Source organism: Olivibacter domesticus (assembly GCF_900109575.1).
Taxonomy (GTDB): domain Bacteria; phylum Bacteroidota; class Bacteroidia; order Sphingobacteriales; family Sphingobacteriaceae; genus Olivibacter; species Olivibacter domesticus.
Genome location: NZ_FOAF01000017.1, coordinates 1 through 40981, shown reverse-complemented (window position 1 = coordinate 40981; position 40981 = coordinate 1). Strand labels below are relative to the sequence as shown.

Genomic DNA, 40981 nt, shown 5'->3' with positions numbered 1-40981 from the left:
AGGAGGCTTAGCTCAGCTGGTTCAGAGCATCTGCCTTACAAGCAGAGGGTCACTGGTTCGAATCCAGTAGCCTCCACCATATCTAAAGCACTTAAAAGCATTTTTAAGTGCTTTTTTTATGCATATAAATACTATATATGTTCATCCTATAATAAGCCTTATCAGCTTTCTTACTTTTTTTTAGGTCTCCGTAATTAGGATCTGTATATTTGCGAAAAAGTAAAAACATTAAAACCTTTTACATACTATGCAAAAACAAAAAATTATATTAATCGCATCGATAATAGCCTTTCCTCTCTTCTCTTTAGCCCAATCCACTCCTAGCGATAACAAAAGTAACCAATCAAAAACAGTCAATACACCATTCGCCACTCCTCATAATTCGTTAAATGGGGGTACTATTGCAAGTCAATTTGACTACATAAACAAATCCTCTAATAACTACCAGGAATATAAGGTTGTAAAAAAGACTTCTTTAGAAAAATTAGAAAAAAATATAGTCGACTCCCTGAAAGGGATGCAATCTAAATTAAGCAATGTAAACACTACCTTAAACAATCACGATAATGAGGTTTCTTCTTTGAAAGATAGTTTAATTCAAATAAATCAGGAGCTTAAAACCACTAGAGACCAAAAGGAAAGCTTCAGTTTCCTAGGTATACTTTTATCCAAAAGCACATATAACACTTTTGTATGGTGTTTAATAGGTATATTAATGTTTGCACTTCTTTTTTATGTTTATCGTTATAGGCAAAGTCATACCGTAACAGCAGACGCTAAGAAAACGCTTGACGAATTGAAGGAAGAGTTTGACCAACACCGCAAAAAATCAATGGAACGCGAACAAAAGTTAAATAGACGTTTGCAAGATGAGTTAAACAAACGATTCTAAAAGAGAAGGCCGGTTAGTTACACTGGCCTTCTCTTTTAGATAATCACACTTACTTTAAGTGAAGAGAGGCCTGTTGTTGATTCATATCAATTTGACTAGCTGGCAACTTTAAATCCAAGTGAAAAGCCAGATTAAGTTTCTCAATAAAATACGCCGAAAGTAAAGGAGATTCCTTCTCTATATTTTGATGTACAAAAAAATAAAGTGACTTAAGCCCCTTATCTCTCCATTCTTTAATACGATCGATCCAATCATCTAAACGAGCGTAATCACTTTTATGGTTAGCCCCTACATATCGAACAAAAGCCTGAGGGGTTGTTAAGCGCATATGTAACAAATCTCTTCTACCGGCAGTATCAACCACAACATTAGCAACCTTTTCTTTCTCTAACAGTGAGAAATATTTTTCACTCGCATCTTTATCGGCAAACCACTCTTCATTTCTAACCTCAATTGCTAAAGGTATACCTTTTGGAAAAGAGGTAACATATTCCTTTAATCGATCGAACTGGCTAGGTTTAAAGTTATCATGCATCTGTAAAAACGTCATACCTAATTTATCCTCAAAAAAGCTGATCGCATCGCAGAAAGCTTCTGTTGGCTCTTTTGAATTCACAAGCCGCCTAAAATGACTAACAGTATTGGGTATCTTTGGGAAAAACTTGAAGCCCTCTGGCACCTTATTTTTCCATACATCTACTTGTTGTTTATCCGGAGAATTATAAAAAGTAGCATTTAACTCAATAGCATTGAATTGGGATGCATAATACGATAATTCATCCTTTGTTCCACGTGGATAAAACCCCTTTAAATCCTGTTTATTCCATTTCGCACATCCCACAAATACTTCAAAAATGTCCGTACCATTTCCGGCTTTTTCGAGCAGCGCATATGTATCCGGATGAGTTGAAGGTAGTGAAAAATCAATTTTGCTCGGGTCTTCTACCTGTCCAAATTTCATATAGTTCTAATTTTGATATTCAACAATCATCAGTTAACTTTCGTAAAGTTAAGCTTATTTTCTTTCATACCATTAAGTAACAAACGTATTTCAAAATCAATAATTTTGGCCTCGCTTTCCGAATCAATTTTTTCCGATGTGTCAGATGGCTTATGGTAATCGGGATGGTCTCCAGTATGAAAAAATAATACCGGAATACCCTTGGCATAAAAAGACCCATGATCAGAACCGCCGCTACCGGCATTATCTGTAAAAAATTTAACATCAGTCTCGACCCCTTCGAAAATACTCGGCCATTTATCACTTGTTCCGAATCCTCCCACCCCAACGCCCCTTTCGGCATTATAGCGCCCAATCATATCCATATTCAACATAAAACTTATCTTATCAAGTGGTATAACCGGATGATTGACATAATATTTAGAACCTAGCAACCCGAGTTCTTCACCTGAAAAAGCAATAAAAAGTATGTTAAGATTTTCTTTTACATCGTTTTGAGAAAAGTACCTTGCTAATTCGAGTAAGCCTGCAACACCCGAAGCATTATCATCTGCTCCATTATGAATTTTCCCCTCAGGCAATGAATCTTTGGAGCTTCCTTGTTTTCCTAAACCAAGGTGATCATAGTGTGCACCTACTATAATTGTATAGGGTGCATTATTATCCAAAAAGCCTATTAGATTATTCGCTTTTCGCAGGCTATCTTTAACCACAACCTTAGTTACCTTTGCAATAAAGGGTTGTTTATACCCTTTTGATCCAAGTGGTTTTAATTTATACTTTTCGAAGTACTTCTCAATATATTTTGCCGCTCGGTTTATCTCTCGGCTCCCTGTGCCCCTTCCCTTCATTTTATCCGCTGCTAAGTTATTTATGTGCTTCTTTATTAATTCAGCATGCGCATATGTGGAAATTTCCTGCGCGCTCAAAGAGCCAAGCGAATAAAATACAAAAAAATTGAATAGTGTTATTCTTAAAAAAGTTTGTTTAGTAAATAAAAAATCACACATGCTATATTAAAAAAATTCAACTTATATTAAAAAATCATTAACCAAGTACTTCCTCTAAGATTTCACAAGACTTTATGTCACCTACATTATCAATGTGGAGACGATAAAAATCAATTAGTTTATGTAGCAGCACTCTTCTATCAGTGTTGGAAATTTTTACATTTTCCAGCGTTGTAAGCCGACTGGTTAAGATGGAAGCCCATTGGCTTGTATGAGGTTCGTGCAGAACCAATGAATGATTAGGTGGATAACTAGTGAATACGCCATCCTTTAAATCAAAAAAATGTTGCCCTAATTCTTGAGGCGCCGGAAAAAAACCTAAATATCGGGTAAACTTAAGAAGAAAATAAAGGTGAAAATTGACAGGAGTTCTCTCAGAAGAATCTAACCAATTAACCGCATTAAATACAAATTCAAACATGGCATCGTCAGGACCTTGCTGCTTAACACTTTTATAAAGCATCTCATTCAAAAACAGCACCAAAGAACTTTTTATGATATCGTACGGTATGCGTTGAAAGGGAGGCAATTGCCTTGCCTCAGCCATTCGCTGAAGTCCACCAGAATTTTTCTGATATACGACAAGTTCGAGCAAATGTAATGGCTGCAAAACGTTTATACTTATTTTTGCCTTAGCTTTTTTGACGCCATTAACAAGATAAGATTGTACGCCAAATTTTTCTGTAAAAACCTGAACCACTACACTGCTTTCAGCGTAAGGAGTTGTTCGAAGAACAATACCTCTAGTTTTATGCAACACTTCAAAAAGAATTATCGAATTAAACTTACAAGTTTAGGTAAAAAAATGATACTTCCGCAGGTCAATGAGAAAATTGCAGCGATAAGTACAGCACCTGCTGCTGCATCCTTTGCTTTTTTCGCCAAATCATGATAATCAGGCATAACTAAATCCGTTAAAGCTTCCAGTGCTGTATTAACCAGTTCAGTTAGCAATACTACCGCAATTGATAAAACAATCCAACACCACTCTTCTGCGGTCAAATGAAATAGAAAACCAAATAAAACAGCACCAGCAGCAGCGATACTATGAATTCTAAAATTCCGCTCGCTTTTGAAAGATTGCGTTATACCTTCAACTGCCGCACGCAGTGCATCTATAAAATACCTGTTATTCATCATTAGATTGCTTATTCCTCGTATCCAAAATACTTTGTCGCTCGATCTTTCTAATCAAGCTATACACAATCGTTACAAAACCTACTCCAAATGTTACGACGCCAACTATTAACGTAATACCATAGAGGCCGCTCTCAACTCTTTTTAAATACATTCCCAATACAATTAGTGCTATCCCAACGAGGGTAATGCCAATTCCTCTCTTTAAATATTTATTCATATTTATGCCTGCTAATAGTGAACTTCTTGTTAAAGATAACAAATAATATTCCACATTCTCTAAGCTCAACACGCTCAAACCATTGTTTGCCTAGCTGGCTAAAAGATATATATTAAGTTTCAGCACTTCCACTTCTCAGCTTAAAACCTTAACTTTGCATCCTTAAATTTTTGGAATTAATACACTGATGTACAAGGAATATAAACAGCTCGATCTCCCGAATATAGGTGCCAGCATATTGGCTAATTGGCAAGCAAAACAAATTTTTGAAAAAAGCATTACCAATAGGCCGGCGGCAAAACCCTATACATTTTACGAAGGACCTCCATCGGCAAACGGTATGCCTGGTATACATCATGTTATGGCGCGTACGATTAAAGATATATTTTGCAGGTATAAAACCCTGAAGGGATTTCAAGTTAAGAGAAAAGGCGGCTGGGATACACACGGACTTCCTATTGAATTAGCTGTCGAAAAAACACTTGGCATAACAAAAGACGATATTGGTAAAAAAATTTCCGTTGAAGAATACAATGATGCATGTAGACGTGAAGTAATGCGCTATACAGACGTATGGAACGATTTAACAGAAAAGATGGGGTACTGGGTAGATTTAAAAGCTCCTTACATAACCTATCAAAATGAATATATCGAAACCCTATGGTGGATTCTAAAAGAACTTTATAACAAGAACTTACTTTACAAGGGTTATACGATCCAACCTTATTCACCAGCTGCCGGCACTGGATTGAGCTCTCACGAGCTAAATCAACCTGGTACTTACAAGCCTGTAAAGGATACAACAATCATTGCTGAATTCAGAATTGTTAAAGACCAGGTACACCCTTTAATTCCGCAATTATTTGAAGAGGATGGAGAAGATACTTCCTTTATAGCTTGGACAACAACACCTTGGACACTTCCTGCCAATTGTGCGCTCGTTGTGGGCAAAAATATTGACTATGTAAAAGTTCGTACTTTCAATCAATATACGTATGAACCTATCAGCGTTGTTTTAGCAAAAAACCTCGTAGATAAATATTTTAAGAAAGAAGCGCAAGATTTGCCGTTTCAACAATATAAAGAGGGAGATAAATTAATTCCCTGGGAAAAAGCAGCAACATTTAAAGGGCAAGATTTGTTAAATTTAAGGTACGAGCAGCTTTTACCTTATGTTACGAACGAAGATTTACAAAACAACGCCTTTCGTGTTATTGCTGGAGATTTTGTAACTACCGAAGATGGAACGGGCATTGTACATGCCGCTGCTACATTTGGCGCGGATGACTTTCGTGCCTGTCAGGAGAATGGAGTACCGGGAGTTTTTGTAAAGGACGAGAATGGCAAAGATGTACCCATTGTTGATAAAAGAGGTCGTTTTGTTAAGGAAATAACTGATTTTGCATATCGTTTCGTTAAGGAAGAATATTATAGTGATGAGGAACGATCAGCAGCTGATTTTAAACCAACAGATGTACTTATTGCTATCAAACTTAAAGAGGATAATAAGGCCTTTGATGTTAAAAAATATGAACACAGTTATCCGCATTGTTGGAGAACAGATAAGCCGGTGCTTTATTATCCTTTAGACAGCTGGTTTATAAAAACAACAGCAGTAAAAAACAGGCTAGTTGAATTAAATAAAACGATCAACTGGAAACCCGAAGCAACGGGAACAGGACGATTTGGGAACTGGCTAGAAAATCTAGTCGACTGGAACCTGTCACGGTCAAGGTATTGGGGTACACCACTTCCCATCTGGCGCTCTGAAGATGAAAACGAAGAAATTTGTATAGGCTCAATTCCGGAATTACGTGAACGGATTAGCTATAGTTTAACAACGAATGTTTTAGATAGAGAAGAAAGCGAAAAACTTCGGACCTATCTTAATAATTTAGATGCTGATAAATTTGATTTACACCGTCCATACGTTGATGATATTGTATTGGTTTCCGACAATAACCAAAAGTTATTTAGAGAACCCGATTTAATTGATGTTTGGTTTGATTCAGGCTCCATGCCCTATGCACAGTGGGGGCTAGATCACGACAAACTTGCCAAGGGAGACAAACTTCCTTTTAAAGACGGATTTACAGGTGCCTATCCAGCAGATTTTATAGCAGAAGGGGTAGATCAAACAAGGGGATGGTTTTTTACGCTACATGCTATTGCTACAATGCTTTGTGATTCAGTGGCATTTAAAAATGTTGTATCCAATGGCTTGGTATTAGATAAAAACGGCAATAAAATGTCCAAAAGGCTAGGAAATGCTGTAGATCCATTTGTTACGATAGAAAAATACAGCGCTGATGCTACTCGTTGGTACATGATCAGCAATGCTGCGCCGTGGGACAATCTAAAATTTAATGAAGAAGGTTTAGATGAAGTGCGAAGAAAATTTTTTGGCACACTATATAATACATATGCTTTCTTTGCACTCTATGCTAATATCGACAATTTCTCCTACGAAGAGGCAGATATAGCGATTAAAGACCGTCCTGAAATTGATCGCTGGATTGTTTCTTTACTCAATAGTTTAACAAAAGAGATTGATGTATATTATGCCGATTTTGAACCGACCAAAGCAGCACGTGCTATTCAGAACTTCGTTGATGAGCACTTAAGTAATTGGTATGTTAGATTATGCCGCCGTCGATTCTGGAAGGGCGAGTATACTGCAGACAAAATATCAGCGTATCAAACATTATATAACTGTTTGGATACAATAGCTAAACTTATGGCACCTATTGCACCATTTTTTAGTGATCAATTATTTCTCGATCTAAACTCAGTAACAGGGAAAGATCATTCAGAATCGGTGCATTTATCTAATTATCCCGTTTACCATGAGGAACTCGTTGATAAACCGCTAGAAGAGCGTATGACACTGGCCCAGGATATTTCCTCGCTTACCTTGTCGCTTCGTAAAAAAGTTGGTATAAATGTTCGTCAGCCACTAAACAAAATTTTACTTCCAGTGTTAGATGACACATTCAGCACAAAGGTTGAAAAAGTAAAAGACTTAATATTATCCGAAACGAATATTAAGGAAATTGAATTTATCGAAGACACCTCAGGTATTATACGTAAAAAGATTAAACCAAATTTTAAAACTCTTGGCCCGAAAGTTGGTAAGGATATGAAATTAGTTTCGGGAGTTATTAATACGTTTGGAGAAAGTGAAATAGATCAACTTGAAAAATCTGGCAGCTATGCTATCCCTAACACATCGCATATAATAACACTTGAAGATGTAGAAATCATAGCTGAAGACGTTGCAGGTTGGCAAGTAGCCAATATAGACAAGCTAACGGTAGCACTTGATGTAAATATAAGCACATCACTTAAAAACGAAGGAATAGCAAGGGAGTTGATAAATCGTATACAAACACTTCGAAAAGAATTAAAGTTCGAAGTGACCGATAAAATAAATGTTACTGTTAGTAATAGTTCAATTATTGCTGATGCGATTAAAAATAATTTATCCTATATTAGCACGGAGATCTTAGCCAACTCGTTTAAAGTAGATAATAACTTGACCGTTGGAGAGCGTGTTGAAATAGAAACGACTGAGTTAAATGTATTAATTGAAAAAGTGTAAGGTAAGAAAATCTATAATGGTTAGATGAATGAGCAATTTTGAACTCCTTCAATAGATTTAAATTCCTGTAAAAAAATCGAAAAATGGAAAACACAGAAAAGACACGTTACAGTGATGCAGAATTGCAAGAATTTAAAGAAATTATTTTGGAAAAGCTTCGTGTAGCTAAAGAAGAATTAGCGTCGCTAGCAAAGTCTTTGAGTAGCCCTAACAGCAATGGAACGGATGATACTGCAGGCACCTTCAAAACACTCGAGGACGGCTCAGCTACATTAGAGAAGGAACAAATTAATCAACTAGCAGCTCGTCAAAAAAAGTTTATTGACAATTTAGAAGCCGCTTTAGTAAGGATAGAGAATAAGACATACGGAATTTGCAGAGAAACGGGTAAGCTTATACAGAAAGAGCGGTTGAGGGCGGTTCCGCACACCACGCTAAGCATGGAGGCTAAATTAAAACAATACTAAATATTATAATTGGTCATCAATCAAAGGAGAATTGGACTTTTCTACTGTTTTCCGTAAAAAATTGATGACCATTTTACTTTCCGCATATCAATATACATGAAAGGATACACCAAACCTCTCGCCATTATTTTATTGGTAATATTTTTCGATCAAATTATTAAATTTTGGGTTAAGCTTAACATGACCTTAGGCCAAGAATTTAAAATTTTAGGAAATCGCGCCATGATTCATTTTACAGAAAACAATGGTATGGCCTTTGGCATGGAGTTCGGCGGCGAAGGCGGAAAACTTGCACTATCCGTTTTCAGAATTCTTGCTGTACTCGGCATAGGTTATGGGCTTGTTTACATGATTAAACGCAAATACCATCGCGGTTTAATTATGTGTGTAGCACTCATCTTCGCCGGTGCTTTAGGCAATATAATAGATTCCACATTTTATGGCATCATATTTAGCGAAAGTACATGGTATGATAAAGCGCAATTTTTACCTGAAGCAGGAGGCTACAGCAGTCTATTTCATGGAAAAGTAGTGGATATGTTTTATTTCCCCTTACTCAAGGGCACCTTCCCTAGTTGGGTCCCCATATGGTCAAATGAAGAATTTATATTTTTTAGACCCGTATTCAATCTTGCTGATTCAGCAATTTCCGTTGGAGTAATTATTATTTTAATTTTTCAAAAAAGCTATTTTAAAGAAGAAATTCAAGAACCTGCCAGTTATAACAGTGAAATAGTAGAAGAATAATATTTTATAAAATCCGAATACTGTAGCATTTTCTTTCACCAAATCGTTTCTACAAAAAACTATATAACAATTAAATTTAATAATTTAGCTATGAAGAAGTTAATTGCAGCAATGTTATTGGGAACCATTGTATTATCCGCATCTGCCCAAAATATAGACACAAGGCGAAAAATTGAGGTGTATGGTTCTGCAGAAGAAGAGATTACACCTGATATAATTTATGTTTCGATCTCATTAAAAGAGTACTTCAAAGACAACAGCAATAAAAACAAAATTACTATTAATGAATTGGAACGCCAGTTGGCCTCTGCTGTAAAAAAGGCAGGCATTAAGGATGAAGACTTTACCATTAATGATATTTCCAGCTATAACTATAATGATCCAAAAAAGAAAAAAGATCCTGGCTTTCTAGCAAGCAAACAATATCGTATTAAAATTGCTAATTTAAATGCTATCAACGAAATACTAGCAAGCGTAGATGAAAAGGGAATTCAATCTACAAATATTGCTGGTTACGATCATAGCAAAATGACAGAAATAAAAAACGAGTTAAGAATCAAGGCAGTCAACAATGCGCGTGATAAAGCTACAGTTCTAGCACAAGCATTGGGCGACACATTAGGCAAAGCACTTGAAGTAAACGACAATAACACAGACGCTGGCAATCCACAACCACAATATAAAATGATGGCCATGCGTGAACAAGCGGCCGATGCAGTTTCGGGTGATTCACTAGACATTGACTTCAAAAAAATCAAAATTAACTATCAATTTAGAGTTGTATTTGAATTAAAGTAATTTTTGCGGTACACAGTAAAAGAGGAATAGGGAAATCTGTTCCTCTTTTTTATTTAACAAAGATTCCGAAAGTCATCTTAAATTCAAAAACCGGCATTAACTTGTATTTATAAAACTTTTTTGACGCAGACAGGTTTTATCATAATACTGAAACTAAACAAAAATGGACAAGAAAATAGCCTCTTTAGCACAACTTCAAGCAGAAGGAAAATCAATTGATCTACTCCCTTTTTCTATCCGCATACTTTTAGAAAATGTAATCCGTAACCACAATGGCTTTTCTATAACTGATGAGCATCTCGAAACATTAACAAATTGGGTCCCTAGTGGTACCGAAAAAGAAATCCCGTTTAAACCGGCAAGAGTATTAATGCAAGATTTCACGGGAGTACCGGCAGTGGTAGATATTGCATCTATCAGAGCAGAAGTGATTAGAAAAGGAAAGAACGGGAATAGAATAAACCCCGCTATCCCCGTTGATTTAGTCATTGATCATTCCGTACAGGTAGATTATTTCGGAACCGATTATGCATATAATAAAAACGTTGAATTAGAGTACGAAAGAAATTCAGAAAGATATCAGTTATTGAAATGGGCGCAAAAAGGACTAGATAATTTTACTGTTGTTCCGCCAGGCATGGGTATTTGTCATCAAGTAAATCTTGAATACTTAGCGAAAGGCGTTATTGACCGAGATGAATGGTACTTCCCAGACACCTTAGTTGGCACTGATTCACACACACCAATGGTAAATGGTATAGGCGTATTGGGATGGGGCGTAGGTGGTATCGAAGCAGAAGCAGCAATGTTAGGACAGCCTATTTATTTTACCTGCCCACAAGTAGTTGGTTTAAAATTAACAGGCAAAATACCGGAAGGATGTACTGCTACAGACATGGTTTTAGCCATTACAAAACTCCTTAGAGATTATGGAGTAGTAGGTAAGTTTGTTGAAGTTTTTGGAAATGGTTTAGATCATCTAACCGTAACAGATAGAGCTACAATATCAAATATGTCTCCAGAATTTGGCTGTACTGTTACCTATTTTCCGATTGATCATCAAACCTTAGACTATATGCAACGCACGAATCGTACACCTGAACATATTGACTTAGTAGAAGCATATTGTAAAGAAAACATGCTTTGGCGTAGCGGAGAGGAAGCCATTATTTACACAGACGTTTTAACACTGGATCTAGGGTCACTTCAGGCAACGGTTGCAGGTCCAAAACGACCTCAAGACAAAATTCTGGTTAAAGATTTATTTAAAAAATTTGGAGAATTATTAAATGAGGAATACAGCCGTGCCTATATTCCCTACAAAAATAGAGAGGTAAATACTTGGATTTCCGAAGGGGGATCCGGTACTGAATATGCGGGAGCAAATGGTCATGGAAGTACGCAAATACAAGTTAAATCTGACGAATTAAAAACCGTTCGTATCATTAATAATAACCAGCAATATGTGTTAAGTGATGGGTCTCTTGTGATTGCAGCCATTACAAGCTGTACAAACACGTCAAATCCAGCAGTAATGTTGGGCGCTGGCTTAGTAGCTCGCAAAGCTGTAGAAAGAGGACTGAGAACGAAATCGTGGGTAAAGACAAGTTTGGCACCAGGATCAAAAGTAGTTACGGAATATTTAAAAAGGTCTGGTCTATTGGAAGACCTTGAAGCACTTCGATTTCATCATGTAGGATATGGTTGTACCTCTTGCATCGGTAACAGTGGTCCCCTCCCTCCTCACATTGCAGAGGCTATAGACAAAGCAGATTTAGTAGTTTCATCTATATTGAGCGGAAATCGAAACTTCGAAGCACGCGTGCACCCACAAGTTAAAATGAACTTCCTTGCTTCTCCTATGCTGGTAGTTGTTTATGCACTGATTGGACGAATTGATGTGGATATATTGAACGACCCTATAAATCTGGATCCCAATGGCGAACCAGTGTATCTAAAAGATATATGGCCATCTCAAGAGGAAATCAATAAGGCCGTCGAAACGTTTGTGAAGCAGCAGGATTTTAAAGACGTATACGATGTGATATTTGACGGAAACGAACAGTGGCAAAACTTGGTTGCCCCATCTGGTAATAACTACGAGTGGAACAGTAAATCTACCTATATTCAGGAAGCGCCATTTTTTAAAGACATAAGTTCCGAACCACAACAAATAAAAGATATTGAAGAAGCAAGAGTGCTATTGTATCTGGGTGACTCGGTCACTACCGACCATATTTCGCCAGCAGGATCTTTTAAATCTGATAGTGTTGCCGGTAAATACTTGCAGGAAAAAGGAGTAGAAGTGAAAGATTTTAATTCATATGGATCAAGAAGGGGAAATCACGAGGTAATGATGCGCGGGACATTTGCTAATGTCCGAATTAAGAACAAAATCAGTGATATTGAAGGTGGTTTTACTACTCATTTTCCTTCAGGTGAGATTAAATCAATTTACGATGCTGCGCAGGACTACATTCATGAGGATACACCGCTCATTATACTTGCAGGAAAAGAATATGGAAGCGGCTCTTCTCGTGATTGGGCAGCAAAAGGAACCAGTTTATTGGGCGTTAAGGCCGTTATTGCAGAAAGTTTCGAACGTATTCACCGAAGTAATTTAGTAGGTATGGGCATAGCCCCGCTTGAATTTCCCGAAGGCGCCAGTGCAGCTTCTTTATCTTTAGATGGAACCGAAATTTTTACCATTGAAGGACTTGCAGATGATCTTCAACCGCACAAGCAATTAAAAGTAACTGCAAAAAAACAGGGTGGTGAAAATATTGAATTTAATGCACACGCCAGATTTGATTCAATAATTGAAGTTGAATATTATAAAAACGGAGGCATACTGCAATATGTATTACGTGATTTCCTAAAAAATGAGCACTAAAAACATATTTAACTGTGTAACAAACAGTTAAAATTGTTAAAAAATTTGCTTTACATTTTGCTTTTTCTTATATTTATTTTTAAATCAAACCAAAAACCTAAAAATCACATTTAGTGTTTTTTGTTTTTAATTAAAATTAAGGAGGGATTAGGCAATGAAGAATTTATTATTAGTGGTGGCGGCAGTGATTTACTCAAACCTAGTATTGGCAAACCAATCGATCGGTGATGGGGAGGAATATAGTACCCCAAAAGCGATTATATACATAGTCGTTGGAGTACTTTTAATTACTGTTATAGCCACTGTACTTTACAAAAGGCCAAAACGCAAATTTAATGAATAAAAAGGGCCCTGCTTAAGGGCTCTTTTTGTATAATAGACCTCCTATCGCTTAATCCTTTGCTCAATTAATCTGATAACACACTTCCTCCTACTTCAGCTTTAAATACTAGTTCTAATAAACTAAGGGAAATTTCTTAACTTCGCATATGTCAAAAACTGATGTAGCCAACCGCATAGAAACGTTAATCAAGGAGTTAAATGAGCATAATTACAAATATTATGTCTTAGCTCAACCTAGTATATCTGATTTTGATTTTGACCAAAAACTATCAGAGTTAGCTGCGTTGGAGAAAGAATATCCGGCACTTTTAGATCCAGATTCACCCACTCAAAAAGTTGGTGGGGATATAACGAAGCAATTCAAGACAGTACGCCATAAATGGCCCATGTTATCATTAAGTAACACGTATAGTGAGGGTGAACTGAACGACTTTGATGCAAGAGTACGTAAAGTACTTGGAGACGATTTTGAGTATGTTTGCGAACTAAAGTTCGATGGTTTATCCATAAGCCTAACCTATGAGCATGGAGTTCTAACAAGAGGAGTTACCCGCGGAGACGGAACACAGGGCGATGAGGTTACCACTAATGTACGTACTATAAAAAGTGTTCCGAACAAATTGAGAAAAAATGGTTTTCCTGAAGTATTTGAAATTAGAGGGGAAGTGTTCATGCACAGAGCAGCTTTTGAAAGGCTCAATAACGAACGGATAGAAAACGGAGAAATTCCTTATGCAAACCCACGTAACTTTGCTTCCGGAACGATCAAGTTACAAGATTCTTCGGAAGTAGCTAAGCGTCCATTGGACTGTTTTCTGTATTTCCTATATATGGATGGTCGGGACAAACAGTTCAAGAACCATTGGGATAGCTTAAATGCCGTAAAATCTTGGGGATTTCACGTATGTGAGCACACGAAATTATGTAATTCACTCGACGACGTATTTAAATTTATACACCATTGGGAAAAAGAGAGACACCATTTAAGCTATGAAATAGATGGCATCGTCATCAAAGTTAACAGCTATGCACAGCAAGACGAACTGGGATTTACCGCAAAATCTCCTCGTTGGGCTATTTCCTATAAATATAAAGCGGAAGAAGTTGAAACAATCTTACAATCTGTGAGTTATCAGGTAGGTCGTACGGGTGCAGTTACCCCCGTTGCCAATCTAAAACCGGTGCAACTATCTGGCACAACAGTTAAACGTGCAACTTTACACAATGCAAACGAAATGGCAAGACTAGATTTGCATGAACTGGACACTGTAATCGTTGAGAAAGGTGGGGAAATTATACCAAAAATCACTTCAGTGAATACTTCTTTACGCGTTCCCGAAACGAAGCAAATACAATACCCAAGTACTTGCCCTGCTTGTAATACCCTTTTAATCAGAAAAGAGGGAGAGGCCGTATATTATTGTCCAAATGAAGAAGGATGTCCTCCTCAAATAGTAGGAAAAATCCAGCATTTTATTAGTCGGAAAGCAATGGATATTGAGGGCATGGGAAACGAAACAGTAGAAGTGTTACATAAAAGAGGCTTATTAAATCGAGTGAGCGATTTATATAATCTACATCGTCATCAAGATGTTTTATCACAAATTGAACGTTTCGGTGCTAAATCTATTCAAAACATGTTAGACGGCATCGAAAAATCAAAACAGAAACCCTTTGAGAAGGTTCTATTCGGACTGGGGATTCGATATGTAGGTGAAACGATTGCTAAGAAGCTCGCTCTCGGCTTTAAAAATATTGATAATGTGATTGCGGCCAACGAAGAAGATATTGCTGCCGTAGATGAAATAGGTGAAAGAATAGCCGAAAGCGTAAGAGAATATCTGTCTAAGCCTTTGCACTTAGAACAGATTAGATTTCTAAAAGAAAACGGTTTAAACTTTGAAGTGGAGGAAAAAATAATTCAGTTGAGCAGTAACAAACTAGTAGAGAAGTCTTTCATAATTTCTGGGGTTTTTGAGCAGTACAGCAGAGAAGAACTTACGCAGTTAATTTTAGATAATGGTGGCAAGATTTTAGGAAGTATAAGCGGCAAGCTCGATTACCTCGTTGCAGGAGATAAAATGGGTCCTTCAAAGCTAGCTAAAGCCCAAAAGTTAAATATTCCAATTATTTCGGAAGAAGAGCTTATTAAATTGATAGAATAAATTTACGAATTGTGCTATTTTTGTATTAGGTTTGAAAACTGAATACAAAATTCACAATATAACAATCATTTAAAAACAATGAACAACCTACATGGTGCCGGTGTGGCATTAGTTACTCCATTCAATAATGATGGAAGTATTGATTTCGAAGGATTGTCTAGACTGATTGAATATCAAATAGACGGAGGAATGGATTACCTAGTTAGTATGGGAACAACTGGAGAAGTTGCAACCTTAACGAAGGAAGAAAAGAAACAAATATTAGACTTTACTGCTGATAAAGTTGCCGGGCGTGTACCATTGGTTGCTGGTTTTGGAGGCAATAATACGGCGGAGCTAGTGGCTCAAATAAAGGAATTTAATAATCCTGCGTACCAAGCTATATTATCGGTTAGTCCGTATTATAATAAACCAACACAAGAAGGAATATATCAACATTATAAAGCTATTGCACAAGCAACGGAGTTACCTATCATACTTTATAACGTTCCGGGAAGAACAGGCAGCATGGTATCCGTAGATACAATCATTCGTTTAGCCAATGACTTTCCTAATATTATTGGTGTTAAAGAAGCATCGGCAAATTTTGAACATTTCACTAGAATAATGGCCAGAAAGCCAGAAGGCTTTTTATTAATTTCTGGTGATGATGCATTAACGCTTCCAATGATGTCATTAGGTGCGGTTGGTGTTATCACCGTTGTTGGCAATGCTTTTCCGAAACAGACACAACAACTTGTTAAATTTTGCAATGAGTGGCATTATGAAGAAGCGCGTAAACTGCATTATGATCTATTACAGATAGACGATTTATGTTTCATTGAAGGTAATCCTGCTGGCGTGAAAGAAATGCTTAAGGAACTTAACATATGTGGCAATTACGTCCGTTTACCCTTGGTAGAAGTAAGCGACGAAACTAAAAAGAAAATCGCCTTAGCCGTTCGGGAAATTGATGGTAAGGTTATTGCTTAATTAATTGAATTAACCCGTTTATAGATGAGATGGCCGCGACAACGAGACTATCTAAACGTTCAAACATAAAGGTCCGTATCGTTAACGCGATACGGACCTTTCAATTTCTTCCTAGTTTATTCGGTATTATTTAGAAGTGGAATTTTTTGCTTCTTGAACCTCTAAACGGATAGATTGTGCTAAATTTTTAACATCTTGAAGACCCTTCCTAACACGTGTTCCAGCTGCACTATTTCCTTTGTTAAAAAACTTGTCAGCATCACCATCTAAACCCTCAATTAAACTTTTAAGCTCGTTGAATTTTTCAATGCTTGCCATAAAATATTACTCCTTTTAATTGTTAATAGTTAATAATATATTGTACCAATAGCTAATGTATAATCTTTTTTCCGAAAAAAAAATTTTTTAACCGCTTTAAGTGTTATTTAAACAACAATAATAAAAAGTTGAAAAATAAAAAGCAAACCTCCATTCAACTAAATAACTGATATACAAAAAGATAAAAAAAAGAAGATCCGTTGGTAGGATCTTCTTTTCTATAATCATAATGAGTACTTTTTTAGGCCGGAACAACTTGTTGTTCTCTATAGTATCCATTATTTAACTTATCAGAAACTTCTGAAAAGGCGAATATCGTTTCTTTTACATCATCCAACGTATGCATTGCTGTTGGTATTAATCTCAATTCTATTTGTCCCTTTGGTATTACGGGATAAACAACTATAGAACAAAAAATACCATAATTTTCTCGCAGGTCCATTGTGAGCGCTGTTGCTTCCGACAAATCTCCTTTTAAAAAAACCGGTGTGACCATGGTATTTGTATGACCAATATCAAAACCATTATCTTTCAAACCCTTTTGTAATGAAGTAGCTATTTTCCATAATTTTTCACGTAAACCTGGTTCTCCCTTTAATAACTCCAACCTTTTTTTCAATCCTATTACCATCGGCATTGGCAGCGATTTAGCAAATGTTTGTGAACGCATATTATAACGAAGGAAGGTTACAATATTCTCATTTCCAGCAACAAAGGCGCCTATCCCTGCCATTGATTTCGCAAATGTACCAAAATAAATATCCACACCATCAATACAATCTTGGGCTTCATGCGTTCCAGCGCCTGTAGGCCCCATTGTTCCAAATCCATGCGCATCATCTACTAAAAGCCGGAAATTAAATTTGTCCTTCAACGCATTAATTTCCTTCAGCTTACCTTGTGCGCCCGACATACCAAACACTCCTTCGGTTATGACTAGTATCGCACCGCCAGTTTGTTCAGTAATTTTTGTAGCTCTCTCTAATTGCTTTTTGCAGCTATCAATATCATTATGCTGATACACAAATCTTTTCCCCATATGAAGCCTAACGCCATCAATTATGCAGGCGTGTGATTCAGCGTCATAAACGATGACATCATTTCTATCAACTAATGCGTCAATAATAGAAACCATGCCTTGATAACCATAATTTAAAAGAAAAGCGTCTTCTTTTCCTACAAACGACGCAAGATCTTGCTCTAAAGCTTCATGATGATTCGAGTTCCCAGACATCATTCGCGCGCCCATTGGATAAGCCATGCCATACTCTTTTGCAGCTATGGCATCTATTGCTCTCACTTCCGGATGGTTTGCTAAGCCCAAGTAATTATTTAAGCTCCATACTAAATGATCTTTACCCCTAAATTTCATATGCGGGCCAATGTCTCCTTCCAGTTTAGGAAAAGAAAAGTAACCATGAGACCATTTGTGATGTTGTCCGATAGGACCCAAATTGTTTGATATTTTATCGAATAAATCCAACGTGTAATTATATTTAGTTTTCAAATCACTTTACAATCACCTTGCCAATAATTATCGGGACAGCGTATCTTGTAAAATTCACCTTCCATATCCGCGTAATAAAATCCTACGCGATGCAATTCATTAGTCACGTCTATAAGTCGCTACCTGAATTTAAGCCTCCACAAAGATAAAGTTTCATGCTGTTAATATCAACTTTCAACTGAACCGTTTTGAAAATGAGTATAAAAACTTCTCTTTTATGCATTTTTTACTACAAAAAAAGCCAGATGAAATAGCTTCATCCGGCTTTATATTTTCCTATTTTTATAATTTGTTAATCAACATTATCATGTAGAAAAGAATTATTCGGACGTATTTCTGTAATTCCATCCTCTGATGAAAGTGTAAACCTGGAAACTTGAGATTCAGAAGAATGTGGCACCTGATCTAACGACTTCTGCTTTCTTCTATAAGCAGGTTCGTTTTCAATCTCCTGCAATCCATTTGTCGACCTAAGCTTCATACTCAAATCTTTCAATCTGAGGATCCGTTCCTTCGTCTTTCTTAATTGCTCTTCAATACTTTCGTCGGTTTTGTATTCATCTACTTGTTTTGCTACAGGCTCCTCCGTTTTGTTAGGTGGTTCTTCATTAGCTATTTTGCCAATATTATTTTCCACCGCTTCTTTCTGCTGATCTTCCGAAGGATTTTTAGTAAACAAAAATTCACTTTCCGCCTCTTTTAACTGATACTCATCTGTATTTGGGGTTATTTCGGGAATCGGTTCTTCTTCAATTAGTGTATGCCTAATCACTTCATTCTTTTTTGGCGCTACTCTATTTTCCGCTTGATTCTGCGATTTATTAAAACCGCTGAACAAATCAACCTGAGGTACTGCTGTTGGTTCAACTTTCAATTGAAAAGACGGTGCAGCATTCTGTACAGGTGCAGCAGGTGTTTCAACCTCCTTTTCCTTATTAAGAATCTGATTTACTGGCCTAACCAAAGGAACCTTTTCTTCTTCCAATGGTATAGCAATTTTTTTATTGTTTTCCTCCTGCTTACGTTCTTCCGTTGTTTGGAAACCTGTAGCAATAATAGTTACAGATAAATCATTATCCAAGGTTTCATCTAAGCAATTACCCCAGATAATTTCAGCGGTGAAGCCGGCCCTCTCCTGAATGTAGTCAGTAATTACTGAAATTTCGTCCATAGTAACCTCTTGGCTACCAGAAGAAATATTCAACAATATATACCTTGCACCTTCAATTTCGCTATCTTTCAATAAGGGTGATGCGAGAGCACCTTCTACAGCCTTCTGCGCACGGTCATCACCATTTGCCTTTGAATTCCCCATAATCGCTACCCCACTATCATTCATTACTGTCCTCACATCTTTGAAGTCCACATTGATGTAACCAGGGATCGTAATAATCTCAGCTATACCTTTTGCAGCAGTAGTTAAAATGTCATCAGCTTTTGCAAAAGCTGAACTCATTGTAAGATTTCCGAAGATTTCACGTAATCTATCATTGGAAATCACCAGATAAGAATCAACATATTTTCGCAATTCTGACAAACCATCCTCAGCCTGATTTCTACGTCGTTTACCCTCAAAGGCAAATGGCGTAGTAACAATAGCAACCGTTAGAACACCTATTTCTTTTGCTGCTTTAGCAATTACAGGACTCGCTCCCGTGCCAGTACCCCCTCCCATACCAGCTGTTATAAACAGCATTTTAGTATTAACGCCTAACATCCGTTTGATGTCGTCAATACTTTCGATGGCCGAGTTTTCACCTACATCAGGGTCTGAACCAGCGCCCATACCTTCCGTTAAACTAGCACCTAGTTGAACTTTATTAGGTATCGGACTTAACTCTAATGCTTGTGCATCGGTATTGCAGATTATAAAGTCCACACCGCTAATTCCCTGTCTATACATGTGGTTAACTGCATTGCCACCACCTCCGCCAACACCTATTACCTTTATAATAGATGATTGTTCTTTAAGCATTTCAAATTTCATAACTATCCTAATTTACTCGTAATGAGTGGTATCCTAATCTTAAAATCGTGTTACTTTCGCATGGTAATATTAACACTTTTTCCACAATTGTTTTCCACAATTGTTTATAATGTGGAAAAATAACCCGGTGTGGAAAACTATTTAATATAATCCGTATCTTCTATTTTATTGTCGTCACTTATGTACCGGATAATCTTATCTAAGAAACCGAACGTTTTCTTTCCCTCCTCAGCAATACCTTTAACTACCTGGCTTTTAGCTGGATGTTCAACCTCATCATACTCCACCGATTCAACTCCTTTTATCAGCAAGCCAATGCCGGTTGCATACAAAGGACTTTTTAGCTCATCATATATGTTTTTCGGTAGCACCTCATTTTTGGAAAGATGCTCATTAGGCATACCAATTCTACATTCAAGTCCGGTAACATACTCTACCAACTGAACTAAGTGTTTCAATTGTGCACCACCACCAGTAATTACAATTCCACCTATTAACTTACGTTCATAACCGGAAGATTTGATCTCGTAGTAAACGTGCTCAATAATTTCTTCCATTCTTGCTTGAATAATATACGCAAGATTTTTCACTGAGATCTCCTTATGTTCCCTACCCCTTAATCCCGGTACACAGATAATTTCGTTTTCTCTATTTTCATCTGCTAGAGCTGATCCAAAACGAACTTTTAGTAATTCCGCTTGATTGCGCAGCACAGAACATCCTTGTTTTATATCTTCCGTCACAATATTCCCTCCCAAAGGAATAACGGCTGTATGGCGGATGATACCTTCGTGAAAAATCGCTACATCAGTTGTCCCCCCACCTATATCAACCAACACCACTCCAGCATCTTTTTCTTCAGGGCTCAATACGGCTTCAGAGGAAGCCAAAGGCTCTAAGATCAGCTCCTGTGCTTCTAGAGTAGCATATTCTACGCAACGTTTAATATTTCTTACAGCACTAACATGACCAGAAATGATATGGAAATTTGCTTCCATTCTTCGTCCTGCCATCCCAATAGGATCTTTAATACCAGGCTCGTTGTCGATTGTAAACTCTTGAGGCAGCACATGGATAATTTCTTCGCCAGGAGGAAGAACAAGCTTGTACATATCTTCCACTAGTTTTTCGATATCTTTCCTACCTATTTCGTTATCGTCTCTTCTCGTCAAAATACCCCGATGTTGCAAGCTTTTAATATGTTGACCAGCAATACCTACATTAACAACTTTAATATCCACATTTGACTGGGCGCTTGCCTCCTCGACAGCTTTAACGATACTTGTCACAGTTTTCTGAATATTGGCTACCACTCCACGGCTTACCCCTAGAGATTCGGCTTTCCCAATTCCAAGTACTTCAATCTTGTTATGCCCGCTCCTACGGCCCACTGTTACACAAATCTTCGTGGTACCGATATCTAGTCCTACAACTATTGGAGCATCTTTCGTATTAGTTGTTCGTTTTTCCATGTCTAATGCGTATTAATATGCTGTTTATTGTTATTTTCTTTTTTTATTATGCTATCTGCCTTCTCGCAGACAATTTGATTCGAGAACTTCAGATTAACCGACTTGTAGGTTCCCCATCCAGCTTTAGGAACAATCTGTTTATAAAATACTAGAAGTTTACCAAACTTTCTCTCTAACGAATCCGCATCTCCTAGAATTATTTTTTGATTCCCAACCCTTGGCACTATTTCAATGTCGCGTTCTTCATTTACATATAACTGCTCAACCTGACTGTTCCAAAGAGAGTCTGTTGTTAAAAATGTAGCTACTTTATACAGATCTTTTACTGTCTTTGACATTATTGTGTCTTGCTTGCCGTCAAAACGTTCCGTAATATTTCCATTTGCCACTGTTATATGCGGTGCGTAAAGCTTAGATATTGGAAATTTCACACCAGCATCATCAATATAAAAGTCATTTCCAACATTATTTATAATTCTTAACACTGCTTCTCTTTGTTCGATCTTCACATTTACTGTTCCGTCCATATCAGAAAAAACCCTCACTTGCTTAATAAACGGATTCAGCTTTAATTTATCCTCTATCTCTTGAAACGGTAAATACTTTAATGGTTTTCCAACTAATGCACCATTATTTTCTTCTATAATACCAAAAACATCCATTTGCGACACAAAAGCCTGTGTGCCAGGAACGATGATCTTTATATTTTTACAGTCTAGCCCATTCTTTTTTGCATTGATAAAACTCATTAACACTAAAAGGCCTGTAACACTTATACACCAACTTAGTATATAGCGTATCTTTCGCCAATTGATATTTTTCAGTGTATCAAACATTTGTTAAAACTTTTTTTATGGGAGCTACTAATAAATCGATGTTTCCCGCTCCAACGGTAAGCGTTACCTTTGGTTTATTTTGTTTTATATAAGCTAAAATCTCTTCCCTATCAAGCTTCATTTTATTTTTTATTTCAACTTTTTCCAATAACCAATCTGATGTAATTCCAGCGATAGGCTCTTCCCGCGCAGGATAGATATCCATGAGTATTAGTGTATCAGCCAACGCTAAACTTTCTGCAAAACCAGCAGCAAAATCTCGCGTTCTCGAGAATAGATGCGGTTGGAAAATACAGGTTACTTCTTCTCGAGGAAATAAGCTTTTAACGGCCAATAAACAAGCTTTCAGTTCCTCAGGATGATGCGCATAGTCATCTATAAACACCACATCATCTTGATTCACAATATATTCAAATCGTCTTTTAACACCTTTAAAGGAAGCGAGCGCATCTTTTATTAACGTCTTCTCTACTCCTAATTCCAAAGCAACGGTAATCGCGGCTACAGCATTCTCTACATTATGTTTACCTGCTATGCCAAGAAGAATATTTTCAATAATGACATCCTTCTTATTATGCCGATAATCAAAATAAAAAGATCTATCTCGTACTTCAATATTGGACGCATAGGCATCAGCATCACTACTAGTTGCATATGTCAGATCAAAAGGTAAACTTAGTCCCTTCTTTACTATCCGTTTACCATCTGCAGAAACCTGCTGGATAAACAGGTGAAACGACTCTAACATATGGTCTAAATCTCCGTAAATATCCAAGTGATCAGGGTCAGTAGATGTCACCACAGCAATATTAGGATGGAGTGTCAAAAATGATCGATCAAATTCATCTGCTTCTACCACCAAAAGATTACTATTGGCAAATAAAATATTGCTATTATAATTTGCAGCAATCCCACCCAAAAATGCTGCGCATTTAAATCCACTATCTGTCAAAATGTGAGCAATCATACTAGAAGTAGTGGTTTTTCCATGTGTACCCGCTACTGCTATGGTAAAATACTTTTCACTGATTAAACCCAATACTTCTGAGCGTTTAAACAATCTATAACCTAATTCGACAAAGAAGGTGCTAATCTTTAAATCTTTCGGAGTAGCAGGCGTATATATAACCAGATTTTCTTGAGATAGCTGTTTAAACGACAGTGGGATTTCTTCTATACTATCAGTATAAGTTATCTTTATACCTTCATCCGATAATTGTCTTGTTAAAAATGATGCTGTTTTATCATAACCAAACACTAACAGTCCTAAGTGATTAAAATACCTGGCTAAAGCGCTCATTCCAATGCCGCCAATTCCAATCAAATAAACCTGTCTAACGTTTGATATATTCATTTTTTCGTTATCATTAATGCACTGTCCCTTCAACTAATTTCAGTACCTCTCTAGCTATAACCATATCTGCATCTAATTTTGCCAATCTTTTTATGTTCGAAGAAAGCTCTTTACATTTATCTTTATTTCTGCTCAAATCGATTGTAGCGTCAATTAGCTGTTCATTAGCTGTTATATCACTAATCATTACCGCTGCCTCTTTAACCGTAAGAGCCTGTGCATTTTTTGTCTGGTGATCTTCCGCTACATTGGGAGATGGCACAAGAATTACAGGTTTACCTACCGCACACAATTCAGCAATAGTTCCTGCACCGGCACGTGCTATTATTATATCTGCCGCCGCATATGCCAAATCCATGCGATGCAAAAAGGGCTTTAAATGCACGTGCTCATAAGCTCCTTTCTCTACTATCGCTGCTAATTCTTTATAATAATAATTACCACATTGCCATAACACTTGTATCTGGGCATCTTTAAGCTTATTCAGTCCTTCCAGCATACAATTATTCAATGTACGCGCGCCCAAGCTGCCACCCGTGAGCAAAACAGTTTTCATTTGTTTGTCCAGCCCCAATAGCTCCTTTGCTTCAAATTCTTTTCCAGCAATATCCACCACCTCTCTACGTATCGGATTCCCCGTATTTATTAATTTGTCAGTTGGAAAGAATTGTTCCATTCCTTCAAAAGCAACACAAATTTTAGCGGCGTTTTTACCCAATTTCTTATTTGTTACACCAGCATAAGAATTCTGCTCCTGAATCAAATAAGGTATTTTCATTCTTCCAGCAGCATGAAGTAGCGGACCAGAAGCGTACCCGCCGACCCCTACTACTACATCCGGTTTAAAATCCTTTATAATTTGCCTGGATTTTGTAATACTTTTCCATAGTTTAAAAGGCAGTAAGAGATTTTTTAAAAGCGACTTCCTGTTTATCCCCTGTATATCTAAGCCAATTATTTTATAACCTGCTGCAGGCACCTTATCCATCTCCATCCTACCATTCGCTCCTACAAATAATATTTCTATATCAGGGACTAAACGTTTTAATGCATTTGCAATAGAGATAGCAGGGAAGATATGGCCCCCTGTCCCTCCACCACTTATTATGACTCTTTTTAAACGATTTCCCATAATACCAGTTATTATGCCATTGCTGGAATTTCACCAACAATTACCTTATCCTTTACTTTTCTATCATCATTTGGGAGTTTACCTTGTCCCTTCTGTTTAAGTTCTTCGATGTTTCTGCTTACACTCAAAATAATGCCGAATGCTACGCTAGTGAACAGGATAGAAGTTCCACCCATACTAACCAGCGGTAAAGGAACACCTGTCACCGGCCCTAAACCAACCGCTACTGCCATGTTGCCAAAAGCCTGAATAGTTAAACTAAAACCCAAACCAGCAGCTAGTAATGCCCCAAAAGCTTTGGGGCTTTGTGTTACTATTCGAATGCACCTGAACATAAGGATCAAGTACATAGCGGCCAAAACAACTCCCCCTACGGCACCATATTCTTCAATTATTATCGCAAAAATGAAGTCAGAATAAGGATGCGGAAGTAAATTACGTTGTGTACTATTACCGGGTCCCTTTCCAAATAATCCACCCGTTGCAATGGCTATTTTTGCTTGTGTTGCCTGAAACTCCTTATCCGGGTCAGGTTCGCCTTTACCCATAAAAGTTTCGACCCTTGATATATATGTTTGTCTCCTAGGGCCTAATAGCACTACTAAGGTCAATAGAAAAACACCTGCTATACTAACGTAAGCTATTTGTTTTACACTGATACGGCCAATTAGTAATAACAAAATACTCACCGCGAAAAGCATGATAGCTGTAGACATATTTGCAATGGCAATCAATATGATAACAACACAAACAGAACCCATAATGGGTACAAAAGCACTTTTTACATCCTTTATATTCTCTTGCTTACGTGTTAACATCCGCGCTAAAAACGTTATGAGCGCCAATTTAGCCATGTCAGATGTTTGAAATGTTTGATTAATAACAGGAATGGTAACCCACCTGTTAGCATCGTTAACGGAGTTTGTAAACAACAACGTATATAAAAGCAAGGGAATCGTAATAATCATTAAGATTTTGGATATTCCTGCATAATAGCGATAATCAAGCAAGTGCGAAAAGTACATTAATACAAGACCTGCAAAGATTATAGTAAAATGTTTGATCAGGTATGTTTCTGTTCCATGACCTTCTTTATATGCCAAAGTGCCTGTTGAACTATAAACAGCCAATATTGACCAGACTGACAAGAGAATCACTATGATCCAAATCCATTTATCACCCTTAAGCTTTTTAAAAACTCTTTCCATCATCTTTACTTGTTAAGTACATTCATCCAAACAATTGTCCACTTAACCTCTCCCCCGTTTAAAGCTCTCTAACAGCAGCTTTAAATTGATCGCCCCTATCTTCATAATTTTTGAATAGATCGAAACTGGCACAAGCTGGTGATAATAAAACTGTATCACCTTTTTGTGCAATATGATAAGCTATCTGAACAGCCTCACTCATCGTTGCAGTATTCACAATAACCTCCGTATCCTCTTCAAAAGCATTGTGTATATTTCTATTATCCTTACCTAGGCAAACAATCCCTCTCACTTTTTTTTGCACCATTTCTTTCAACATGTTGTAATCATTCCCTTTATCAACTCCCCCCATAATTAAAACTATTTTACCAGGTAAACTCTCCAAGGCGTACCAAACCGAGTTCACATTGGTTGCTTTAGAGTCATTAATAAATTCTATTCCCGAGATACGAGATACGTGTTCTAATCTATGCGGGATATTTACGAAATCTCCCATGCTTTCCCGAATAGTTTCATTACGTAATTCCCAAACTTTGGCTACAATTCCAGAAGCCATATTATTATACACATTGTGTTTTCCCTGTAATGCTAAATCGTTAATAGACATGATAAAATTTTCGTGATTTGGTACCTTTATTATAATTTCGTTTTGTTCATTTAAATAAGCTCCCTGCGCCACCTTCTCTTTCAGACTGAAGGGGTACATGGAAGCGTTTATTTTTATTCTTTTAAGTCCTTCTAATGTCTCAGGATCGTCTTGACAGTATATAAAAACATCCTCGCTCCGCTGATTTTGAGTTATTCTAAACTTGGAATTCGCATAGTTTTCCATCTTATAGTCGTAGCGATCAAGATGATCTGGCGTAATATTTAATAATACTGCAATATCTGCCCTAAAATCATACATATCATCTAACATGAAGCTGCTTATTTCCAAAACGTAAATGTCAAACTTCTCTGTGGCGACCTGCAAAGCAAAGCTTTTACCAATATTACCAGCCAAACCAACATTTAATCCTGCTTTTTTGAGTATGTGGTAAGTCAACATCGTGGTGGTAGACTTTCCGTTTGACCCTGTAATGCAAATTGTTTTAGCTTTTGTGTACTGTGCTGCGAATTCAATTTCTCCAATAACACGAATACCCTTCTCCCGTAAATATTTTATTACCGGAGCTGTCTCTGGTATACCCGGACTCTTAATAACCAAACCTGCAGTTTGCATCTCTTCTATCGTATGCCGCTTCTCCTCATAACGCACTCCTTCGTTTTTTAACTGCTCTTTATAACCTTGCTTTATCTCACTGCTGTCAGACACAAATACTTCAAAACCTTGCTGTTTTCCTAGAACCGCTGCGCCCACACCACTCTCCCCTGCTCCTAGCACAATTAATTTAGGTTTTACCTTACTACTATTTGTATCAAGCGTTTCCATTTATCTCACCTTTAATGTAACGATTGTTATGACCGCCAAAATAATTCCCACAATCCAAAACCGCGTAACTATTTTCGATTCATGATATCCTCTTTTTTGATAGTGATGATGCAAAGGAGACATCAAGAATATCCTTCGTCCTTCTCCAAACTTCTTCTTTGTATACTTGAAATAAGAAACTTGCATAATTACTGACAGCAGCTCAACCAAAAAAATACCACATAATATTGGAATCAATAACTCTTTCCTTATCATGATAGCGAAGGCGGCTATTATACCACCAATAGCCAAGCTACCTGTATCTCCCATAAATACTTGAGCGGGGTATGAATTATACCATAAGAACCCAACACATGCACCAACAAACGCACCAGCGAAGACAACCAATTCACCAGAATTCGGTATATAGATAATATTGAGATAATCTGCAAAAATGCTGTTACCAGACACATAAGCCAATATCGCCAGCGTTACACCAATAACGGCAGAAGTACCGGTAGCTAAACCATCTATCCCATCAGTAATATTGGCACCATTCGACACCGCGGTAATAATAAAGACCACAAAAACCAGAAAAACCAAAAAAGCATATTTCCCATCTTTCACACCAAAGACGCTCAGCACCTTACCGTAATCAAACTCGTTGTTTTTATAAAATGGGATGTTCGTTTTTGTAGATTTAACTTCTACGTTATAATAACTCTTCGTTCCATCAAAGTTTTGCTGCATTTGAATATTGGCACCTTTAATAGGCCCATTAACCTTTTGCCTACTCACTATGGATGGGTGATAATACATTGTCCATGCAATAATAACCCCAAGTCCCACTTGTCCAACAACTTTAAACTTTCCTGCCAGTCCTTCTTTATTATTTTTAAACACTTTGATATAATCGTCTAAAAACCCAACCGCACCCATCCAAACAGTTGCTATAATCATGAGGATTACATATACATTTTCCAACTTGGCAAACAGCAAAGTAGGAATCAAGATCCCTGCAATAATAATCAGTCCGCCCATTGTTGGAGTACCCTGCTTTTTTGACTCCCCTTCCAAACCTAAACTCCGTACCGTCTCGCCTACTTGTTTTTTACGCAATAATTTAATTAATCTCCCGCCATAAACAGTTGTGATAATAAGAGACAATATAACGGTCAAACCAAAGCGAAAAGAAATGTATTGAAACACCCCAGCGCCCGGTAGGTTAAAATGATCATGTAAATATGTAAACAAATAGTACAGCATCCCTTAGTTATATTTTATCCTTGCCCAAATTAGTGCCTTTCATTAGCTACGCATGATTATTAATTAATAATTTCATCAAAAAGCTCTCTCAGAACAGCTTTATCATCAAAGTTTTTCTTAACTCCCATTATTTCCTGATATTTCTCATGCCCCTTTCCTGCTACTAAAATTATATCATGTGGCTGAGCTAAATGTACTGCCGCCTTTATAGCTTCGTACCTATCCGTTATAGCAAACACATTCCGTTTTTTGTCATTAGGAATTCCCTGCTCCATATCATGAATAATCTGTTGAGGGTTTTCACTTCTAGGATTATCGGAAGTTAAAATAACTTTGTCGCTTAATCGCGCAGCAACCTCCGCCATTTCCGGTCGTTTAGTTTTATCCCTATCCCCGCCACAGCCTAATACTGTTATAATTTGTTCTTTATTCTTCCGCAGGTTCACAATCGTTTGTAATACATTTTCTACCGCATCTGGCGTATGGGCGTAATCTACAACTCCTACTATCCCATTATTTGCCAATTGTGTATCAAAGCGTCCTTCAGCACCGGTGATCCTACTTAGTATCGTCAACACACGCATACTATCCTGCTCTAACAGTACTCCAGCACTATATACCGCTAGTAAGTTATAGGCATTGAAAGTCCCAACCAGCTTTGTCCAAACTTCCTTTCCTTCTACCTGCATCAGCATACCATCGAAATGACTCTCTATTATTCGGCCCTTATAATCTGCTATATTCTTTAAGCCGTATGTCTTTTTATAAGCTTCTGTATTCTGCAGCATCACGGTACCATTTTTATCATCTACGTTTACCAATGCAAAGGCCGACTTATCCAGCACGTCAAAAAAGCCTTTTTTCGCCTTGATATATGCATCAAAGGTTTTATGAAAATCTAAATGGTCATGTGTTAAATTGGTAAATACACCCCCTACAAATGTTAACCCTGCTATTCTATGCTGCACAATAGCATGAGAACTCACCTCCATAAAACAATAGTCGCACCCGGCATCAACCATTTGCCGCAAAAGTAAATTAAGCGCTATCGGATCTGGTGTTGTATGCGTTGCTTCGATAACGTTACCATTAATTTGATTTTGCACGGTAGAAAGTAATCCCACATGAAAGCCCAGTTCAATGAACAATTTATGTAATAAGGTCACCACTGTTGTTTTACCATTAGTGCCCGTCACACCTACCAACTTTAGCTGTGATGAAGGATTTCCATAAAAATTCGCAGCCGCTAATCCTAAACAATAAGCAGCGTCATCTACTTGAATATAAGTAATATGATCATTGATAATAGTTGGAATATCCTCGCATATAATAGTTGTTGCACCAAGTGCTATCGCTTTGTCGAGAAATAAATGTCCATCGGTCACGGTACCTTTTACTGCAACAAAAAGATCATTATGAACGATCTTACGAGAATCAAAACAAATTGCATGAATATCCCTGTCCATACTTCCGATAGTATGCTTTACCGTAATACCATTTAATATGTTAGACAACGCGATCATTCTAATTCAATATTTATTGGCAATCCTCTACTTGCAATCTCCCCGGGATTAATAGATTGTCTTACCACTTTACCTTTTCCCTTCACCAAGGCTTTCATCCCTACGTTTCCCAAAAGAAACATGGCGTCTTTTAACCCCATCCCCTTCAGATCAGGAACTTTACCTTCCACAATGCCTTCTTCTGCAACAAAATGTTTGGCAGTATCACTTTGAAGCTGATTCGCTTTTAAGCCAAAGGCGTTAGAAACGTATTGACTATCCTTTAAAAAACCATTTTTTATTTGCGGCGTTCCATATGCCGAGGTGAATTTTAAATTATTAAGATCATGATACATTTGCGTATCGCCGGCATACACTCTTTCGGCAATTTCCTTAAATACCGGAGCAGCAACACTGATGGCATAATAACCACCTTTTCTAGGATTCTGCACCACCACAATCATGGAATACTTCGGATTATCCGCAGGAAAATACCCCGCAAAAGAGCCTTGGTATCTTCTATTTGTTTTATATCCAGCAGCACCATCCGCCATTTGCGCAGTTCCCGTCTTTCCCGCCATTTTGAATAATGAATTTTTCAACACTTTAGCCGTTCCTTCTTCTACTACTCCCTCCAACATCCCTCTTACTTTGCCCAGCGTTTCATCCGACGCAACTTTTTCATTAATTACCCTTGCTTCAAATTTTTCGACGGTATTCCCTAATCTTCTAACTTCTTTTACAAACAAGGGAGCGATCATCTTACCATTATTAGCCACGGCATTATACAAAGCTAGCATTTGTAAAGGCGTCACTTTCAGTTCATAACCATAGGCCATTTGTGGCAAACTCAGGCCGCTCCATGACCTGCTTTTAGGCGTCTTTATTAAAGGATCACCTTCTCCCGGTATTTGCAGCCCAAGCTTATCATTTAGGTGCATTTTATGCAGTCGAGAAGTAAAAGCAGCCGGATTGTTTTTATAGTTTTGATAAATAAGTTTAGTAATTGCTGTGTTAGACGAAACTTCAAAAGCTCTTTTTACCGAAATCTTACCATAGCCGCCATGATGAGAGTCTCGGATTGTTTTCCTATAAACAGTAAATGTTCCGTCTTCAGTATCTACAATATCACTCGTATCAATTTTGCCATCTTCAATAGCAGCCATGTAAGACGCCAATTTAAATGTCGATCCAGGCTCTGCACTTTGAGCTACTGCATAGTTAAATTTCTCTTTATAAACACCCTCTTCCACCTTCGTGAAATTGGCAACGGCCCTCACTTCCCCCGTAGCCACCTCCATCAAAATAACGCATCCATTATCTGCATCGCTTGCAATTAATTGTTTTTCGAGCGCCTTTTGCGCAACGTCCTGCATATTAACATCAATAGTTGATATAATATCGGCACCATCAGTAGGAGACACCTCTGTATCTTCATTGATAGGCATCCAGCTGCCACCCGCTATCCGTTGGACTAATCGGCTGCCGCTCACACCATCCATGTATTCAGCATACGCCCCCTCCAGTCCAACAGGCTGTACATTTTCATTTTTATACCCTATAGTACGTGCCGCCAAAGTTTTAAATGGCATAATACGCTTGTTCTTCTGCTCCGCAATTAATCCCCCTTTGTACTTACCCAAATTAAAAATCGGAAATGCGCGAACTACTTTCATATCTTGAAAGCTTACATTTCGCTTCACCAAGTAATAGCGATTTTTATCTTTACGAGCTTTTCTAAGCAAGCGCCTATATTGATCTACGGATTTATCTTTAAAAAATGTTGCCAAACTGGCGGCAAGAGAATCTACCTTGGCATAAAACACATCGTCCTCTAAAATTCCTGGAGCCACCATATCCATCCGCACATCATATTCAGGAACTGAAGTAGCCAACAAGCTGCCATCTGACGAAAAAATATTGCCTCTTGTTGCTTCAATTGTTTGATATCGTGTTGAAAGGCTATCGGCCATTGCTTGCCAATGCGTTCCTTCTACAACCTGTAAGCTGAACATTTTATATAATACGGCTACAGCAAAAATTACCATTGCTCCAAAGGAGAGGTAAACCCGTAATAATATATCTGTTCTAATATTCATTATTATATTTATTCTTCCGTTTTATCTACAGCATTCAGAATAATCCTTTTAGGTGGCGCTATAAGCGCCTTAAGTCCAACAGTATCCACTTTCTGCGCCACTTCGCTCTGCGTACTTTTAAGCATCAAATCAGCCTTTAAAGATTTATATTCCCAACTCAAATACTTCACCTCCCTAGTCGTTGTATCAATTTCACGTACCGTATCTTCTGCTAAATGCCTATTTGCGATATATATAATAGCCAAAAAAGCTAAAAATGCAATAAATGGAACCGCTGCCACTGCTCGGGCAGATGAGAATCCTCTGGGAGATAGTAATGACTTCAGAAACTCTTCGGAAGCCCCCGCCTTTGCTTCTACTTCATCACTCAATACCTCTTGCTGCTCTTCCGTTAACGCTGCATTTTTATACTTGTTTAACATGGTCGTTAGCTCGTAATATTAAAAAATCATTTACAACTTCTCAGCCACTCTTAACTTTGCACTTCGCGCTCGACTATTGGTATTAATCTCATCTACCGACGCAGTAATAGCTTTACGCGTAATTAACTTAAAAGGCTTAATTTCATTCCCATAAAAATCTTTCTCCACTTCCCCTTTAAACTTCCCCTTCGCCATAAAATTTTTTACCAGCCTGTCCTCTAATGAATGATAAGACATCACCACCAACCGCCCTTCGGGAGCTAAAACAGATTCCGCCTGTACCAAAAATTCTTGGAGTGCTTCTAGTTCTTTATTTACCTCAATACGTAAAGCCTGAAAAAGTTGCGCAAAGTATTTATTCTCTTTCCCTCGAGGAACCAGCTTTGTAATTGCAAGCTTTAAATCAGCCACCCTATTAATAGGCTTCGTCAAACGAGCTGTCACAACCGCCTTTGCTAGAGATTTCGCATTTTGTATTTCTCCATACATGCCGAATATCCGATGCAATTCACTTTCTGAATAGGTATTAATCACCCTTTTAGCATCGATATCACTCACCTGATCCATTCGCATATCCAAAGAAGCATCAAAACGTATAGAAAAACCTCGCTCTGCTTCGTCAAACTGATGAGAAGACACACCTAAATCCGCCAAAATTCCATCAACTTGTTTAACCCCTTGTAACCGCAGGTTATTTTTCAAAAAACGAAAATTTTGATGAATCAACGCAAATCGTTCATCTTGAAAAGCATTAGCAAGTGCATCAGGATCTTGGTCAAATGCATAGAGCTTTCCTTTATCGCCTAAATGAGCTAAAATTTCTTGAGAATGCCCCCCCCCACCGAATGTTACATCAACATACACTCCATCAGGCTTTATATTCAATGCCTCAACGCATTCCTTCAACATTACCGGCACATGATAAACCTTATTCATCCCCCCTCCTTTTCAAATTCCCCATTACTTCTTCAGCCAATGCAGCGAAATCATCCCCCTCATCATCCCATTGTGCGTCATAAACATCTTTTGCCCACAACTCTATTTTATTAAACTGACTCGCTAGCACCACCTCCGCATCTATGTTAGCATACTCTAATAAGGCTTTTGGAATCAATACTCTATTTGCCGAATCTAAACTAAGCTCGGTAGCTCCCCTCATAAACTTTCGCACAAATTCCCGGGTCTTTTTTTCGAAGGTGTTAAGCTTACTCAACTCGTCCATAATCCTATCCCATTCCTTTCTTGGATATATCACTAGATGACTTTCCAGTCCTCGATTTATAACAAGCCCCTCCCGTTCAACCTCAGGCATTTGCTTTTTGAGGCTGGCAGGCAATACCATTCTTCCTTTGGTATCTAGCTTACATTCACATTCACCGAGAAAGTGAGCCATCTATACAGTTTATCCAAATAATCAAATGTAAAATTAGATAAATCTTCCACTTTCTCCCACTTTCTCCCACAAAAAAGTTTTCCACAGGTTATTTTCTCCCACCAGCTCACAAAAAGCGCCCCTTAGCAAACACAGTTTATTGAGCTTTTTAATCGGAAAAAATCATATCAGAAAAGGTTTTATTGATCATTTTGATAGGTAGAGACCTCTCTAGAGACAAATGTCATGCACTTAAATTTTTCTTAAGAAACGAGCATTGCTTTGTAACATCTCTAAAATTGTAATATGGTATCTATTCCTTAGAAATATAAAATCGCTCCTTATTAAAACTTTTTGCTTATCCAATTGTAATACAAGAAAACCGCAACACCACAATAAAACCAAAAGAAGAGCGGCCAATTATTTAAGCTAATTAAAAGAGTAAACCATGAACTTCAATCGATTATGCATAATGCTCATTATAGTAATGAGTTTATGTTTTGGGTTAACATCATGTGGTTCTAAACAGTTAAAAGATCAAAGGGCCCAACAAGAGATAGAATATGTGCTTTTACCTGGCACTAAGGTGGATGTAACACAGGGAGTTGTTACTTTTACTGGAACATTTCCTGACGAAGAACACATGAAAGAGGCAGAAGCAACCGCAAGAGGTATTAAGGGAATTAAATCAGTAGTAAACAATGCTACAATTGCACACAAAGTCCAAACAGCAGTAGACACTACGAGTATGCCTTAATGCAAAAGGGAATAACAGGAAGAGGGATGCTAAACATCCCTCTTCTTCAATAATTTTATTCATTAATCGCCTTTACTCCAGGCAATTCTTTCCCCTCCATATATTCCAGCAAAGCTCCCCCTCCTGTGCTTACATAGCTTACATCATCCGTCATTTTAAATTTAGTAACGGCTGCAGCAGAATCTCCTCCGCCAATTAAAGAAAACGCACCTTGCTTTGTTGCGTCAACTACAGCTTCTGCAACTGTTCTTGTTCCCTTTGCAAAGGTATCCATCTCAAACACTCCCATAGGCCCATTCCATAAAATCGTTTTAGATGACTTTATAACATCAGCGAATTCAGCTGCGGATGCTGTCCCTATATCTAAGCCCATTTTATCAGCGGGTATCTTATCGTTTGGCCCATCATAAACTACGGCATCATTAGCAAATTTATCAGCAATCTGCGAATCAGCAGGCAAAATCAATTGAACGCCTTTTTCCTTTGCTTTTTCCACTAAACTATTTGCTAAATCAAGCTTATCAAGCTCAACTAACGATTGGCCGATCTCTCCTCCCTTTGCTTTTACAAACGTATATGCCATTCCACCGCCTATAATGAGATTATCGACCTTTGCTAATAAAGCTTCGATAAGCTCAAGTTTATCTGAAACTTTAGCGCCTCCCATAATAGCTGTAAACGGTCTTTCCGGATTGTTTAATACTTTTTCAGCATTTTTCAACTCTGCAGCCATCAAGTAACCAAAATATTTAGCCTGCGGGAAAAATTTTGCAATTACAGCAGTAGAGGCATGCGCACGGTGAGCAGTACCAAAGGCATCATTTACATAAATATCTCCTAAGGCCGCTAATTTTTCAGCGAAAGCTTCATCACCTTTTTCTTCCTCTTTGTAAAAACGTAAGTTTTCAAGCAGGAGCACCTCTCCAGCTTTCAGGTTTTGAGCTTTTTCTTTTGCTTCAACTCCAATGCAGTCATCAGCAAATTGTACATTTACGTTGAGTTCCTTAGACAAATGGTCAACTATATGTTTTAAAGAGAACTTGTCTGTAGGCCCATCCTTTGGACGTCCTAAATGTGACATCAAAATAACTGCCCCACCATCCTTCAATATTTTTTCTATGGTTGGTTTTGCTCCTTTTATACGGTTATCATCGGTAATATTAAAATCATCGTCTAACGGAACATTGAAGTCAACACGGATTAGCGCTTTTTTCCCGGAAAAATTTAAATCGTCAATAGTTTTCATTTGTATATTTTTTGTTTTTTTAGTGGTCAGATAGAGCCTTTGATAATTAAGCCCCGAAGGGCTCATGAACGCAAAAGCCGTCTTAAAATCCGTGAATAAATAATCGTTACCCTATGTGTTTAACAATTATTTTAATCATGTCGGGTTCATTTGAATAAATTGTTTAAAATGCATTGAAGACAGCTTATTGTGGCTTCAAACATATATTTTTATTTTTTTGCTTAGGTAAAATTTTCAAGAACAATATTTTTTAACCGTTCTGCAACAAACTTAGAAAATTTGTACAATATTTAGAACAAACGTCTAATTTATCTGCAAATACATGACGCGATGTGTTCCTATACCAGGAACCTCAAAATTCTCAGAAATAAATTCAAATCCTAAATTTTGGTAAAAACGGAAGGCAGCTTCACGCGCATTACACCATACATAAGAAGCTCCCTGGCCTCGGAGATAAACAATCAAAAAATTGACCAACTGGTTACCCAGCCCCTTTCCTTGAAAATCTGAATGAGTAGCCATTCCTCTTAATTGATACCCTATTCCAGCAAAACCATCTCTCGCCTGAGGAAAAGCAGTAAGGACACATTTTGGCACATCATCCTCTTCATCAATTAATCCGAGATGAAAGGTGTCCGGCCTTGCGTCCTCGTCAAACACACAGTATTCATAAGACTTACCATCACGCAAGACCTGGCTTCTTAATGGAAGAACTTCTTCCGGGGGAATAAATTTCACAATCATCTTATCGTCTAATAGATTTCATTTTAACCAACAGATCTATTAACCTATTGGAATAACCAAATTCATTGTCGTACCAGCCTACTACTTTTACCAAACCACCAACAACGGAAGTAAGTAAAGCATCGAAAACACAAGAATAGGGTGAATTTATAATATCAATGGATACTATAGGGTCTTCAGTATATTGTAATATACCCCTTAAATCGGTGAGAGAGGCCTTTTCAAATGCCGCATTGATTTCTTCAACCGTAGGTTGTCTTTCGAGAATACAAGTAAAATCTGTTAGCGACCCATTAAGTACCGGTACTCTAACGCCTGCTCCCCCTAACTTCCCCTCTAAGTGTGGAAAGACATTCGTTACAGCTTTTGCCGCCCCTGTAGTAGTTGGTATAATAGACGCAGATGCTGCCCTTGCTCTTCTTAAATCACGATGGGGTGCATCATGTAAATTTTGATCGCCCGTCATAGAATGTATCGTGGTAATATATCCATCTATTATCTTCCAATTGCGATCGAGCACCTTTATTAAAGGCGCTACATTGTTGGTGGTACAAGAAGCATTTGACAGCACTTTAGTTGATAAATCAATGATATCGTCATTTACTCCCAACACTACGATTGGCACTTCTTTATCTGCTGAAGGGGCTGAAATAACCACCTGCTTAGCACCTGCTTTTAAATGCTCTTCTGCCAATTTTAATGTTGTAAATCTGCCTGTAGATTCGATGACCACGTCGACTTCTAAATTTCTCCACGGTAGTTTAGCAGGTTCTTTTTCGTTAAGCACTGCTATACGCCGGTTATCTATGATCAAGTAGCTTTCTTCTGTATTGACTTCACCGCTATAGGGTCCATGAACTGAGTCATATTTAAAAAGATGCGCCAATGTCTGTACATCTGTAAGATCATTTATTGCAACTATTTCTACATCTGCATTTCTCAGTATTATATTACGTAAGGTATTACGGCCAATACGGCCAAATCCATTAATAGCAATTTTCATGAATGGTTTTTCATTAATTATATATTCTCAAATGTCTTTACGAATCTTTTCTATCGCGATCTGCCTTAGCGCTACTCCAATCATCATAAGTCATCCACTCCTCCGCAAATACCAGCTTGTCTTTTTACTCAGTTTAACAAAAATCTCGTTTAATAATTACAATTGAATAATCCCTGCAAATCTCTAGGGAGTTTACCCACAGCTTGTAATACTCTATATTAAGTTGGCAAACAAAGTTAGCAAATATCATTACCTATGCCTCAAACAATGATATGTTTTTACTGTTAAAATAAAGTAAATTAATCTCTTGAAATCATGAAAAGTCCTGCGAAAAAAGAAAAATATGAACCGGCTGACTCTGATCAAAAACAAGTGGCCGACAATAAATCAGTAAAAAACATTAAGGACAGTGGTTATCGTAAAAAAAGTGCATCAATGGGCAATCCAGCAAAGAAAAAGGAATATAGTGAACAACCTCCAACAAAGCATAACACCCATAGTTAATCGCTAGTCAAATATTTGTTAAGCGCAATATTAAAAACATTGGGGTCTTCGAGATTTGGAAGATGGCCACATCCTTTCATAATCAACAACTCTGATTGAACAATGCCCTCTTTTAATATTTCCACCTGATTAGCGGTCATAAGCTTATCTGACTCGCCTCTTATTATCAGACAAGGAACGGTTATTTCTTTCAAACTATCGGTAGTATCAGTACGAGAGGCAAGCGCTAATAAGGTAGCGCAAATGCTTCTGACATCATTACGTCGTATACTGCTTCTTATTAGCTCTACTTCATCCACTTTTGTCATAAGGCTTTGTTCAGAGAAAACATTTTTCACAAAACCTATTGCAAAAGTTCGCCTTCCATATTTCAATACAGATTGTATGGTATCAAACCGTTTAATTTTTGCCTCGTTAGTATCTGCCTGAGAATTTGTGCTGACTAAAACTAATCCGATAATAAGCGTCGGAGCCAGTTGGTAAGTGCGAAGAGCAATATAGCCACCCATAGAAATACCGCAGAGGACGACATGCTCCAATCCTAATGTTTCAACAAATACAATCAAGTCTTTTGCAAAAACATCCACACTGAAGTATCCATGTCCAATTGTGCTCATACCATGCCCCCGTACATCAACGGCTATCCCGCGTACATTTGCTGGAAGAGATGCAAGCTGATCAATCCACATATTTTTATTGAACGGAAATCCATGGATAAATATAATTGTCTTGTCTGCGACGGATGGCTCTTTTAATAAATAGGATATACTAATATCACCAATTCTTACTTTTTTTCTTTGCATAGAAAGATCATTCCTCATCATTTATTAACCGCAAAGCTAGAAATAAGTTTGTCATATCTTAAATCATTCCAATTGAACTGGTATTATTTACCATAGATAAATTTGACACAATAAGATTTCTTACAATAAATCAATCAGTTAAAAATTTCAACAAAAAAACATCTCAAAAATTATTTATTTATTTTGGATATTTCATAATCGTTCCTATCTTTGCAGTCCAATTCAGAACGCACTTGTAGCTTAATTGGATAGAGCACCTGACTACGGATCAGGAGGTTAGGGGTTCGACTCCCTTCAAGTGCACCTCGCGGGACATTTTCGAGAAATCGCTAATTGTCCCGTTTTTTTTCGCCTCTAACTTACTATTAATAAGACTGCTTCGCGCGTCACTGATAGCTTAATTTCGGATCATACCGAATTCTTGGGGGGATACTTTAAGCATACAATTTCATTACCCGATATAGGAAGAATTTAGTATCTCTGACACCTCGGAATACGCTTCTGAAAGCTTTCAATTTAGCATTGAAAGATTCGGCAGAGGCATTGGTACTCTTGTTATCAAAGTAATGCAGGATATTGGGATGATGTGCCGCAATAGATCTGGCCACGCTTTGGAAAGATGCTATTCCGGAATTTTCCACCTGATTGTGCCATAGGCCGAGTTTGGTAAAAGCGCCCTCTTTACTCTTGCATTTATTGAAGATATCTCCCAATGCTATCCCCAGATCATATGCCTTTTTAAGTAGGGGAAAGCGTAAGAAAAGCAGCTCTGCACGATGTTTCTGGCTTTCTGTCCATCTTGTAGGATGCCTGAACAGCAGATGTCTCGACCTGGCCAGGAGCTGTTTGAGCGTATCCCCGTTGGGTAGCAGCTCAGGATCGTAGGGAACACCCTCCTTACGTGCCTTTGCGATCTTCCTGCTTTCATCATCCAACACTTCCCAACGGTATCTGATGCGCAATTCCTGAACGGCATCATAAGCAAGTTTCTGTACATGAAACCTGTCTATCACCCGTCTGGCGTTCCTGAAACATCGACGGATTGCCTTTGCCATATTGGGAGCCATATCCATAGTAACCTCCCTGACCCTGTTCCTCATTCTCAAAGGGATACGTTCCAGGGCATGGATGATATCTTCCGCCTTTGTTCCCCTAATGGTCGCCAGCACGGTTCCTTTTCTTCCTTTGGCGGCTTTGCTGCTTACAATGGTATAGAGTTCGCCATTGCTGAAACTGGTCTCATCGATACTCAGCTTTTCTGATATATTCCCCGGGAACACGGTCCAGTGTTCAGCATGGGGTTTCTGGTCCCAGTCATGAAAGTCGCTAAGATGGTTCTTATATTGTTCCTGAAGCTGTTTGCCATCCAACTGGAAGAAAAGCCCTAAAAGATGGGCACTGATGGGATAGTTATCCAAATATCCCCTTTAAAAAAAGCCCGAATTCCGTAGTCATTCGAGCGCCCTGGCGAACCAGGTTCCAGTCTCTGGTAATGATTTTCCCGCTTTCCAGAACCAGCCAGCGTCTTCGTCTAATATGAAGGGTAACTTTCTGACCGCGAATAGGAAAGTCTTTGATCTCCGAAGGTGGCATAAAGCCTTTTGATTCCAATTGGACACTTTCATATCCAGATGGGGCGATATTCTTTTCATCAAGGTGGATCTGGAGCCCTTTGTCCTTCTGGACTACTTCCATGATATCGAAATAATCTAATAGCCCCTCGGGCATTAATAAAGTCAAAAGTTTACGTTCGGCGTCTTGCAAGGTATATATTCTTTAATAACGCTAAACTAAGAATTATTTAAATTTCCCCCCAAGAATTCCACTTGATCC

Annotated in this window: 37 protein-coding genes and 2 tRNA genes; 13 read left to right on the top strand and 26 right to left on the bottom strand. The window is 37.8% G+C overall.

The genetic code is table 11. The annotated features are described in order from the left end of the window. Nucleotide 1 precedes the first annotated feature (1 nt). Both BMY50_RS27445 and BMY50_RS27440 read left to right on the top strand, forming a co-directional pair. Nucleotides 2–79 (top strand) — tRNA-Val (locus BMY50_RS27445). Nucleotides 80–247: 168 nt separating this feature from the next. Beyond that, complete coding sequence (locus BMY50_RS27440; RefSeq protein ID WP_202907953.1) at nucleotides 248–892, top strand: hypothetical protein; 645 nt, start codon at nucleotides 248–250, stop codon at nucleotides 890–892. A 49-nt stretch (nucleotides 893–941) separates the two neighbouring features. On the opposite strand, the gene BMY50_RS27435 is transcribed toward BMY50_RS27440, so the two are convergent. The 5 genes from BMY50_RS27435 to BMY50_RS27415 form a co-directional block, all read right to left on the bottom strand. Continuing rightward, on the bottom strand, nucleotides 942–1853 hold the full coding sequence (locus BMY50_RS27435) for a DUF72 domain-containing protein (RefSeq protein ID WP_093332995.1): 912 nt from the start codon (nucleotides 1851–1853) through the stop codon (nucleotides 942–944). Between the two features lie 29 nt (nucleotides 1854–1882). After that, nucleotides 1883–2782: a M20/M25/M40 family metallo-hydrolase gene (locus BMY50_RS27430; RefSeq protein ID WP_238383909.1), complete on the bottom strand. Its 900-nt coding sequence runs from the start codon at nucleotides 2780–2782 to the stop codon at nucleotides 1883–1885. A 118-nt stretch (nucleotides 2783–2900) separates the two neighbouring features. Continuing rightward, nucleotides 2901–3623, bottom strand: coding sequence for a DNA repair protein RecO (gene recO / locus BMY50_RS27425; protein WP_093332989.1), 723 nt, complete (start codon nucleotides 3621–3623; stop codon nucleotides 2901–2903). A gap of 11 nt (nucleotides 3624–3634) precedes the next feature. Then, nucleotides 3635–4003 carry a diacylglycerol kinase family protein gene (locus tag BMY50_RS27420; protein ID WP_093332985.1) on the bottom strand — a complete coding sequence of 123 codons (369 nt, stop codon included), beginning with the start codon at nucleotides 4001–4003 and terminating at the stop codon, nucleotides 3635–3637. Next, complete coding sequence (locus BMY50_RS27415) at nucleotides 3993–4220, bottom strand: signal peptidase (protein WP_093332982.1); 228 nt, start codon at nucleotides 4218–4220, stop codon at nucleotides 3993–3995. The genes BMY50_RS27420 and BMY50_RS27415 overlap by 11 nt, the downstream gene beginning before the upstream one ends. A gap of 187 nt (nucleotides 4221–4407) precedes the next feature. Here BMY50_RS27415 and ileS point away from each other — a divergent pair, with 187 nt between their 5' ends. The 8 genes from ileS (at nucleotide 4408) to dapA (ending at nucleotide 16205) form a co-directional block, all read left to right on the top strand. After that, nucleotides 4408–7821: an isoleucine--tRNA ligase gene (ileS, locus tag BMY50_RS27410; protein WP_093332980.1), complete on the top strand. Its 3414-nt coding sequence runs from the start codon at nucleotides 4408–4410 to the stop codon at nucleotides 7819–7821. 83 nt (nucleotides 7822–7904) lie between these two features. Next, a complete protein-coding gene (locus BMY50_RS27405) occupies nucleotides 7905–8288 on the top strand; it encodes a TraR/DksA family transcriptional regulator (protein WP_093332977.1) in 384 nt (127 codons plus the stop codon). A 96-nt stretch (nucleotides 8289–8384) separates the two neighbouring features. Further along, a complete protein-coding gene (locus tag BMY50_RS27400) occupies nucleotides 8385–9035 on the top strand; it encodes a lipoprotein signal peptidase (protein WP_093332975.1) in 651 nt (216 codons plus the stop codon). A 90-nt stretch (nucleotides 9036–9125) separates the two neighbouring features. Beyond that, nucleotides 9126–9833, top strand: coding sequence for an SIMPL domain-containing protein (locus BMY50_RS27395; RefSeq protein ID WP_093332972.1), 708 nt, complete (start codon nucleotides 9126–9128; stop codon nucleotides 9831–9833). A 163-nt stretch (nucleotides 9834–9996) separates the two neighbouring features. After that, complete coding sequence (gene acnA, locus BMY50_RS27390) at nucleotides 9997–12726, top strand: aconitate hydratase AcnA (protein ID WP_093332970.1); 2730 nt, start codon at nucleotides 9997–9999, stop codon at nucleotides 12724–12726. A gap of 154 nt (nucleotides 12727–12880) precedes the next feature. Next, on the top strand, nucleotides 12881–13069 hold the full coding sequence (locus BMY50_RS27385; protein ID WP_093332968.1) for a hypothetical protein: 189 nt from the start codon (nucleotides 12881–12883) through the stop codon (nucleotides 13067–13069). A gap of 145 nt (nucleotides 13070–13214) precedes the next feature. Further along, complete coding sequence (gene ligA / locus BMY50_RS27380; RefSeq protein ID WP_093332965.1) at nucleotides 13215–15233, top strand: NAD-dependent DNA ligase LigA; 2019 nt, start codon at nucleotides 13215–13217, stop codon at nucleotides 15231–15233. Nucleotides 15234–15311: 78 nt separating this feature from the next. Next, complete coding sequence (gene dapA / locus BMY50_RS27375; protein WP_093332963.1) at nucleotides 15312–16205, top strand: 4-hydroxy-tetrahydrodipicolinate synthase; 894 nt, start codon at nucleotides 15312–15314, stop codon at nucleotides 16203–16205. Between the two features lie 126 nt (nucleotides 16206–16331). Here the strand turns inward: dapA and BMY50_RS27370 are convergent, their stop codons facing one another. The 15 genes from BMY50_RS27370 to mraZ all read right to left on the bottom strand — a co-directional run bounded on the left by BMY50_RS27370 (nucleotide 16332) and on the right by mraZ (nucleotide 34112). After that, the gene (locus BMY50_RS27370) at nucleotides 16332–16523 is read right to left on the bottom strand and encodes a histone H1 (protein ID WP_093332961.1); all 192 of its coding nucleotides are present in this window, start codon (nucleotides 16521–16523) and stop codon (nucleotides 16332–16334) included. Between the two features lie 241 nt (nucleotides 16524–16764). After that, nucleotides 16765–18006, bottom strand: coding sequence for an aminotransferase class I/II-fold pyridoxal phosphate-dependent enzyme (locus BMY50_RS27365; protein ID WP_093332958.1), 1242 nt, complete (start codon nucleotides 18004–18006; stop codon nucleotides 16765–16767). A 316-nt stretch (nucleotides 18007–18322) separates the two neighbouring features. Next, complete coding sequence (ftsZ, locus tag BMY50_RS27360; RefSeq protein WP_093332956.1) at nucleotides 18323–20017, bottom strand: cell division protein FtsZ; 1695 nt, start codon at nucleotides 20015–20017, stop codon at nucleotides 18323–18325. Nucleotides 20018–20154: 137 nt separating this feature from the next. Continuing rightward, nucleotides 20155–21489, bottom strand: coding sequence for a cell division protein FtsA (gene ftsA / locus BMY50_RS27355; protein WP_093332954.1), 1335 nt, complete (start codon nucleotides 21487–21489; stop codon nucleotides 20155–20157). A gap of 2 nt (nucleotides 21490–21491) precedes the next feature. Further along, a complete protein-coding gene (locus tag BMY50_RS27350) occupies nucleotides 21492–22325 on the bottom strand; it encodes a cell division protein FtsQ/DivIB (protein ID WP_093332951.1) in 834 nt (277 codons plus the stop codon). Continuing rightward, nucleotides 22318–23679, bottom strand: a complete 1362-nt coding sequence (gene murC, locus BMY50_RS27345) for a UDP-N-acetylmuramate--L-alanine ligase (protein ID WP_093332949.1) — start codon at nucleotides 23677–23679, stop codon at nucleotides 22318–22320. The genes BMY50_RS27350 and murC overlap by 8 nt, the downstream gene beginning before the upstream one ends. A gap of 13 nt (nucleotides 23680–23692) precedes the next feature. Next, nucleotides 23693–24811 (bottom strand): undecaprenyldiphospho-muramoylpentapeptide beta-N-acetylglucosaminyltransferase, encoded by a 1119-nt coding sequence (gene murG / locus BMY50_RS27340; protein WP_093332946.1) that lies wholly within the window; start codon nucleotides 24809–24811, stop codon nucleotides 23693–23695. A gap of 11 nt (nucleotides 24812–24822) precedes the next feature. Beyond that, nucleotides 24823–26019 (bottom strand): FtsW/RodA/SpoVE family cell cycle protein, encoded by a 1197-nt coding sequence (locus BMY50_RS27335; RefSeq protein WP_093333005.1) that lies wholly within the window; start codon nucleotides 26017–26019, stop codon nucleotides 24823–24825. 58 nt (nucleotides 26020–26077) lie between these two features. Then, nucleotides 26078–27451 carry a UDP-N-acetylmuramoyl-L-alanine--D-glutamate ligase gene (murD, locus tag BMY50_RS27330; protein ID WP_093332944.1) on the bottom strand — a complete coding sequence of 458 codons (1374 nt, stop codon included), beginning with the start codon at nucleotides 27449–27451 and terminating at the stop codon, nucleotides 26078–26080. Beyond that, nucleotides 27452–28696, bottom strand: a complete 1245-nt coding sequence (gene mraY, locus BMY50_RS27325; RefSeq protein ID WP_093332942.1) for a phospho-N-acetylmuramoyl-pentapeptide-transferase — start codon at nucleotides 28694–28696, stop codon at nucleotides 27452–27454. Nucleotides 28697–28755: 59 nt separating this feature from the next. Further along, nucleotides 28756–30219 (bottom strand): UDP-N-acetylmuramoyl-L-alanyl-D-glutamate--2,6-diaminopimelate ligase, encoded by a 1464-nt coding sequence (locus tag BMY50_RS27320; RefSeq protein WP_093332940.1) that lies wholly within the window; start codon nucleotides 30217–30219, stop codon nucleotides 28756–28758. Further along, entirely contained in the window at nucleotides 30216–32297 is a 2082-nt protein-coding gene (locus BMY50_RS27315; RefSeq protein ID WP_093332937.1) for a penicillin-binding protein, read from the bottom strand. The genes BMY50_RS27320 and BMY50_RS27315 overlap by 4 nt, the downstream gene beginning before the upstream one ends. Nucleotides 32298–32305: 8 nt before the next feature. After that, on the bottom strand, nucleotides 32306–32719 hold the full coding sequence (locus BMY50_RS27310) for an FtsL-like putative cell division protein (RefSeq protein ID WP_093332934.1): 414 nt from the start codon (nucleotides 32717–32719) through the stop codon (nucleotides 32306–32308). Nucleotides 32720–32749: 30 nt separating this feature from the next. Beyond that, nucleotides 32750–33655, bottom strand: a complete 906-nt coding sequence (gene rsmH, locus BMY50_RS27305; protein ID WP_093332932.1) for a 16S rRNA (cytosine(1402)-N(4))-methyltransferase RsmH — start codon at nucleotides 33653–33655, stop codon at nucleotides 32750–32752. After that, nucleotides 33648–34112: a division/cell wall cluster transcriptional repressor MraZ gene (mraZ, locus tag BMY50_RS27300; protein ID WP_093332930.1), complete on the bottom strand. Its 465-nt coding sequence runs from the start codon at nucleotides 34110–34112 to the stop codon at nucleotides 33648–33650. The genes rsmH and mraZ overlap by 8 nt, the downstream gene beginning before the upstream one ends. Before the next feature lie 427 nt (nucleotides 34113–34539). On the opposite strand from mraZ, the gene BMY50_RS27295 reads away from it, so the two are divergent. After that, entirely contained in the window at nucleotides 34540–34848 is a 309-nt protein-coding gene (locus tag BMY50_RS27295) for a BON domain-containing protein (RefSeq protein WP_093332928.1), read from the top strand. Between the two features lie 55 nt (nucleotides 34849–34903). On the opposite strand, the gene BMY50_RS27290 is transcribed toward BMY50_RS27295, so the two are convergent. From BMY50_RS27290 to gap, 3 genes are all read right to left on the bottom strand, one after another. Beyond that, entirely contained in the window at nucleotides 34904–36094 is a 1191-nt protein-coding gene (locus BMY50_RS27290; RefSeq protein WP_093333003.1) for a phosphoglycerate kinase, read from the bottom strand. Nucleotides 36095–36397: 303 nt separating this feature from the next. Next, the gene (locus BMY50_RS27285) at nucleotides 36398–36838 is read right to left on the bottom strand and encodes a GNAT family N-acetyltransferase (protein ID WP_238383908.1); all 441 of its coding nucleotides are present in this window, start codon (nucleotides 36836–36838) and stop codon (nucleotides 36398–36400) included. Nucleotide 36839: 1 nt separating this feature from the next. Beyond that, on the bottom strand, nucleotides 36840–37841 hold the full coding sequence (gap, locus tag BMY50_RS27280; RefSeq protein WP_093332925.1) for a type I glyceraldehyde-3-phosphate dehydrogenase: 1002 nt from the start codon (nucleotides 37839–37841) through the stop codon (nucleotides 36840–36842). A 315-nt stretch (nucleotides 37842–38156) separates the two neighbouring features. Here gap and BMY50_RS27275 point away from each other — a divergent pair, with 315 nt between their 5' ends. Beyond that, nucleotides 38157–38345, top strand: coding sequence for a hypothetical protein (locus BMY50_RS27275; protein ID WP_093332922.1), 189 nt, complete (start codon nucleotides 38157–38159; stop codon nucleotides 38343–38345). On the opposite strand, the gene BMY50_RS27270 is transcribed toward BMY50_RS27275, so the two are convergent. Beyond that, on the bottom strand, nucleotides 38342–39169 hold the full coding sequence (locus BMY50_RS27270) for an alpha/beta fold hydrolase (protein ID WP_238383907.1): 828 nt from the start codon (nucleotides 39167–39169) through the stop codon (nucleotides 38342–38344). The genes BMY50_RS27275 and BMY50_RS27270 overlap by 4 nt on opposite strands. A gap of 208 nt (nucleotides 39170–39377) precedes the next feature. Here BMY50_RS27270 and BMY50_RS27265 point away from each other — a divergent pair. Beyond that, nucleotides 39378–39451, top strand: a tRNA-Arg gene (locus tag BMY50_RS27265). 131 nt (nucleotides 39452–39582) lie between these two features. Here the strand turns inward: BMY50_RS27265 and BMY50_RS27260 are convergent. Next, nucleotides 39583–40566, bottom strand: coding sequence for an ISAon1 family transposase (locus BMY50_RS27260; protein ID WP_202907815.1), 984 nt, complete (start codon nucleotides 40564–40566; stop codon nucleotides 39583–39585). Continuing rightward, the gene (locus BMY50_RS27255; protein WP_238383730.1) at nucleotides 40559–40843 is read right to left on the bottom strand and encodes an ISAon1 family transposase N-terminal region protein; all 285 of its coding nucleotides are present in this window, start codon (nucleotides 40841–40843) and stop codon (nucleotides 40559–40561) included. The genes BMY50_RS27260 and BMY50_RS27255 overlap by 8 nt, the downstream gene beginning before the upstream one ends. Nucleotides 40844–40981: the final 138 nt, after the last annotated feature.

Coding starts and splice junctions, on each gene's coding strand:
- rsmH (WP_093332932.1), bottom strand. CDS start 33,655: ATGAATAAGGTTTATCATGTGCCGGTAATGTTGAAGGAATGCGTTGAG.
- BMY50_RS27290 (WP_093333003.1), bottom strand. CDS start 36,094: ATGAAAACTATTGACGATTTAAATTTTTCCGGGAAAAAAGCGCTAATC.
- ftsZ (WP_093332956.1), bottom strand. CDS start 20,017: ATGAAATTTGAAATGCTTAAAGAACAATCATCTATTATAAAGGTAATA.
- murD (WP_093332944.1), bottom strand. CDS start 27,451: ATGGAAACGCTTGATACAAATAGTAGTAAGGTAAAACCTAAATTAATT.
- BMY50_RS27420 (WP_093332985.1), bottom strand. CDS start 4,003: ATGATGAATAACAGGTATTTTATAGATGCACTGCGTGCGGCAGTTGAA.
- BMY50_RS27295 (WP_093332928.1), top strand. CDS start 34,540: ATGAACTTCAATCGATTATGCATAATGCTCATTATAGTAATGAGTTTA.
- BMY50_RS27275 (WP_093332922.1), top strand. CDS start 38,157: ATGAAAAGTCCTGCGAAAAAAGAAAAATATGAACCGGCTGACTCTGAT.
- BMY50_RS27400 (WP_093332975.1), top strand. CDS start 8,385: ATGAAAGGATACACCAAACCTCTCGCCATTATTTTATTGGTAATATTT.
- murC (WP_093332949.1), bottom strand. CDS start 23,679: ATGAATATATCAAACGTTAGACAGGTTTATTTGATTGGAATTGGCGGC.
- BMY50_RS27285 (WP_238383908.1), bottom strand. CDS start 36,838: ATGATTGTGAAATTTATTCCCCCGGAAGAAGTTCTTCCATTAAGAAGC.
- BMY50_RS27370 (WP_093332961.1), bottom strand. CDS start 16,523: ATGGCAAGCATTGAAAAATTCAACGAGCTTAAAAGTTTAATTGAGGGT.
- BMY50_RS27255 (WP_238383730.1), bottom strand. CDS start 40,843: ATGGAAGTAGTCCAGAAGGACAAAGGGCTCCAGATCCACCTTGATGAA.
- BMY50_RS27415 (WP_093332982.1), bottom strand. CDS start 4,220: ATGAATAAATATTTAAAGAGAGGAATTGGCATTACCCTCGTTGGGATA.
- gap (WP_093332925.1), bottom strand. CDS start 37,841: ATGAAAATTGCTATTAATGGATTTGGCCGTATTGGCCGTAATACCTTA.
- BMY50_RS27395 (WP_093332972.1), top strand. CDS start 9,126: ATGAAGAAGTTAATTGCAGCAATGTTATTGGGAACCATTGTATTATCC.
- BMY50_RS27440 (WP_202907953.1), top strand. CDS start 248: ATGCAAAAACAAAAAATTATATTAATCGCATCGATAATAGCCTTTCCT.
- BMY50_RS27270 (WP_238383907.1), bottom strand. CDS start 39,169: ATGATGAGGAATGATCTTTCTATGCAAAGAAAAAAAGTAAGAATTGGT.
- BMY50_RS27315 (WP_093332937.1), bottom strand. CDS start 32,297: ATGAATATTAGAACAGATATATTATTACGGGTTTACCTCTCCTTTGGA.
- BMY50_RS27435 (WP_093332995.1), bottom strand. CDS start 1,853: ATGAAATTTGGACAGGTAGAAGACCCGAGCAAAATTGATTTTTCACTA.
- mraZ (WP_093332930.1), bottom strand. CDS start 34,112: ATGGCTCACTTTCTCGGTGAATGTGAATGTAAGCTAGATACCAAAGGA.
- mraY (WP_093332942.1), bottom strand. CDS start 28,696: ATGCTGTACTATTTGTTTACATATTTACATGATCATTTTAACCTACCG.
- BMY50_RS27385 (WP_093332968.1), top strand. CDS start 12,881: ATGAAGAATTTATTATTAGTGGTGGCGGCAGTGATTTACTCAAACCTA.
- BMY50_RS27350 (WP_093332951.1), bottom strand. CDS start 22,325: ATGTTTGATACACTGAAAAATATCAATTGGCGAAAGATACGCTATATA.
- ftsA (WP_093332954.1), bottom strand. CDS start 21,489: ATGGAAAAACGAACAACTAATACGAAAGATGCTCCAATAGTTGTAGGA.
- dapA (WP_093332963.1), top strand. CDS start 15,312: ATGAACAACCTACATGGTGCCGGTGTGGCATTAGTTACTCCATTCAAT.
- ileS (WP_093332980.1), top strand. CDS start 4,408: ATGTACAAGGAATATAAACAGCTCGATCTCCCGAATATAGGTGCCAGC.
- ligA (WP_093332965.1), top strand. CDS start 13,215: ATGTCAAAAACTGATGTAGCCAACCGCATAGAAACGTTAATCAAGGAG.
- BMY50_RS27320 (WP_093332940.1), bottom strand. CDS start 30,219: ATGATCGCGTTGTCTAACATATTAAATGGTATTACGGTAAAGCATACT.
- BMY50_RS27405 (WP_093332977.1), top strand. CDS start 7,905: ATGGAAAACACAGAAAAGACACGTTACAGTGATGCAGAATTGCAAGAA.
- acnA (WP_093332970.1), top strand. CDS start 9,997: ATGGACAAGAAAATAGCCTCTTTAGCACAACTTCAAGCAGAAGGAAAA.
- murG (WP_093332946.1), bottom strand. CDS start 24,811: ATGGGAAATCGTTTAAAAAGAGTCATAATAAGTGGTGGAGGGACAGGG.
- BMY50_RS27310 (WP_093332934.1), bottom strand. CDS start 32,719: ATGTTAAACAAGTATAAAAATGCAGCGTTAACGGAAGAGCAGCAAGAG.
- BMY50_RS27335 (WP_093333005.1), bottom strand. CDS start 26,019: ATGGAAAGAGTTTTTAAAAAGCTTAAGGGTGATAAATGGATTTGGATC.